General features: G+C 62.3%; 56 protein-coding genes (1 of these 56 cut by a window edge). 15 read left to right on the top strand and 41 right to left on the bottom strand.

Annotation, left to right across the window (positions count from 1 at the left end):
• The 6 genes from mazG to ACF8FB_RS13105 form a co-directional block, all read right to left on the bottom strand.
• On the bottom strand, positions 1-62 hold the 5' portion of the coding sequence (mazG, locus tag ACF8FB_RS13130; RefSeq protein WP_003252422.1) for a nucleoside triphosphate pyrophosphohydrolase. 772 nt of this gene lie to the left of the window's left edge; 62 of the gene's 834 nt are visible here — the first part of the coding sequence; its start codon is at positions 60-62; the stop codon falls past the left edge of the window.
• Positions 63-185: 123 nt separating this feature from the next.
• A complete protein-coding gene (gene relA / locus ACF8FB_RS13125) occupies positions 186-2426 on the bottom strand; it encodes a GTP diphosphokinase (RefSeq protein WP_010952715.1) in 2241 nt (746 codons plus the stop codon).
• A 96-nt stretch (positions 2427-2522) separates the two neighbouring features.
• Complete coding sequence (gene rlmD / locus ACF8FB_RS13120; RefSeq protein WP_010952714.1) at positions 2523-3881, bottom strand: 23S rRNA (uracil(1939)-C(5))-methyltransferase RlmD; 1359 nt, start codon at positions 3879-3881, stop codon at positions 2523-2525.
• The gene (gene cysM / locus ACF8FB_RS13115) at positions 3882-4781 is read right to left on the bottom strand and encodes a cysteine synthase CysM (protein ID WP_392511442.1); all 900 of its coding nucleotides are present in this window, start codon (positions 4779-4781) and stop codon (positions 3882-3884) included. It lies immediately after the preceding gene.
• Positions 4782-4875: 94 nt separating this feature from the next.
• Positions 4876-6315: a sensor histidine kinase gene (locus ACF8FB_RS13110; RefSeq protein ID WP_198747601.1), complete on the bottom strand. Its 1440-nt coding sequence runs from the start codon at positions 6313-6315 to the stop codon at positions 4876-4878.
• Between the two features lie 3 nt (positions 6316-6318).
• A complete protein-coding gene (locus ACF8FB_RS13105) occupies positions 6319-7038 on the bottom strand; it encodes a response regulator transcription factor (protein WP_049588153.1) in 720 nt (239 codons plus the stop codon).
• Positions 7039-7231: 193 nt separating this feature from the next.
• Between ACF8FB_RS13105 and ACF8FB_RS13100 the strand changes: the two genes are divergently transcribed.
• The 4 genes from ACF8FB_RS13100 to ACF8FB_RS13085 all read left to right on the top strand — a co-directional run bounded on the left by ACF8FB_RS13100 (position 7232) and on the right by ACF8FB_RS13085 (position 11921).
• Entirely contained in the window at positions 7232-9985 is a 2754-nt protein-coding gene (locus ACF8FB_RS13100; protein ID WP_010952710.1) for a response regulator, read from the top strand.
• A 76-nt stretch (positions 9986-10061) separates the two neighbouring features.
• Entirely contained in the window at positions 10062-11051 is a 990-nt protein-coding gene (locus ACF8FB_RS13095; RefSeq protein ID WP_392509125.1) for a 2-hydroxyacid dehydrogenase, read from the top strand.
• A gap of 31 nt (positions 11052-11082) precedes the next feature.
• A complete protein-coding gene (locus ACF8FB_RS13090; protein WP_010952708.1) occupies positions 11083-11520 on the top strand; it encodes a hypothetical protein in 438 nt (145 codons plus the stop codon).
• Entirely contained in the window at positions 11517-11921 is a 405-nt protein-coding gene (locus ACF8FB_RS13085) for an META domain-containing protein (RefSeq protein ID WP_014592116.1), read from the top strand. Before ACF8FB_RS13090 ends, ACF8FB_RS13085 begins: the two co-directional genes overlap by 4 nt.
• Positions 11922-11956: 35 nt before the next feature.
• Here ACF8FB_RS13085 and ACF8FB_RS13080 read toward each other — a convergent pair whose 3' ends face one another.
• Positions 11957-12421 (bottom strand): peroxiredoxin family protein, encoded by a 465-nt coding sequence (locus ACF8FB_RS13080; protein ID WP_010952706.1) that lies wholly within the window; start codon positions 12419-12421, stop codon positions 11957-11959.
• Between the two features lie 85 nt (positions 12422-12506).
• Between ACF8FB_RS13080 and arsC the strand changes: the two genes are divergently transcribed.
• From arsC to ACF8FB_RS13065, 3 genes are read left to right on the top strand one after another with little or no spacing between them, the layout of a single operon-like run.
• Positions 12507-12860 (top strand): arsenate reductase (glutaredoxin), encoded by a 354-nt coding sequence (gene arsC, locus ACF8FB_RS13075; RefSeq protein WP_014592117.1) that lies wholly within the window; start codon positions 12507-12509, stop codon positions 12858-12860.
• Complete coding sequence (gene wrbA, locus ACF8FB_RS13070; RefSeq protein ID WP_003252400.1) at positions 12857-13462, top strand: NAD(P)H:quinone oxidoreductase; 606 nt, start codon at positions 12857-12859, stop codon at positions 13460-13462. Before arsC ends, wrbA begins: the two co-directional genes overlap by 4 nt.
• Entirely contained in the window at positions 13455-13868 is a 414-nt protein-coding gene (locus ACF8FB_RS13065; RefSeq protein ID WP_010952704.1) for a DUF2069 domain-containing protein, read from the top strand. The genes wrbA and ACF8FB_RS13065 overlap by 8 nt, the downstream gene beginning before the upstream one ends.
• A gap of 103 nt (positions 13869-13971) precedes the next feature.
• Here the strand turns inward: ACF8FB_RS13065 and ACF8FB_RS13060 are convergent, their stop codons facing one another.
• Entirely contained in the window at positions 13972-14643 is a 672-nt protein-coding gene (locus ACF8FB_RS13060) for a DNA-3-methyladenine glycosylase I (protein WP_010952703.1), read from the bottom strand.
• A gap of 4 nt (positions 14644-14647) precedes the next feature.
• On the bottom strand, positions 14648-15472 hold the full coding sequence (gene ttcA / locus ACF8FB_RS13055) for a tRNA 2-thiocytidine(32) synthetase TtcA (protein ID WP_012053468.1): 825 nt from the start codon (positions 15470-15472) through the stop codon (positions 14648-14650).
• A 263-nt stretch (positions 15473-15735) separates the two neighbouring features.
• On the opposite strand from ttcA, the gene ACF8FB_RS13050 reads away from it, so the two are divergent.
• Both ACF8FB_RS13050 and ACF8FB_RS13045 read left to right on the top strand, forming a co-directional pair.
• Positions 15736-16335: a Yip1 family protein gene (locus ACF8FB_RS13050; protein ID WP_003252385.1), complete on the top strand. Its 600-nt coding sequence runs from the start codon at positions 15736-15738 to the stop codon at positions 16333-16335.
• Between the two features lie 131 nt (positions 16336-16466).
• Complete coding sequence (locus ACF8FB_RS13045; protein WP_014861659.1) at positions 16467-16961, top strand: SprT family zinc-dependent metalloprotease; 495 nt, start codon at positions 16467-16469, stop codon at positions 16959-16961.
• A 142-nt stretch (positions 16962-17103) separates the two neighbouring features.
• On the opposite strand, the gene fpr is transcribed toward ACF8FB_RS13045, so the two are convergent.
• Positions 17104-17883, bottom strand: a complete 780-nt coding sequence (gene fpr / locus ACF8FB_RS13040) for a ferredoxin-NADP reductase (protein WP_003252381.1) — start codon at positions 17881-17883, stop codon at positions 17104-17106.
• Between the two features lie 117 nt (positions 17884-18000).
• On the opposite strand from fpr, the gene finR reads away from it, so the two are divergent.
• Entirely contained in the window at positions 18001-18927 is a 927-nt protein-coding gene (gene finR, locus ACF8FB_RS13035) for a LysR family transcriptional regulator FinR (protein WP_003252379.1), read from the top strand.
• Here the strand turns inward: finR and ACF8FB_RS13030 are convergent.
• The 3 genes from ACF8FB_RS13030 to ACF8FB_RS13020 all read right to left on the bottom strand — a co-directional run bounded on the left by ACF8FB_RS13030 (position 18924) and on the right by ACF8FB_RS13020 (position 20903).
• Entirely contained in the window at positions 18924-19289 is a 366-nt protein-coding gene (locus ACF8FB_RS13030) for a diacylglycerol kinase (protein ID WP_010952700.1), read from the bottom strand. The genes finR and ACF8FB_RS13030 overlap by 4 nt on opposite strands.
• A gap of 73 nt (positions 19290-19362) precedes the next feature.
• The gene (erdR, locus tag ACF8FB_RS13025) at positions 19363-20013 is read right to left on the bottom strand and encodes a response regulator transcription factor ErdR (protein WP_010952699.1); all 651 of its coding nucleotides are present in this window, start codon (positions 20011-20013) and stop codon (positions 19363-19365) included.
• 179 nt (positions 20014-20192) lie between these two features.
• Positions 20193-20903 (bottom strand): tRNA-uridine aminocarboxypropyltransferase, encoded by a 711-nt coding sequence (locus tag ACF8FB_RS13020; protein ID WP_003252373.1) that lies wholly within the window; start codon positions 20901-20903, stop codon positions 20193-20195.
• Positions 20904-21119: 216 nt separating this feature from the next.
• Between ACF8FB_RS13020 and ACF8FB_RS13015 the strand changes: the two genes are divergently transcribed.
• A complete protein-coding gene (locus ACF8FB_RS13015; RefSeq protein WP_003252372.1) occupies positions 21120-21539 on the top strand; it encodes a quorum-sensing-regulated virulence factor family protein in 420 nt (139 codons plus the stop codon).
• Positions 21540-21553: 14 nt separating this feature from the next.
• Here the strand turns inward: ACF8FB_RS13015 and ACF8FB_RS13010 are convergent, their stop codons facing one another.
• Entirely contained in the window at positions 21554-21763 is a 210-nt protein-coding gene (locus ACF8FB_RS13010; protein WP_012053470.1) for a hypothetical protein, read from the bottom strand.
• 160 nt (positions 21764-21923) lie between these two features.
• Between ACF8FB_RS13010 and ACF8FB_RS13005 the strand changes: the two genes are divergently transcribed.
• Positions 21924-23042: an LOG family protein gene (locus ACF8FB_RS13005; RefSeq protein ID WP_003252368.1), complete on the top strand. Its 1119-nt coding sequence runs from the start codon at positions 21924-21926 to the stop codon at positions 23040-23042.
• Positions 23043-23318: 276 nt separating this feature from the next.
• Here ACF8FB_RS13005 and recX read toward each other — a convergent pair whose 3' ends face one another.
• The 4 genes from recX to ACF8FB_RS12985 all read right to left on the bottom strand — a co-directional run bounded on the left by recX (position 23319) and on the right by ACF8FB_RS12985 (position 26587).
• The gene (gene recX, locus ACF8FB_RS13000) at positions 23319-23789 is read right to left on the bottom strand and encodes a recombination regulator RecX (RefSeq protein ID WP_010952696.1); all 471 of its coding nucleotides are present in this window, start codon (positions 23787-23789) and stop codon (positions 23319-23321) included.
• Positions 23790-23810: 21 nt separating this feature from the next.
• Entirely contained in the window at positions 23811-24878 is a 1068-nt protein-coding gene (gene recA / locus ACF8FB_RS12995) for a recombinase RecA (protein WP_003252365.1), read from the bottom strand.
• A 103-nt stretch (positions 24879-24981) separates the two neighbouring features.
• The gene (locus tag ACF8FB_RS12990) at positions 24982-25464 is read right to left on the bottom strand and encodes a CinA family protein (protein ID WP_010952695.1); all 483 of its coding nucleotides are present in this window, start codon (positions 25462-25464) and stop codon (positions 24982-24984) included.
• Positions 25465-25519: 55 nt separating this feature from the next.
• Positions 25520-26587 carry a hypothetical protein gene (locus ACF8FB_RS12985; protein ID WP_392509124.1) on the bottom strand — a complete coding sequence of 356 codons (1068 nt, stop codon included), beginning with the start codon at positions 26585-26587 and terminating at the stop codon, positions 25520-25522.
• A gap of 184 nt (positions 26588-26771) precedes the next feature.
• Here ACF8FB_RS12985 and mutS point away from each other — a divergent pair, with 184 nt between their 5' ends.
• Both mutS and fdxA read left to right on the top strand, forming a co-directional pair.
• On the top strand, positions 26772-29345 hold the full coding sequence (gene mutS / locus ACF8FB_RS12980; RefSeq protein ID WP_010952693.1) for a DNA mismatch repair protein MutS: 2574 nt from the start codon (positions 26772-26774) through the stop codon (positions 29343-29345).
• A gap of 140 nt (positions 29346-29485) precedes the next feature.
• Positions 29486-29809, top strand: a complete 324-nt coding sequence (gene fdxA, locus ACF8FB_RS12975) for a ferredoxin FdxA (protein WP_003252355.1) — start codon at positions 29486-29488, stop codon at positions 29807-29809.
• A gap of 532 nt (positions 29810-30341) precedes the next feature.
• Here the strand turns inward: fdxA and rpoS are convergent.
• The 8 genes from rpoS to ACF8FB_RS12935 all read right to left on the bottom strand — a co-directional run bounded on the left by rpoS (position 30342) and on the right by ACF8FB_RS12935 (position 37580).
• A complete protein-coding gene (gene rpoS, locus ACF8FB_RS12970) occupies positions 30342-31349 on the bottom strand; it encodes an RNA polymerase sigma factor RpoS (protein ID WP_003252351.1) in 1008 nt (335 codons plus the stop codon).
• Positions 31350-31457: 108 nt separating this feature from the next.
• A complete protein-coding gene (locus tag ACF8FB_RS12965) occupies positions 31458-32315 on the bottom strand; it encodes a peptidoglycan DD-metalloendopeptidase family protein (protein ID WP_049588177.1) in 858 nt (285 codons plus the stop codon).
• Positions 32316-32552: 237 nt separating this feature from the next.
• Positions 32553-33191 carry a protein-L-isoaspartate(D-aspartate) O-methyltransferase gene (locus ACF8FB_RS12960; protein WP_003252348.1) on the bottom strand — a complete coding sequence of 213 codons (639 nt, stop codon included), beginning with the start codon at positions 33189-33191 and terminating at the stop codon, positions 32553-32555.
• A 35-nt stretch (positions 33192-33226) separates the two neighbouring features.
• A complete protein-coding gene (surE, locus tag ACF8FB_RS12955; RefSeq protein ID WP_010952690.1) occupies positions 33227-33976 on the bottom strand; it encodes a 5'/3'-nucleotidase SurE in 750 nt (249 codons plus the stop codon).
• Positions 33964-35022: a tRNA pseudouridine(13) synthase TruD gene (truD, locus tag ACF8FB_RS12950; protein ID WP_392511441.1), complete on the bottom strand. Its 1059-nt coding sequence runs from the start codon at positions 35020-35022 to the stop codon at positions 33964-33966. The genes surE and truD overlap by 13 nt, the downstream gene beginning before the upstream one ends.
• Complete coding sequence (gene ispF / locus ACF8FB_RS12945; RefSeq protein WP_003252342.1) at positions 35019-35492, bottom strand: 2-C-methyl-D-erythritol 2,4-cyclodiphosphate synthase; 474 nt, start codon at positions 35490-35492, stop codon at positions 35019-35021. Before ispF ends, truD begins: the two co-directional genes overlap by 4 nt.
• Before the next feature lie 112 nt (positions 35493-35604).
• Positions 35605-36459, bottom strand: coding sequence for an S-formylglutathione hydrolase (fghA, locus tag ACF8FB_RS12940; RefSeq protein ID WP_003252340.1), 855 nt, complete (start codon positions 36457-36459; stop codon positions 35605-35607).
• An 8-nt stretch (positions 36460-36467) separates the two neighbouring features.
• A complete protein-coding gene (locus ACF8FB_RS12935) occupies positions 36468-37580 on the bottom strand; it encodes an S-(hydroxymethyl)glutathione dehydrogenase/class III alcohol dehydrogenase (RefSeq protein ID WP_014592131.1) in 1113 nt (370 codons plus the stop codon).
• A gap of 107 nt (positions 37581-37687) precedes the next feature.
• On the opposite strand from ACF8FB_RS12935, the gene ACF8FB_RS12930 reads away from it, so the two are divergent.
• Positions 37688-38584, top strand: coding sequence for a LysR substrate-binding domain-containing protein (locus ACF8FB_RS12930; RefSeq protein ID WP_003252336.1), 897 nt, complete (start codon positions 37688-37690; stop codon positions 38582-38584).
• 127 nt (positions 38585-38711) lie between these two features.
• Here the strand turns inward: ACF8FB_RS12930 and ispD are convergent, their stop codons facing one another.
• The 15 genes from ispD to bamA form a co-directional block, all read right to left on the bottom strand.
• Positions 38712-39419 carry a 2-C-methyl-D-erythritol 4-phosphate cytidylyltransferase gene (ispD, locus tag ACF8FB_RS12925; RefSeq protein ID WP_350298678.1) on the bottom strand — a complete coding sequence of 236 codons (708 nt, stop codon included), beginning with the start codon at positions 39417-39419 and terminating at the stop codon, positions 38712-38714.
• Positions 39416-39697 (bottom strand): cell division protein FtsB, encoded by a 282-nt coding sequence (ftsB, locus tag ACF8FB_RS12920; RefSeq protein ID WP_004576849.1) that lies wholly within the window; start codon positions 39695-39697, stop codon positions 39416-39418. Before ftsB ends, ispD begins: the two co-directional genes overlap by 4 nt.
• Before the next feature lie 168 nt (positions 39698-39865).
• Positions 39866-41155, bottom strand: coding sequence for a phosphopyruvate hydratase (gene eno, locus ACF8FB_RS12915; RefSeq protein ID WP_003252333.1), 1290 nt, complete (start codon positions 41153-41155; stop codon positions 39866-39868).
• Positions 41156-41309: 154 nt separating this feature from the next.
• A complete protein-coding gene (gene kdsA, locus ACF8FB_RS12910) occupies positions 41310-42155 on the bottom strand; it encodes a 3-deoxy-8-phosphooctulonate synthase (protein ID WP_010952685.1) in 846 nt (281 codons plus the stop codon).
• 3 nt (positions 42156-42158) lie between these two features.
• On the bottom strand, positions 42159-43787 hold the full coding sequence (locus ACF8FB_RS12905) for a CTP synthase (protein WP_012270851.1): 1629 nt from the start codon (positions 43785-43787) through the stop codon (positions 42159-42161).
• 267 nt (positions 43788-44054) lie between these two features.
• Positions 44055-45338 (bottom strand): tRNA lysidine(34) synthetase TilS, encoded by a 1284-nt coding sequence (gene tilS / locus ACF8FB_RS12900; RefSeq protein WP_392511439.1) that lies wholly within the window; start codon positions 45336-45338, stop codon positions 44055-44057.
• Between the two features lie 171 nt (positions 45339-45509).
• Positions 45510-46457: an acetyl-CoA carboxylase carboxyltransferase subunit alpha gene (locus ACF8FB_RS12895; protein ID WP_014754274.1), complete on the bottom strand. Its 948-nt coding sequence runs from the start codon at positions 46455-46457 to the stop codon at positions 45510-45512.
• Between the two features lie 106 nt (positions 46458-46563).
• The gene (dnaE, locus tag ACF8FB_RS12890; protein ID WP_392511438.1) at positions 46564-50088 is read right to left on the bottom strand and encodes a DNA polymerase III subunit alpha; all 3525 of its coding nucleotides are present in this window, start codon (positions 50086-50088) and stop codon (positions 46564-46566) included.
• A 186-nt stretch (positions 50089-50274) separates the two neighbouring features.
• Positions 50275-50898, bottom strand: a complete 624-nt coding sequence (gene rnhB / locus ACF8FB_RS12885) for a ribonuclease HII (RefSeq protein WP_003252319.1) — start codon at positions 50896-50898, stop codon at positions 50275-50277.
• 1 nt (position 50899) lies between these two features.
• Positions 50900-52027: a lipid-A-disaccharide synthase gene (gene lpxB / locus ACF8FB_RS12880; RefSeq protein WP_392511436.1), complete on the bottom strand. Its 1128-nt coding sequence runs from the start codon at positions 52025-52027 to the stop codon at positions 50900-50902.
• A gap of 1 nt (position 52028) precedes the next feature.
• The gene (gene lpxA, locus ACF8FB_RS12875; protein ID WP_010952681.1) at positions 52029-52805 is read right to left on the bottom strand and encodes an acyl-ACP--UDP-N-acetylglucosamine O-acyltransferase; all 777 of its coding nucleotides are present in this window, start codon (positions 52803-52805) and stop codon (positions 52029-52031) included.
• Positions 52802-53242, bottom strand: a complete 441-nt coding sequence (fabZ, locus tag ACF8FB_RS12870) for a 3-hydroxyacyl-ACP dehydratase FabZ (protein WP_003252314.1) — start codon at positions 53240-53242, stop codon at positions 52802-52804. Before fabZ ends, lpxA begins: the two co-directional genes overlap by 4 nt.
• Before the next feature lie 114 nt (positions 53243-53356).
• On the bottom strand, positions 53357-54412 hold the full coding sequence (gene lpxD, locus ACF8FB_RS12865) for a UDP-3-O-(3-hydroxymyristoyl)glucosamine N-acyltransferase (protein ID WP_003252312.1): 1056 nt from the start codon (positions 54410-54412) through the stop codon (positions 53357-53359).
• A gap of 1 nt (position 54413) precedes the next feature.
• Positions 54414-54917 (bottom strand): OmpH family outer membrane protein, encoded by a 504-nt coding sequence (locus ACF8FB_RS12860; RefSeq protein WP_003252311.1) that lies wholly within the window; start codon positions 54915-54917, stop codon positions 54414-54416.
• A gap of 44 nt (positions 54918-54961) precedes the next feature.
• The coding region (bamA, locus tag ACF8FB_RS12855) for an outer membrane protein assembly factor BamA (protein WP_070094911.1) at positions 54962-56101 on the bottom strand (1140 nt) is incomplete at its 5' end.

The raw sequence follows: 56101 nt of genomic DNA, 5'->3' as shown, positions 1-56101 counted from the left end.
CCGTACTGCGGGTCGCGCAGGCGGGCCATGAGGTGCAGCAGGTCGTCAAGGGTGTAGGTCATACAGGCAGGTCCTTCGGTGGTGGCTTCTTCGCGGGCTTGCCCGCTCCCACAGGTACGGTGCAGATTTCAAACCTGCATCCATCCTGTAGGAGCGGGTTTACCCGCGAAGCAGACGCCCCGGTCTCAAGGGGTACGATTACGCCGCGTCTCGATGATGTTCGGCAACTGCGAGATCCGCCCCAGCAGGCGCCCCAGCGCGTCCAGGCCTGGAATCTCGATGGTCAGCGACATCAGCGCGGTGTTGTCTTCCTTGTTCGAACGGGTGTTCACCGCCAGCACGTTGATCTTCTCGTTCAGCAGCACCTGCGACACATCGCGCAGCAGGCCCGGGCGGTCGTAGGCGCGGATGACGATGTCGACCGGGTAGGTCTGCACCGGGATCGGCCCCCAGCTCACCTGGATCATGCGCTCTGGCTCTTTGCCCGCCAGCTGCAGTACCGAGGCGCAGTCCTGGCGATGAATGCTCACGCCCCGGCCCTGGGTGATGTAACCGACAATGGCATCGCCCGGTAGCGGCTGGCAGCAGCCGGCCATCTGTGTCAGCAGGTTGCCGACACCCTGGATCTGAATGTCGCCACGCTTGCCGGTACGCGGCCCGGTAGGCTTGCGCGGCACCAACTCGATCTGCTCGATACGCTCAGGCTCCAGCAACTGCTGGGCAGCGTTGACCAGATGAGCCAGGCGCAGGTCGCCAGCACCGAGCGAGGCAAACATGTCCTCGGCGGTCTTGACGTTGGTCTTCTCGGCCAGGCGCTCGAAATCAACCTGCGGCAGGCCCAGACGACTGAGCTCGCGCTCAAGCAAGGTCTTGCCGGCAGCAACGTTCTGGTCGCGGGCCTGCAATTTGAACCAGTGGACGATCTTGGCCCGCGCCCGCGAGGTGGTGACGTAGCCCAGGTTGGAGTTCAACCAGTCACGGCTGGGGTTGCCGTGCTTGCTGGTGATGATCTCCACCTGCTCGCCAGTCTGCAGGCTGTAGTTCAGCGGCACGATACGGCCGTTGATCTTCGCGCCGCGGCAGTTGTGGCCGATCTCGGTGTGCACGCGGTAGGCAAAGTCCAGTGGCGTGGCGCCTTTGGGCAGGTCGATGGCGTGGCCGTCGGGGGTGAACACATAAACCCGGTCAGGCTCGATGTCGACCCGCAACTGCTCGGCCAGGCCACCGATGTCGCCCAGCTCTTCGTGCCACTCCAGCACCTGACGCAACCAGGAAATCTTTTCTTCGTAGTGGTTGGAGCTGGGCTTGACGTCGGTGCCCTTGTAGCGCCAGTGGGCGCATACGCCAAGTTCGGCCTCTTCGTGCATGCCGTGGGTACGGATCTGCACCTCCAGCACCTTGCCCTCGGGGCCGATTACCGCAGTGTGCAACGAGCGGTAGCCGTTCTCCTTGGGGTTGGCGATGTAGTCGTCGAACTCCTTGGGAATATGCCGCCACAAGGTGTGCACGATGCCCAGCGCGGTGTAGCAGTCGCGGATTTCCGGCACCAGCACGCGCACCGCACGCACGTCGTAGATCTGGCTGAACTCCAGGCCTTTGCGCTGCATCTTGCGCCAGATCGAATAGATATGTTTCGCCCGGCCGCTGATGTCGGCCTTCACGCCAGTGGCGAGCAACTCGTTCTGCAGCTGGTTCATCACGTCGCTGATGAAGCGCTCGCGGTCCAGCCGCCGCTCATGCAACAGCTTGGCGATCTGCTTGTACTGGTCGGGCTCCAGGTAGCGGAAGGACAGGTCTTCCAGCTCCCACTTGATGTGACCGATACCCAGGCGGTGCGCGAGCGGCGCGTAGATGTCGAACACTTCACGCGCGACACGCAGGCGTTTCTCGTCATCGGCGGACTTGACCGCCCGGATTGCGCACGTGCGTTCGGCCAGCTTGATCAGCGCCACGCGCACGTCGTCGACCATGGCCACCAGCATCTTGCGCAGGTTCTCTACCTGCGCCTGCGAGCCCAGCACCAGCGACTGTCGTGGGCTGAGGCTGGCACTGATGGCGGCCATGCGCAGCACACCGTCGATCAGCTTGGACACCACCGGGCCAAACCGCTGGCTGACCTCGGCGAGGGTGACCTTGCCCTCGCGCACCGAGCGGTAGATGACCGCAGCCACCAGGGAGTCCTGGTCGAGCTTGAGGTCAGCCAGAATTTCGGCGATTTCCAGGCCTGCCTGGAAGCTGGACGTACCATCCGCCCAGGAATGCTTGGCCGGGTTGCCCTTTTTCTCTACCTCAAGAGCAAACTCGCAGGCTTCTTTCAGCGCTGCGCGATCCAGTGCCGAATCGACGCTTACCACATGGTCCAACCATGCTTCGAGATTGATACTGCCGTCAGTGTTGACCGGCTGGTGCACTCTCACCTGTACCATCTTTGTTTTACCTTTCCATGCAGCACACCATACGAGTGTGCTGGCGATCACCGTGCGGCCGCCCTTCCGTGGCAACCGCACCAAGGGGCCAGTCAGCTAGCCCGCTTCGAATAACGCCATGGCCTCGACATGCGCCGTCTGAGGAAACATGTCGAGAATCCCGGCCCTTTTTAACCGGTACCCCTGGCCGACCAGCACTTGGGCGTCTCTCGCCAGCGTGGCCGGGTTGCACGATACGTAGACCAGCCTTCTGGCCTTGAGGCGGGCGATGCCTTGCACCACCTCGAAAGCACCGTCGCGCGGTGGATCCAAGAGTACCGCAGAAAAGCCCTCGGCGGCCCATCCGGTGCCTGCCAAAGGCTGCGATAAATCGGCCTGAAAAAACCGTGCGTTATGCACATTGTTGTTCCGGGCATTGGCCGCGGCCCGATCGACCATGGCCTGTACACCTTCCACTGCCACCACCTCACGCGCCTGGCGGGCCAGCGGCAGGGCAAAGTTGCCCAGACCGCAGAACAAGTCCAGCACACGCTCGTCGGCTTGTGGAGCGAGCCAGGCCAAAGCCTGCTCGATCATCGCCGTATTGACCTGGGCATTCACCTGCACGAAATCGCCCGGGCGCCAGGCCAGCTCCAGCTGCCAGGGGGCCAGGGCAAAGCCCAACTGCGCCGCTGGGTCCACGGGCGCCGGCTCACCTTCGCCTTGCAGCCACAGCTGGGCGTTGGCCTGCTCGCAGAACGCTTGCAACCTGGCCTGGTCCTCAGCCGGCAATGGCGCGACGTGGCGCACCAGAACCGCCTCAGCGGTGCCACTGAAAAGCTCTACATGGCCCAGCGCCTGCGGCTTGCTCAACGAACGCAGCACCGTCGGCAAGTGGCGCAAAATGGACTGCAAGGGTTGTACCAGCACTGCGCAATCGTCGATGGCTATGATGTCCTGGCTGGCTTCGGCGCGGAAACCCACCTCCAGCTGACGCGCCTTGACGTCCCAGCGCACGGCGACACGGGCCCGGCGCCGGTAGCCGAATTCCGGCCCGCTCAGGGGGGCAGCCCACGCCTCGGGTTGCACGCCGGCCACCCGCTGCAACTGCTCGGCGAGTGTGCGCTGCTTCAGCGCCAGTTGCGCTTCGTGCGGCAGGTGCTGCAGGTTGCAGCCACCGCAGCGGTCGTAGTAGCGACACGGCGCCTCACGGCGCTCGGGCGCGGCCTGCAGCAACCGCTCCAGGCGGGCCTCGACCACTTTGCCACGGGCGTTGAGCACCCGCGCCTCCACGGCCTCACCGGCCAAGGCACCGCTGACGAACCAGGTACGCCCGTCGAGGAAGGCGATGCCACGGCCGTCACCGGCCAGGCGCTCGATGTCCAGGCGCTGCTTCTTGCCCACTGGGACCTGCGGGGTGCGATTGCCGCCGGCCGGCTGGAAGCGCAGGCCGCTGTTGCTTTTTTTCTTGGACATTTAGCGTGGATCAAACAGGCCAGTGGACAGATAACGGTCGCCGCGGTCGCAAATGATCGCAACCATGACCGCATTTTCCACTTCGCGGGACATGCGCAACATGGCCGCGACCGCACCACCAGAAGACACGCCGCAGAAAATGCCCTCTTCACGCGCAAGGCGACGGGTGGTGTCTTCGGCTTCCTGCTGCGACATGTCGACCACGCGGTCGACGCGGGTGGCGTCGAAGATTTTCGGCAGGTATTCCTCGGGCCAGCGGCGAATGCCGGGAATAGCCGAGCCTTCCATCGGTTGCAGGCCGATGATCTGCACCGCGGGGTTCTGTTCCTTGAGGTACTGCGAGCAGCCCATGATGGTACCGGTGGTCCCCATGGAGCTGACGAAATGGGTAATGGTGCCCTGGGTCTGCTGCCAGATCTCCGGGCCGGTGCTGTTGTAGTGGGCGATCGGGTTGTCGCCGTTGGCGAACTGGTCGAGCACCAGGCCACGGCCTTCGGCCTGCAGCTTCTCGGCCAGGTCACGGGCGCCTTCCATCCCCTCCTCCTTGGTCACCAGGATCAGCTCGGCGCCATAGGCCGTCATGGCGGCCTTGCGCTCGGCGGTGGAGTTGTCGGGCATGATCAGGATCATCTTGTAGCCCTTGATCGCCGCCGCCATCGCCAGGGCGATGCCCGTGTTGCCGGAGGTGGCTTCGATCAGGGTATCGCCTGGCTTGATCTGGCCCCGCAATTCGGCGCGAGCGATCATCGACAGGGCCGGGCGGTCTTTCACCGAGCCGGCAGGATTGTTACCTTCGAGCTTGAGCAGGAGGGTATTGCTGGTTTCGCCAGCGATGCGCTGCAGGCGAACCAGTGGCGTATTGCCGACGCAATCGGCGATGGTTGGGTACTGCAAGGTCATGGCGTATTTCGCAATCCGGACGGCGGGGGTGCCTATCATACCGGCAAACCCTTCGCGGCCATATCACGCAATCTGTAGTGCATATAGCTACAAGCTATAACGGTGTGACATGTGCTGGCTTCTTCGCGGGTGAACCCGCTCCTACAGGGGATTCGCAAGCCTGTAGGAGCGGGTTTACCCGCGAAGAGGCCGGCACATGCAACGGCAACCTCATCCACAAGCGCAACCCGCGTTTGCCATTCTGCGCCCACAAGGTGCCGCCCTGGCGCTGGATGGCACTGCGGGCGATGCTCAGCCCCAGGCCGAAGCCACCATCCCCGGGCCGCGAACCGTCCAACCGCGAAAACGGCGCGAAGATCCGTTCCAGGTCTTCTTCAGCCACCCCGCCACCCTCATCCTCAAGCCACAACCACCAATAGCTGCCCTCACGCTGCCCACCCAACCGCACCACACCCTCGGCCGGCGAGTGGCGAATGGCATTGCGCAAGATGTTCTCCAGCGCCTGAGCCAGGTGGTTGAGGTTGCCCTGCACCCAGCAGTCGGCCGGTACTTCGCAGCGCAGTTGCGCAGGCGACCAGCCGCTCTCGTAGCTGGCATTTTCGGCCAGCAACTCCCACAAGGCGTGGACCTCGATCGGCTCAAGGTTCATCGGCGCACGCTCGGCGTCCTGCCAGGCCAGTTGCAGGGTGTCTTCAACCAATTGCTGCATGCAGTCCACTTCACGGATCAGGCGATCACGCAGACGCTGCAGGTCGGTTTCACCATCGCAGGCCACCCGCAGCCGGCTCAGCGGCGTGCGCATTTCGTGGGACAGGTCGCGCAGCAACTGCTGCTGCATAGCCACCGTGCCTTGCAGCCGCTCGGCCATCTGGTCAAAGGCACGCGCCAGTTCGCCCAATTCGTCATGCCGGGCGATGGTGCGCGAGTCCAGGCGGGCCGACAGCTGATCGGCCCGCCAGGCATTGGCCTGCTCGCGAAGTTGGTTCAGCGGCACGATCAGCATGCGGTACAGGCCTACACACAACAGCAAGGTGAACAGCCCCGGAATGATGCCGTTGGTGACAATGCGCCACAGCAAGCGGTGCTGGCCCGGATTGAAGCGCTGCGGCAGTTCGATCACCAGCATGCCCTGCTCCGGCGCCCCCGGGAACGGTATGCGCACCCACGGCTGGTCGACACTGCGCCGACTCATCGGCCAATCGACACCGCGCAGGCGCGTCAGACGCTGCATGATCTGTGGGTTGAGTGTGGCGCTGTCGAGCGGGCGCAGGTTGATGTCGAGCACCCCGACCCAGCCCCGTTCGCGCTGATGCATGGCCGCCACCCACTGGTCCAGCCCTGCCCGCCCGCCACTGCGCCAGGCCTGTTCAGCTTCGGCGGCATAACCCCGCAAGGTCTGGCGTGCCGGCTCCGAGAGGAAGGCATTCTGGGTTTCCATGTGCCGGCCCCAGGTATAACTGAGGCCGATCATCAGCAGGCAGAAGCCCACCAGCAAGATGGCCAGCTTCCAGAACAGCGAATGGCGGTCGAGCATGGTTCACTCCGCCTCGCTGGCACTGAGCACGTAACCCTTGCCCCACACGGTGCGGATCTGCCGTTCGTGATAACCGATGCCCTTGAGCTTGCGACGGATCTGGCTGACGTGCATGTCCAGGCTACGGTCATGCCGTGAATAGCCGCGCTGCAACACGTGCTGGTACAGGAATGGCTTGCTGAGGACTTCGTCGAGGTTGCGGTTGAGGATGTCCAGCAGGCGGTATTCGCTGGGGGTCAGGCCTGCCAGGCGGCTATTCAGGCGCACGTCGCACAGCCTTTCATCGAACTGCAGCTCGCCGCAGCCGGCTTGCTCCAGCGGGCCCTGATGCCGCCGCTCCAGTGCCACGCGGCGCAGAATCGCCTCGATGCGCACCTGCAACTCGGCCATGCTGAATGGCTTGGGCAGGTAATCGTCGGCGCCGCGCTGAAAGCCGCTGATACGATCCGCCTCGGCCCCCAGCGCCGACATCATGATCACCGGTGTGGTGCTGTGCCTGCGCAACTGCGCCAAGGCGTCCAGCCCATCAAGCCCGGGCAGCAGGATGTCCATCAGCACCACATCGAAAGCCTGGCGGCCAGCCGTTTCCAGGCCCTCCAGGCCATTGCGGCACCAGGTGACCTGGCAGCCGCCACGCTGCAGCTCTTCCTGCAGATAGGCACCAAGCACCGGGTCGTCCTCGATGGCAAGGATGTTGGTGTTGTAAATAGATACAGGATTCATTGGCAACTGCCATGCATTCTCAATTGTGTGATTATTGAGCATTCGCCACCTGCCAGGCAACCGCACTGCGACCAATGCCTCGGCAACGGCGCATAACACGTACTAAAGAGATGCAATGGTGCGGCAGGCGGAGTAACTTCGCGGCTTGGCCGTTACCACTTGACGGCATCCAGGCACATCAGAGGAGGCGAGTGTGCTCGATCGCTTGGGAATCCGCAGCCGGGTACTGCTGCTGGCACTGCTACCGGCCGGCTTGATGGCCCTGGTGCTGGGTAGCTATTTCACCTGGCTGCAACAGAACGACCTGCGCACCCAGCTGCTGCAGCGCGGCAAGATGATCGCCGAACAACTGGCGCCCCTGGCCGCACCCGCCATGGCCCGGCTCGCGCCTGCGCAACTGGAGAGAATTGCCGCACAAACCCTGGAGCAGGCCGATGTGCGCGCAGTGGCGTTTCTGGCCCCGGACCGCACGCGCCTGGCCCACGCCGGCCCGAGCATGCTCAATCTGCCGCCCAGCGGCGGTACCGGCACCCAACTCCTGCAGCGCAGTGGCAACGACGCCACCCGCTACCTGATGCCAGTTTTCGGCCACCACCGCGACCTGGCCACCGACGCCGTGCCGGCCGAAGCCGAGCGCCTGCTGGGCTGGGTAGAGATCGAGCTGTCGCACGACGGCACGCTGCTGCGCGGCTACCGCAACCTGTTCACCAGCCTGTTGCTGATCCTCGCCTGCCTGGCACTCAGCGGCCTGTTGGCGCTGCGCATGAGCCGCACCATCAACGACCCCATCGAACGCATCAAGCACGCGGTCAATCAGCTCAAGGACGGCCACCTCGAAGAACGCCTGCCGACCATGGGCAGCCATGAGCTGGACGAACTGGCCCACGGCATCAACCGCATGGCCGAAACCCTGCAGAATGCCCACGAAGAACTGCAACACAGCATCGACCAGGCCACCGAAGACGTGCGCCAGAACCTGGAAACCATCGAAATCCAGAACATCGAGCTGGACATGGCGCGCAAAGAGGCACTTGAGGCCAGCCGCATCAAGTCGGAGTTCCTGGCCAACATGAGCCACGAAATCCGCACCCCGCTCAATGGCATCCTCGGCTTTACCCACCTGCTGCAAAAAAGCGAGATGACACCGCGCCAGCTCGACTACCTGAACACCATCGAGAAGTCTGCTGACAACTTGCTGGGAATCATCAACGAGATCCTCGATTTCTCCAAGATCGAGGCCGGCAAGCTGGTGCTCGACAGCATACCGTTCAACCTGCGGGACCTGATCCAGGACACCCTGACCATCCTCGCTCCGGCCGCCCACGCCAAGCAGCTGGAATTGCTGAGCCTGATCTACCGCGACACACCTGCTTCGCTGGTAGGCGACCCGTTGCGGCTCAAGCAGATCCTCACCAACCTGGTCAGCAACGCCATCAAGTTCACCCGCGAAGGCACCATCGTCGTGCGCGCCATGCTGGAAGACGAGCACGAAGACTGCGCGCAGTTGCGCATCAGCGTGCAGGACACCGGCATCGGCCTGTCACCTCAGGATGTGCGCACACTGTTCCAGGCCTTCAGCCAGGCTGACAACTCACTGGCCCGCCAGCCCGGCGGCACCGGTCTGGGGCTGGTGATTTCCAAGCGCCTGATCGAACAGATGGGCGGCGAGATCGGTGTCGACAGTACCCCGGGCGAAGGTTCGCAGTTCTGGATCAGCCTCAACCTGCCCAAGGCTCATGACGATGCCGAAGCGCTGCCACCGCAGCCATTGCTGGGCCGCCGTGCCGCCATTGTCGATGGCCACGAACTGGCGCGCCAGGCACTGGAGCACCAGCTGGAAGACTGCGGCCTCAGCGTGAGCCTGTTCGCCTCCTACGACCAGTTGCTGCAGGGGGTGCAGGCCGCCAGCCAGGCCGGCCTGCCCTTCGAGTTCGCGGTGCTCGGTGCCAACCTGGGTAACCTGTCGCCCGAGCAACTGGGCCATTATCATCAGCAGCTCGAGCGTTACCACTGCCAATGCGTAGTGCTGTGCCCGACCACCGAGCAGGCGCTGTACCACCCGTACCTGCCCAACGGCCATGGCCAGTTGCTGTCCAAGCCGACCTGCACCCGCAAGCTGCGGCGCCTCTTGCTGGAGCTGGTGCAACCTCGCCGTCCGCTGGCCGAGGGGAGCAACCCCAACGGCCAGCGACGACCGAAAATACTCTGCGTCGACGACAATGCCGCCAACCTGCTGCTGGTAAAAACCCTGCTCGAAGACTTGGGTGCCGAGGTACTGGCCGTCAACAATGGTTATGCGGCGGTACAGGCCGTGCAGGAAGAGTTGTTCGACCTGGTGCTGATGGATGTGCAGATGCCCGGCATGGACGGCCGCGCCTGTACCGAACAGATCCGCCTGTGGGAGAACACCCAGAGCGGCAACCCGCTGCCGATCGTCGCCCTCACTGCCCATGCCATGGCCAACGAAAAACGCGCGTTGTTGCACAGCGGCATGGACGACTACCTGACCAAACCGATCAGCGAACGGCAACTGGCCCAGGTGGTGATGAAGTGGACCGGCCTGAGCCTGGGCACACCGCAGCAGGCGCAGGCCGAGCTGCTGACCAACGGCGACGAACTGAAGGTACTCGACCCCGAAGAGGGCCTGCGCCTGGCCGCTGGCAAGGCAGATCTGGCGGCTGACATGCTTAGCATGCTGCTGGCCTCGCTGGATACGGACCGCGAAGCCATACGCGCCGCCCGCGCAGCCGATGACCGCAATGGCCTGATCGAGCAGGTACACCGTCTGAACGGTGCCTCACGCTATTGCGGCGTGCCGCAGTTACGGGCAGCGTGTCAACGCAGCGAGACCTTGCTGAAGCAGGACAATCCCCAGGCGCAGCAGGCCCTGGATGAACTGGACAGCGCGATCAGCCGGCTGGCGGCACAGGCCAGATTGAGCGCTTGAGGGGATCTGGGCCACGCTGGGCATGCCTTGACAGGCAGTGACCCACCCAAGACATGCATTGCAAAGGAGTTCGACCATGCGCGCCCTGTTGTTCAGCAGCCAGCACTACGATCAGGAAAGCTTCACCAAGGCTGCCGGCGGCACCGCCCTGGAGCTGCATTTCCAGCCCGCCCGCCTGACCCTCGACACCGCCGCCCTGGCAGATGGCTTTGAGGTGGTCTGCGCCTTCATCAATGACGAACTCGACGCGCCGGTGCTGCAGCGCCTGGCCGCCGCTGGCACGCGGTTGATCGCCCTGCGCTCGGCCGGCTACAACCACGTCGACCTGGCCGCCGCCCAGCGCTTGGGGCTGGCCGTGGTGCGGGTGCCGGCCTACTCGCCACACGCCGTTGCCGAGCATGCCGTGGCGCTCATCCTGGCACTCAACCGGCGTCTGCATCGGGCCTACAACCGCACCCGCGAAGGTGACTTCACCCTGCACGGGCTGACCGGCTTCGACCTGCACGGGAAAACCGTCGGGGTGGTCGGTACCGGCCAGATCGGGGCCGCCTTCGCTCGCATCATGGCCGGTTTCGGCTGCCAGCTGCTGGCTTACGACCCCTACCCCAACCCAGAGCTGCTGGCCCTTGGCGCCCGCTACCTGCCCCTGCCCGAGCTATTGCGCGAAGCCCGCATCATCAGCCTGCACTGCCCACTGACCGAGCACACTCGCCACCTGATCAACGCGCAAAGCCTGGCCCAGTTGCAGCCCGGCGCCATGCTGATCAACACCGGTCGCGGTGCGCTGGTCGACACCCCGGCGCTGATCGACGCACTGAAAAGCGGCCAGCTTGGCTACCTGGGCCTGGACGTCTACGAAGAAGAAGCCCAACTGTTCTTCGAGGACCGCTCCGACCTGCCCTTGCAAGACGATGTGCTGGCTCGGCTGCTGACCTTCCCCAACGTGATCATCACCGCCCACCAGGCTTTCCTCACCCGCGAGGCGCTGGATGCCATTGCCGCGACCACACTGGACAACATCAACCGCTGGGCGGCAGGCAATCCACAGAACCTGGTGATGGGTTAATGCTAGGATACGCGGCATTTCTGGAGGACCCATGGTCGAACACGATTTTCGCTACACCCTTTTCAACCCGCAACACACCCTGATCGAGTGCCGCGCTTTGGTGCCGGGCCGCTATCAGGTCACGGGCAACGGCGGTTCGATGCAAAAAGGCGACAGCCTGCTGGTCACGCTCAAGGGCAGCAAGGATTTGTCCATGCGCCTGACCGTGGAAAGCGTGCGCCACCTGATCAACCCACGCGGCCAGTGGGTGGCCGTGGCGAACGGCCCGGTATTCAACGAGCTGGAAATCCTCACCTGGCAGGTCGAGTGCGATCGCTGCGATGCGGTGCTGGGCTTCGAGTTCGCAGTAGACGCCAAGCTCGGCAAGGCAGCTCGTCAGCCGGCTGCCAGCGCCCGTATCGCAGAGCTGGGCTGGGCCAGCCGTGGCGAAAAACACCTGTGTCCGCGTTGCCAGGAGAGCGCCGAGTGAAGAATCTGCTGACCGGCGTGCTGATTGCAACCGGCCTGCTCGGCTGCGCCACTGAACCTTCCAGGCTGCAGCAGGAACGCAGCTACGTGCTGGAGTGGATTGGCGAACGACCACTGATCGACTACAGCCACCTGACCTTGACCCTGGCCAGCGACGGCCGTGCCTATGGCAACGGCGGCTGCAACCACTGGTTTGCGCCTTACACGCTCGATGGCGAACACCTGAGCTTCGGCAAGGTCGGCAAGACCCGCAAGCTGTGCGCACCCGCGCTGATGGAACAGGAAAAGCGCTTCCTGCAGGCGCTGGAAACGGTAGAGCGTTGGGATGTGTCACCGGTGGGGCAGATGCGCTTCTGGCCAGCCGAAGGCAAGCCGCTGCGCTTCTGGCCCGAGGAAGGCTGAGGATTGCCGGGGCCGCGAAAGCGGCCCCGAATGCATCAGGCGCCTTTCAGGGCCTTGATCTTGGCCTGCAACCCTTCCAGAGTCTGCTCGCCCATCAACTGCTCACGCACCTTGCCCTTGTCGTCGATGATGTAGGTCACCGGCAACGCCTCGCTGCGCGGCAGGTCATAGCGCTCGGCCGGGTCCTGGGCAAGCACGGTGAAACCGATACCCAGGGTTTCGGCAGCCTGCTTCAGGTCCTGCCCCTGCAGGCCATCGAAGTTCACCCCCACCACCTTGACGCCATCAGCCGCCCATTGCTTGGCCGCCGCGTTCAGTTCCGGGATTTCGGTACGGCACGGTCCGCACCATTCAGCCCAATAGTTGAGCACCAGCCAGTGCCCTTCGATCTGTTCGGCCTTAACCGTATTACCGTGTTGGTCCACGCCGTAATCGGCACCGCAACCACCGAGCAACAGGCTCGCGGTGATGGCCAGTACTGCTGCCAGACGCCTTGCCATGGGTCAATCCTTCTCGAGTTTTAAAGCAAATTGGTCAGTCGCTGCGGTTAGAATAGCCGCCACACCCAGCTGGATGCGACCCGACATGACTGACCTCACGCTCTATCATAACCCGCGCTGCTCGAAATCCCGCGGCGCCCTGGAACTGCTCGAAGCCCGCGGCCTGGCCCCGACCATCGTGCGCTACCTGGAAACCCCGCCCGACGCGGACACCCTCAAGGCCCTGCTCGGCAAGCTGGGCATCGCCCCGCGTCAGTTGCTGCGCAGCGGCGAGGACGAATATAAAGCGCTGAACCTGGCCGACCCGGCACTGACCGACGCGCAACTGATCGAGGCCATGGCCCAGCACCCCAAACTGATCGAACGGCCGATCCTGGTTGCCGGCGACAAGGCCGTGGTCGGTCGCCCGCCGGAAAAGGTGCTGGAGATCCTGCCGTGAGCGCGCCCTACATCCTGGTGCTGTATTACAGCCGCCATGGCGCGACCAGCGAAATGGCCCGGCACATCGCCCGCGGTATCGAGCTGGCCGGCATGGAGGCGCGTCTGCGCACGGTGCCGGCTATTTCCACCGAATGCGAAGCGGTGGCCCCGGATATTCCGGCCAGTGGCGCGCTGTACGCCACCCTTGATGACCTGCGCCACTGCGCTGGCCTGGTACTGGGCAGCCCGACCCGCTTCGGCAACATGGCAGCGCCACTCAAGTACTTCCTGGACGGCACCAGCAGCCTTTGGCTCGGCGGTGAGCTGGTCGGCAAACCGGCTGGCGTGTTCACCTCCACCGCCAGCCTGCACGGCGGCCAGGAAACCACCCTGCTGTCGATGATGCTGCCGCTGATGCACCACGGCATGCTGGTGATGGGCCTGCCCTACAGCGAGTCGGCACTGCTCGAGACCCGTGGTGGCGGCACGCCTTATGGCGCCAGCCACCACGCAGGCGCCGATGGCAAGCGCGAACTCGACCCACACGAAATCGCCCTGTGCCGCGCCCTGGGCCAACGCCTGGCGACCACGGCCAAGGCCCTGGAGGCGGCGCGTGGCTAGAAAGCCCAAGGCATTGCCGCCGGTCCAATGGCTGGTACCACGCCTGCGCCTGACGCGGGCATTGAGCCTGGCATGCTTCTTCGGCCTGATCGCCCTGCTGGTGGTGAACAACCTGTGGTTCGCCAACCTGCATGGGGCCAGGGTCGAGGTGATCCTGGCGATCGAGCTGGTGCCGTTGCTGTTGCTGTTGCCAGGCATGCTGAAAGGCAGCGCCCGGGCGCATGCCTGGACCTGCTTCGTGGTGAATATCTATTTCATCAAGGGCGTGCTGGCGGCGTTCGACCCGGCGCGGGCGGTATTCGGCTGGCTTGAAGTGCTGGTGAGCCTGGGGCTGTTCATTGCCGGGCTACTGTACGTGCGCTGGAAGTTCCAGCATGAGCGGCGCATGGCGGGCGAAGGCAGTTAGATTTTTCGCGGGCACGCCCGCTCCCACAGGTACTGCACAGGCCTTAAGTGCGGTGCGATTACTGTGGGAGCGGGCATGCCCGCGAATGGGAGCAACACAAGGCTCAATGGTTGACGGTGTGCGCCAGCATCACCGACAACTGGCACAGCGGCCGCCCGCTCTCTGCATGCCACTGGTTGAACGCCTGCTGCACCAGAGCCAGATCGCGCTGGCTGGTTGGCTGCTTGTCGATCACCTTCTGCGCAATCAACGCCGCTGCCATGTCATCGGTCGGGATGAACGTGTCCTTGCCGACCATGCGCAAGAACCGTGGCGCCGACAACCCGCCCAACTGGTTGCCGTGCTTGGCCAGGTACTTCCACAAGCCGACAATGTCGGTCACTGGCCAATCGGCGATGAATGCACCAAAACTGCCATGCGCCTTGGCGATATCCAGCACCATTTGCGCATTGCGTGGCACGCTCTTGAGCTTGCCCAGGTGGCGGATAATGCGCTCATCCTGCATCAACCGCTCCAGATGCTCGGCGCCCATCAGCACCACTTTCTCTGGGTCGAAGCCAAAGAACACCTGCTCGAACGCCGGCCACTTGGCATCCACCAGGCTGTGCTTGAGCCCCGCGCGGAACACGCGCAGGGCCAATGTCGACAGGTAGCGGTCGTCACTGATGTCGCGCAGTTGCGCCGGCGTGCGCGGCTGCGGCAGGAAAGCCTCCAGCGCCTGGGCCGAACCAAAGCGGTTCAGGCAATACTCATGCAACCACTGGTAATCACGCATGGGCTCAGATGTTCAGCACGTCGAGGAAACGCGGGGTAGCGTTTTCGTCGATCTTCAGGCTGGTGAAGTCAAACAGGTTCCGGTCGGCCAACTGCGACGGTGCCACGTTCTGCAGGGCACGGAAGATGCTCTCGGTACGGCCCGGGTGCTTGCGTTCCCACTCCACCAGCATATCCTTGACCACCTGGCGCTGCAGGTTTTCCTGCGAGCCGCACAGGTTGCACGGGATGATCGGGAATGCCTTCATGTCCGAGTAGGCCTGGATGTCCTTCTCGCTGCAGTAGGCCAGCGGGCGGATCACCACGTTGCGGCCATCGTCGGCTCGCAGCTTCGGCGGCATGCCCTTGAGCGCGCCGTTGAAGAACATGTTGAGGAAGAAGGTTTCGACGATGTCGTCGCGGTGATGCCCCAGCGCCATCTTGGTGGCGCCGATTTCGTCGGCGAAGGTGTACAGGGTACCGCGGCGCAGGCGCGAACACAGCGAGCAAGTCGTCTTGCCTTCGGGTACCAGCTCCTTTACCACCGAGTAGGTATCCTTCTCGACGATGTGGTACTCGACCCCCAGCTCCTTGAGGTAGGCCGGCAGTACGTGCTCAGGGAAGCCCGGCTGTTTCTGGTCCATGTTCACCGCAACGATCTCGAACGTGATCGGTGCCACCTTCTGCAGGTGCAACAGAACGTCGAGCATGGTGTAGCTGTCCTTGCCGCCGGACAGGCAGACCATGACCTTGTCGCCATCCTCGATCATGTTGTAGTCGGTGATGGCTTCGCCAGCGAGACGACGCAGGCGTTTTTGCAGTTTGTTCTGGTTGACCGAGAGGGTGCCCATAGCGCTTGGATCCGCGAGGTGTGACAAAAGCCGGCTATTTTACGCACAAACGCGACGCCGCTGTAGGCATTCCGATAAAGACTTCATTGTAATCAACAGCACGGCTTACAGCGCAATTTGCTCTAAAAAGCGCGGTTTATGTAGGTAACGGCTTCCTATACTGCGACATAAGGCCACATTACCGCTTGCATCGGTGTTAGGGCCTCGGGCCGCTTACGCTCCATATTGGGGGGCGTTTGGCAACATTGAGAGGAGTGATCGGCATGATTCATCACGTTGTGGGGCTGTTTACCCATCCCGATCAGGAATGGCGGGAGATTCGTGGCGAAGAAGAAACCATCAGCCACATGTACCTGACACACACCCTGATCCTCGCGGCGATTCCGGCCGTTTCGGCGTTTATCGGCACTACCCAGGTGGGCTGGGTGATCGGTGACCGACCAGCAGTGATGCTGACCATGGAAAGCGCAATCTGGATGAGCATCATGTCCTACCTGGCCATGCTCGCCGGGGTGGCGGTAATGGGCGCGTTCATCCACTGGATGGCCCGCACCTACGATGCCAACCCGTCCATGGCGCAATGCATCGCTTTTGCCACTTACACCGCCACCCCCTTGTTCATCGGCGGCCTGGCGGCGCTTTACCCGCACCTGTGGCTGGGCATGCTGATCGGCACTGCCGCCATCTGCTACACGGTGTACCTGCTGTATGTCGGCTTGCCGACGTTCATGAACATACCGTCGGATGAAGGCTTCCTGTTCTCCAGCTCGGTGCTGGCAGTGGGCTTGGTAGTACTGGTGGCAATCATGGCCGCTACCGTGATTATCTGGGGACTGGGCGTGGGGCCCGTCTACACCAACTAGAACAGACCGAACCAACACTGGGGCATCAACCAGGGGCCGCCGCAAGGCGGCCTCTGGCTGTGCGCTGACCGGTGACTCGGCAAGCCACCTGCGCTTGCGGCATAATGCCTGGTCAGGAGAACCGCCCCGCCATGCCCGAGCAGCTCAAACAACGCGTCGAAACCTGTTACCAGCAAGCCGAAGCCTTTTTCAAACGCCGCTTCCCGCGCCCCGAAGTCAGCTTCAAACTGCGCGGGCAAAAAGCCGGCGTCGCCCACCTGCACGAGAATCTGCTGCGCTTCAACCTGCAGCTCTATCGCGAAAACCAGGAAGACTTCCTGCGCCAGACCGTTGCCCATGAAGTGGCACACCTGGTTGCCCACCAACTGTTTGGCGACCGCATCCAGGCCCATGGTGAAGAGTGGCAGCTGATCATGCGCGGGGTGTATGAACTGCCGCCCAATCGTTGCCACAACTATGACGTGCAACGGCGCGCAGTGACCCGCTACATCTACCGCTGCCCGTGCCCGCAAAGCGACTTCCCGTTTACCGCGCAGCGGCACAAGCTGGTGCACCAAGGGCGGCGATACCTGTGCAAGCGGTGCCGGGAAGTCCTGGTGTACAGCGGCGAGACGCGGATCGAATAGATCGGGGATCGTACAATTCCCGAGACGTGCGCTGCCCCGCGTAGGAGCGGGTTTACCCGCGAAAGGGCCGGAACAGGCAATGCACAAATCCCAGGCATAAGAAAGGCGACCCGAAAGTCGCCTTCCTCTACCCGCCTGCGCCTTACTTCTCGACGAAGGCACGCTCGATCAGGTAGTCACCCGGCTCGCGCATGCGCGGGGAGATCTTCAGGCCGAAGCTGTCCAGCACTTCGCTGGTCTCGTCGAGCATGCTCGGGCTGCCGCAGATCATCGCGCGGTCGTCTTGCGGGTTGATCGGCGGCAGGCCGATGTCGCTGAACAGCTTGCCGCTGCGCATCAGGTCGGTCAGACGGCCCTGGTTTTCGAACGGCTCGCGGGTCACGGTCGGGTAGTAGATCAGCTTGTCGCGAACCGACTCACCGAAGAACTCGTTCTGCGGCAGGTGCTCGGTGATGAACTCGCGGTAGGCCACTTCGTTCACATAGCGCACGCCGTGCACCAGGATCACTTTTTCAAAGCGCTCGTAGGTTTCCGGGTCCTGGATGACGCTCATGAACGGCGCCAGGCCAGTGCCGGTGCTCAGCAGGTACAGGTGCTTGCCAGGATTCAGGTCGTCGAGCACCAGGGTGCCGGTAGGCTTCTTGCTGATGATGATCTCATCGCCTTCCTTCAGGTGCTGCAGCTGCGAGGTCAGCGGGCCGTCCGGCACCTTGATGCTGAAGAATTCAAGGTGCTCTTCCCAGTTTGGCGAAGCGATGGAGTAGGCACGCATGAGCGGACGGCCGTTGTCCTGCTGCAGGCCGATCATCACGAACTGACCGTTCTCGAAGCGCAGGCCCGGGTCGCGGGTGCACTTGAAGCTGAACAGGGTGTCGTTCCAGTGGTGCACACTGAGGACACGTTCGTGGTTCATGTTGCTCATCGATGGGGCTCCTGAAGAAAAACGCGCGCGCAAAGCGCACAGTTGCGCAATAGTTTAGGGGCAGCGACAATATCTGTTAACTGGATTATCAAGATATGTGTTATCGGTTATATCGATATGCGATTCACACTCCGTCAAATGCAAGTCTTCGTCGCCGTCGCCCAGCACCAAAGCGTCTCTCGGGCCGCCAGCCTGTTGGCGCTGTCGCAGTCGGCCGCCAGTACCTCTATCACGGAACTGGAGCGGCAATCGAGCTGCCAGCTGTTCGACCGTGCCGGCAAACGCCTGGCCCTCAATGCCCTGGGCCATCAATTGCTGCCACAAGCAGTAGCCCTGCTTGACCAGGCCAAGGAAATCGAAGACCTGCTCAACGGCAAATCCGGTTTCGGCTCACTGGCGGTCGGCGCCACGCTCACCATCGGCAACTACCTGGCCACCCTGCTGATCGGCAACTACATGCAGACACACCCGGAAAGCCAGGTAAAACTGCATGTTCAAAATACTGCGCATATCGTGCAACAGGTCGCGCACTACGAAATTGATCTGGGTCTAATCGAAGGTGACTGCAATCACCCCGACCTGGAAGTTCAGCCGTGGGTCGAGGACGAACTGGTGGTGTTCTGTGCGCCACAGCACCCACTGGCGAAACTGGGCCGCGCCGATATCGAAAGCCTTTCGCAGGAGGCGTGGATCCTGCGCGAACAAGGCTCAGGCACGCGCCTGACCTTCGACCAGGCCATGCGCCATCACCGCGCCAACCTCAATATTCGCCTGGAGCTGGAGCACACCGAAGCGATCAAGCGCGCGGTGGAGTCGGGCCTGGGCATCGGTTGCATTTCACGTCTGGCCCTGCGTGACGCCTTCCGCCGTGGCAGCCTGGTACCTGTGGAAACACCGGAGCTGGACCTGCTGCGCCAGTTCTACTTCATCTGGCACAAACAGAAGTACCAGACCTCGGCCATGCGTGAGTTTCTCGAGCTATGCCGCAACTTCACTGCGGGCTTTACCCGCAGTGACGAGATCGTGCTGCCGCCGATCGCTTAAAGCAGGATCACACCCCACACCAGCGCCACCATGGTCAGGGCCACCAGCTGTGCGGCGCTGCCCATGTCCTTGGCATTTTTCGACAGCGGGTGGCGCTCCAGCGAAATGCGATCGATGGCCGCCTCCACCGCCGAATTGAACAGCTCGACGATCAGCCCCAGCAGGCAAACGGCGATCATGATTGCCCGCTCGGCGCGGCTGACCGGCAGCCAGAAGGCAATCGGGATCAGCAGCACGTTGAGCAGCACCAGCTGGCGGAATGCGGCCTCGCCCTTGAAGGCGGCACGCAGGCCGTCCAGCGAGTAGCCAGCGGCGTTGAAGATGCGTTTGAGGCCGGTCTGGCCCTTGAATGGCGATGTCATGTGAGTCACTTCACAGCAGAAAGGCCAGCAGACTAGACCGGCTCGGGTCAAAAAAGCGTGAAGCCACACGCAGTCAGTTGCTGGCAACCGATTCAAGTTGTTGCAGCAGCAGTGCAGCCTGAGTCCGGGTACGCACGCCCAGTTTACGGAAGATCGCGGTAACGTGGGCCTTGATGGTCGCTTCCGACACGCTCAGCTCATAGGCGATCTGCTTGTTCAGCAAGCCTTCGCAGACCATGGTCAGTACCCGGAACTGCTGCGGCGTGAGGCTGGCCAAGCCTTCGCTGGCGGCCTTGGCCTCGGCCGAAACATCGACCTTTTCGAACGCCTGCGGCGGCCACCAGACCTCGCCGTCGAGCACCTTGCGCACCGCATCCTGGATCACTTCCAGGGTGCTGGACTTGGGAATGAAACCACTGGCGCCGAACTCGCGGGACTTGACCACCACGGCGGCCTCTTCCTGTGCCGAAACCATCACCACGGGGATCTGCGGGTACTGCCCGCGGAGCAGCACCAGACCGGAAAAACCGTAGGCACCCGGCATGTTCAAGTCCAGCAGCACCAAGTCCCAGTCGGCTTTTTCGCTCAGGCGGGTTTCCAGTTCGGCAATGCTCGCGACTTCGACCAGACGCACATCGGAGCCAAGCCCGAGGGTAACGGCCTGGCGCAGGGCGCCACGGAACAGTGGGTGGTCATCGGCAATCAGGATTTCGTATGTGGCCATCGATCTAAGGATCCTGTTCTGTGCCAGGCACTCGAGGGGAAGGGAAGCGCCCGGCGGGGAATCGGCGCCAAGGATGCCGAGCACGGTCAAGGGTGATCAAGCCAATCGCCCTGCCGCCTCGCCCACCCTGGCTGCCAGCTCCGTCATTATGAACCAAAGCAGGGGTTGTGCCCCTTGGACTATAGGAAGGTATGCAAACGCTGATGGGTGTCGTCCTGCTCGTCAAGCGGCAGCCGCCGCTTGCCGCTCAGGTAATGCAGGCTGAACACATCCAGATAGGCATCCAGCGCCTGCGAAGCCTGGCCATCGCCAGCAAGGTCCAGGCACATCGCCGCAACTTCTGCCGTACAGAAATGATCATCGCGCTTGGAGCGCCGCAGGCGGTAGCGCGACATCTGCTCGGCTTGCAGGCTCAACACCGGGAAGCGGTCCAGGTACGGGCTTTTGCGGAACATCTTGCGCGCTTCGGTCCAGGTGGCATCCAGCAGGATGAACAATGGCCGCTTGCCCGGCTCCCGCACCACCTCGCTGACCACCCGCTCCTGGGCAACGAACTCGCCCGGAAAAACGATATAGGGCTGCCAGCGCGGGTCATCGAGCAAGGCCAGCAGGCGCTCGTCAACTGCGGTGCGCAACCAGCCGAAGGCCCAGGTGTCTTCAATCAGGTCGGCAATCAACCAGCCGGTGTTGGTGGGTTTCAGCGGCTCGGTGTCGTGCATCAGCAGGCACACACCCGCGTCAGCCTGTACCCTAGGCTTCCAGGCACACAGGCAATGGGTGGCGATGACCCGGCAATCCGGGCAACGCTCGGCACGCGAGCCACGGGCGATGAAAGGCTTGTTGCTGCGGGCCAGGCGTTCGGCGCGCAGACGCGCTACCGCATGGCTCATGCCGGCAGGTCTCTGGACAGATTGAAAATGGGCACAAGGATGACTCGGAAAAAACAAGGCGGTCAGTCTACCAGAACAGGTGGCAATTGCTGTGCAGCCGGCAAAGCGCTCCTTATAATCGGACTTCTACCGTGCCGGTCCTCGCCACGCGCAATTTTACGGAACGCCGTTGACCCGCGCATGTCAAAGCGCCAGTCATCGAACCAGGAGAGATTCATGCTGCGCCTTATCGCCCCCGCCCTGAGCCTGCTGCTCGCCCTGCCTCTGGCAGCCCAGGCGGCATCCAAGCAGGATTACGACCTGAACACCCTGCTGCAGAAGGTCGCCAAAGAGAGCAGCGTCGGCACCCCACGCGCAATCAACGAGGACATCCTCGATCAGGGTTACACCGTTGAAGGCAAGGCGCTGGTCAACCACCTGAGCGTACGCCAGAGCCACGCAGCGCGCATGCAGGCCAACCCTGAGCAGGTGCGTAGCCAGCTCGGCGACAGCGTGTGCCGCAACAACGGCTTCCGCAACCTGATGTCCAAGGGCGCCGTCATGGTCTACCGCTTCACGGTCTACAAGACCAACCAGCCAGTCATGGACCAGGCCTTCGACAACGCCAGCTGCGTGGCCGGCAACAAGAAGAAGTAAGCACAGCGTCAACGCTACGCTTTCTCGTCCTCATGAGCGCGCCAGCGCCCTTCAACGGCATCGGCGCGCATCTCCGCTAACAGCGCCTGCAAGTATCGCGACCGACACTCCAGCCCCGACAGCCTGCGGCGGCACTCGGCTTCAAGGCTCAGGTGATGCACCTGGGCCGCGTTCTCCAGCTGCTGGTAGAGCTGCCAGTCCACTTCGATGACCAAGCGATGCATACCGCCACCTCCTGCATCGACACATTTCACTCCACCAGTTAACCAAACCCGTGCTGCCGATGGCCGCAGGCCGACAGGCGGCTGCGCCGAACACCTCGGCACGATCGGGCGCAAGGGTCTAGATTGAGGTCAGAGGTATTGGTGCAGAAGGAGACGTCGCATGCCTTACCATTCGAATGAACTGCTGTTCAGCCATTTCCGCGACAACAATATCGACCTGAGCAATATCGAAGCACAACTGCAACTGGTTGCCCCCAACAGCCCTAACCTGCCGCTTTACCGCGACATGATGCTGACCATCCTGCGCATGGCCCATGACGACAGCGACCGCTGGAGCGCCAAGATCACCCTGCAGGCCCTGCGCGAACTGGACCAGTCGTTCCGCACCCTGCAGCGTTACAAGGGCCGACGCAAAGTGACCGTGTTCGGCTCGGCACGCACCCCGCTCGAGCATCCGATGTACGCGCTGGCCCGCGAGCTAGGTGCCACTCTGGCGCGCTCCGACCTGATGGTTATCACCGGCGCCGGCGGCGGTATCATGGCGGCCGCGCACGAAGGCGCCGGCAGCGAGCACAGCCTGGGTTTCAACATCACCTTACCCTTCGAACAACATGCCAACCCGACGGTGAACGGTACCGACAAACTACTGCCGTTCCACTTTTTCTTCATCCGCAAGCTGTTCTTCGTCAAGGAGGCCGATGGCCTGGTCCTGTGCCCTGGCGGCTTCGGCACCTTGGATGAAGCGCTGGAAGTGCTGACCCTGATCCAGACCGGCAAGAGCCCACTGGTACCGGTGGTGCTGCTGGACTCACCGGGCGGCAGCTTCTGGCGTGACTGCCTGGACTTCATCAGCCGCCAGTTGGAAGAAAACCGCTACATCCTGCCCAGCGACCTGAAGCTGGTGCGCCTGGTACACAGCGCTGACGAAGCGGTTGAAGAAATCAACCAGTTCTACAGCAACTACCACTCCAGCCGCTGGCTGAAGAGCCAGTTCGTGATCCGCATGCACCATGCGCTCAGCGAGGCGGCGTTGTATGACATTCAGGAAGGGTTTGCCGATTTGCGCCTGAGTGGCAAATATCACCAGCAAGCGGATAGCAGCGCCGAGCACGAAGTTGGCAATTACAGCCACCTGACCCGCCTGTCATTCGCCTTCAACGGCCGGGATCAGGGCCGCTTGCGTGAGCTGGTGGATTTCATCAACCTGCCGGAGAACTGGGCCAAGCCACAACCCATGCATACCACGCAGAGGGCCAGACAGGCGCTGAAAGTGAGTTGATGCTTTTCTGTAACAGCTCGCGTGATACCTGCAGGAGCAACCTTAGGCTGTTTGCTCCTGCACCTGATCGGGTTGTTGTACGCAGACCGTCGTAGGAGCGGGTTTACCCGCGAAAGGGCCTGACCTGCTGGCCAATTTCCCTGGTCATTCGCCGTCGCAGCCGCTACCGCATTCGCGGGTGAACCCGCTCCTATGTATGGAATGGAGACAGCCGGGGGCATTTGGCAAAACAGATTATCCGCTACGGGCACGTGCCACCCACTGTGGTTTCGAGCTTCAATAATCGTCGAGATCACGCCCGCTGAGCAGACGACCGATCATGTCCATAGGGAACCCACGGTAAGCCAGGAACCGGGTCTGCTGGGCGCGGCTGCGCGGATCTTGCGGGCGCTGCCCGGCAAACTTGCGCTGCCACACGTCGCGCATACGCTCGCTCCAATTCACCTCGCTTTCACGCAGGGCCTGGTCGATATCTGCACGCGCCAAACCACGCTGACACAGCTCTTCGCGAATACGCGCAGGGCCATAGCCAGAGCCGGAACGATAACGAATGAAACTCTCGAGGTAGCGGGCTTCACTAAGCAGCCCTTCTTCGGCGAGCCGATCGAGTTCAGGCTCGATCAGCTCGTCCGAAGCGCCGCGCTGACGCAACTTGCGCGTCAGCTCGACTCGACCGTGCTCACGTCGTGCGAGCAGGTCCATGGCTGTCCGCCGGATGGCGACGGGGGTGTCGAGTACGGCAGACATATTTGGCTATCTACTGCGCAATCAATAACCGGCGTCAGCGTCGGCCATGTCATCGGCATCAGCTTCGGCAGCAGCAGCTTTGCCGGCTTCAGCAGCAGCACCCGCTTTCAGCAACTTCTCACGAATCTGCTTCTCGATCTCGGCACCAATAGCCGGGTTCTCAGCCAGGTACTTGGCAGCGTTGGCTTTGCCTTGACCGATCTTGTTGCCTTGGTAGGCGTACCAGGCGCCGGACTTTTCGACCAGGCCCTGAGATACCCCCAGATCAATGATCTCGCCGTTACGGTAGATACCTTTCCCGTAAAGAATCTGGAACTCAGCCTGACGGAACGGAGGCGAGACCTTGTTCTTGACGATCTTGACGCGGGTTTCGCTGCCGACCACTTCGTCGCCTTCCTTGACCGCGCCGGTACGGCGGATGTCCAGACGGACCGAAGCATAGAACTTCAGGGCGTTACCACCGGTAGTGGTTTCCGGGCTGCCGAACATCACACCGATCTTCATACGGATCTGGTTGATGAAGATGACCAGGCAGTTCGCGTTCTTGATGTTACCGGTGATCTTACGCAGTGCCTGGGACATCAGGCGGGCCTGCAGGCCCACATGCATGTCACCCATCTCGCCTTCGATCTCGGCCTTCGGTACCAGCGCGGCAACGGAGTCGACAATGATCACGTCGACCGCGTTGGAACGCACCAGCATGTCGGTGATTTCAAGGGCCTGCTCACCGGTGTCCGGCTGCGAAACCAGCAGGTCATCGACGTTGACGCCCAGCTTGCCGGCGTACTCAGGGTCAAGGGCATGTTCGGCGTCGACGAAGGCGCAGGTAGCACCGTTCTTTTGCGCTTCAGCGATGACAGACAGGGTCAGCGTGGTCTTACCCGACGATTCCGGGCCGTAGATCTCGACGATACGGCCTTTTGGCAGACCGCCGATGCCCAGTGCGATATCCAGCCCCAACGAGCCGGTGGAGATGGCCGGAATGCCTTGACGCTCATGGTCACCCATGCGCATGACCGCGCCTTTACCGAATTGGCGTTCGATCTGACCCAGGGCCGCAGCCAAGGCGCGCTTCTTGTTGTCGTCCATTGAAATCCTCACGTGTTCGACTTGGCCCTGACGGCCGGAATACCTGTATAAGTAGCCAGTATTATTCCACAGGCAGACGCCCGCGCAAACCCCTGTCGTCGATTTACTCGGCACCAAGCTGTAACAAGCCGTCTAACGCGGCGATCACCGTCTGTCGGCGCACCGCCTCGCGGTCACCATCGAACTGCCGACGTTCGCTGAACACCCGATCGCCATCACCCCAGGCCAGCCACACAGTGCCCACCGGTTTGGCTGGCGAGCCGCCGTCCGGCCCGGCCACACCACTCACCGCCACGGCGAAGCGTGCGCCACTGGCAGCCTGAGCTCCGCGGACCATGGCTTCGACCACTTCCTGGCTGACCGCCCCCACCTGACCGAACAACGCTTCAGGCACCCCCAGCTGGCGGGTTTTCTGGGCATTGGAATAGGTGACGTAACCGGCCTCGAACCAGGCCGAGCTGCCAGGTATGCGGGTGATGGCTTCGGCAATGCCACCACCGGTGCAGGATTCGGCGGTAGTCACCTGCGCATTGAATCGGCGCAGGTGTTCACCCAGGCGGGTGGCGAGCGTAGTGATCGGGTCCATGTGGGTGCTCCTTGAGGGCGGCTCTCTACCCTATCACCCTGCTTCGGGCTCTGGCTCAGGAAACTTTCAGGCTGGCCCGGGCGATTTCGCTGAACGCCAGTTCGTCACGCTGCCCCAGCCGCGGCAGCCCCTCAGGCCACTCCCGGCTCCAGTCGAAGCCGCCCAGCGTGCGCATGTCCTCGATTGCCGAACGCCACCAGACCACCTTGCACGCGCGCTGGTAATCATCACCACTCATCACACTGCCGTAGAGCAACTTGCGGCCGATGCCACGCAACTCCCGGGGTACATGCTTGAGGCTCCATTTCACCGAGAGCCGAGCCAACCACGAGGGCACCGGGCGATGCGCCGGCACCTTCAGGGCCAGACCTGGCATCTTCGAATGAAAATGCTCGCCATGCCTGGCAAAGAAGATTTCTAGAATGGCATGCACGTACTGCTTCATCGCAAAGTAATGGCTGATCACGCCGCGCGCCTCGTTGATCGGCGCGCCATGCAATTCGAAGGAAAAAGCGATCTGCTCGATCGTATGCAAGTCACGGGCATACGGCGTCCAGTCGTCAATCCGGACGATGGCGCGCTCGGCGATGCCAACGTTGTCGCGGGTAAAGCCCATCACACCGCTGTTACACAGCCGCAGGTCATCGGCCGTTGCTTCGCCCGACTCCGCAAGCCCCTCGACGAAGCTGCGGTAATAGCTGCTGCGCGAGGCCTCGGCCCAGCTCATTTCCACCTCGTCGACCAAGAATTGCCCGACATCGACCTGGCTGAACAGCTTTTGCGGCGACTGCAGAAATACCGTATCGGTATCGATGAACACGGTCTTGTCCGCCCACTGCCCGGCCTGGGCAATGGCGCAGGCCTTGCGCCGATGGGTGTAGCCGCCGTCGCCGGCCCAGGCCTGCAAGGTCTGCTCGTCCAGTGCGATCACTTCCACCGGCCAGCCGGCAAAAGCCTGTGGCTGGTCGGTAAGCACGCGGATCACCGGCAGCTCAGCCGCCTTGCAACGGGCCAGGGCGGTGAGGATGCTGAGTTTTGCCTCCAGCTGATAGATCCGGCGCTCGCCATAAAGGAGGTAGATCAGCTGTTGCGTTACATAAGGGACAGGGCTGGACACATTCATCGTGCAGGTCACGGCTAGGGGCATTCATCGAGGGGCGCGCATTCTAGAGGGTTACGCGGCGCAGCTCCACCATTGCCCGCCAGACTGCGCGCATGCCCCATAGCACGCGCCTGCATCGCAACGAAAAAGCCTGTACCATTACGGGTTTACCATCGCCAACCAGATCCCCCCTGTAAGGCCCTGAATGTCAGATCTTTCCGCACACACCCCGATGATGCAGCAGTACTGGAAGCTGAAAAACCAGCACCCGGACCAGCTGATGTTCTACCGCATGGGCGACTTCTACGAGATCTTCTACGAAGATGCGAAAAAGGCCGCGAAACTGCTGGATATCACCCTGACCGCCCGCGGTCAGTCGGCCGGCCAGTCCATCCCCATGTGCGGGATTCCGTTCCATTCGCTGGAAGGCTACCTGGCCAAGCTGGTCAAGCTCGGCGAGTCGGTGGTGATCTGTGAGCAGATCGGCGACCCCGCCACCAGCAAGGGCCCGGTGGAGCGCCAGGTGGTGCGCATCATCACCCCGGGTACGGTCAGTGACGAGGCACTGCTCGACGAGCGCCGCGACAACCTGATTGCCGCCCTGCTCGGTGACGAGCGCCTGTTCGGCCTGGCGGTACTGGACATCACCAGCGGCAATTTCAGCGTGCAGGAGATCAAGGGCTGGGAAAACCTGCTAGCCGAACTCGAGCGCCTGAACCCGGTCGAGCTGTTGATCCCCGACGACTGGCCACGGGACCTGCCTGCGGAGAAACGCCCAGGCGCCCGCCGCCGCGCCCCCTGGGACTTCGACCGAGACTCGGCACGCAAGGCCCTGTGCCAGCAGTTCGCGACCAAGGACCTCAAGGGCTTCGGCTGCGACAAGCTGACCCTGGCCATCGGCGCCGCCGGCTGCCTGCTGACCTATGCCAAGGAAACCCAGCGCACCGCCCTGCCGCACCTGCGCAGCCTGCGCCACGAGCGTCTGGACGATACAGTCATCCTCGATGGGGCCAGCCGCCGCAACCTGGAGCTGGACATCAACCTGGCCGGCGGGCGCGACAACACCCTGCAATCGGTGATCGACCGCTGCCAGACCGCCATGGCCAGCCGCCTGCTGAGCCGCTGGCTGAACCGCCCGCTGCGCGACCTCAAGGTGCTGCAAGCACGCCAGGACTCGATCCGCTGCCTGCTCGACAGCTACCGCTTCGAGAAGCTGCAGCCGCAGTTGAAGGAAATTGGCGATATCGAGCGGATCCTCGCCCGGATTGGCCTGCGCAATGCCCGCCCGCGCGACCTGGCACGCCTGCGCGATGCGCTGGGCGCGTTGCCAGAGCTGCAGAACGCCATGACCGAGCTCGAAGCGCCGCACCTGGCGCGCCTGGCGGCAATTACCGGTACCTATCCGGAGCTGGCCAGCCTGTTGGAGCGGGCGATCATCGACAACCCGCCGGCGGTGATCCGCGACGGCGGCGTACTGAAAGCCGGCTATGACAACGAACTGGACGAGCTGCTGGCAATCAGCGAGAACGCCGGCCAGTTCCTGATCGACCTGGAAGCCCGTGAAAAGGCTCGCACCGGCCTGGCCAACCTCAAGGTCGGCTACAACCGCGTGCACGGCTACTTCATCGAACTGCCGACCAAGCAGGCCGAGCAGGCCCCGGGCGACTACATCCGGCGCCAGACCCTCAAAGGCGCCGAGCGCTTCATCACCCCGGAGCTGAAGGCGTTCGAGGACAAGGCATTGTCGGCCAAGAGCCGCGCCCTGGCCCGCGAGAAGATGCTCTACGACGCGCTGCTGGAAACCCTGATCAGCCACCTGGCGCCACTGCAGGACAGCGCAGCCGCCCTGGCCGAACTGGACGTGCTCAGCAACTTGGCCGAGCGCGCACTGAACCTCGACCTGAACTGCCCACGCTTCGTCGACGAGCCTTGCCTGCGCATCGAGCAGGGCCGCCACCCGGTGGTGGAGCAGGTGCTGACCACGCCGTTCGTGGCCAACGACCTGGGCCTGGACAACAGTACGCGCATGCTGATCATCACCGGCCCGAACATGGGCGGTAAGTCGACCTACATGCGCCAGACAGCCCTGATCGTGCTGCTGGCGCACATCGGCAGCTTCGTCCCTGCGGCGAGTTGCGAGTTGTCGCTGGTCGACCGCATCTTCACCCGCATCGGCTCCAGTGACGACCTGGCCGGCGGGCGCTCGACCTTCATGGTGGAGATGAGCGAAACCGCCAACATCCTGCACAATGCCACCGACCGCAGCCTGGTGCTGATGGACGAAGTGGGCCGCGGTACCAGCACCTTCGACGGCCTGTCGCTGGCCTGGGCTGCCGCTGAGCGCCTGGCCCAGCTGCGTGCCTACACCTTGTTCGCCACCCACTACTTCGAACTGACCGTGCTGCCGGAGAGCGAGCCGCTGGTGGCCAACGTGCACCTGAACGCCACCGAGCACAATGAACGCATCGTGTTCCTGCACCACGTGCTACCCGGCCCTGCCAGCCAAAGCTACGGCCTGGCCGTTGCGCAGTTGGCCGGCGTACCGACGGCAGTGATCCAGCGTGCCCGCGAGCACCTTGGCCGGCTGGAAACCACCAGCCTGCCCCATGAGCAGCCAGCGGCCCACAAGGCCAAGGACGCGCCGCAAGTGCCGCACCAGAGCGACTTGTTTGCCAGCCTGCCGCATCCAGCCATCGAGAAGCTGGGCAAGCTGCAACTGGACGACATGACCCCGCGTCAAGCTATCGAAATGCTATATCAACTAAAGAACCTGTTATAACGGCGCCCATTACAAGCTGGTAGAATCCGCCGCGGTTTGCTGGTGCTGCAGGTTATTAGCCTGGCCTGCAGCCACATGCCCGTAAACCGCGCGGCCCTGAGAGGAAGGGCCGCCGCCGTCGCCTGAGGAGAGAATTAGAAATGACCTTCGTCGTCACCGACAACTGCATCAAATGCAAATACACCGACTGCGTGGAAGTCTGTCCGGTGGACTGCTTCTACGAAGGCCCGAACTTCCTGGTCATCCACCCGGACGAGTGCATCGACTGCGCCTTGTGCGAGCCGGAGTGCCCAGCGCAAGCCATCTTCTCGGAAGACGAAGTGCCTTCGGGCATGGAAAACTTCATCGAGCTGAACGCCGAGCTGGCGGAAATCTGGCCTAATATCACCGAGCGTAAGGACGCCCTGCCGGACGCTGAAGAATGGGATGGCAAGCCTGGCAAGATTGCCGACCTGGAGCGCTGATAGCGCCCAGACGCGAAAAAGGCCCTTCGGGCCTTTTTTGTTTTCCTACGGGCAAAAAAAGGGGCGGTTTGACCCGCCCACATTTTTTTCCGTAGTCCCTGCTTGTCCCAAACATCATCCTGATGAAATCGCTTCTTGCGATGTCCCTGGCCTTCATCCTGAAAGCCTGTGCATGTCCCTGTGCACAGTTCGAATACTAGCGGGTTCAGCCGGGCGAGCAAGCGATGGACCTTGCAAGGTATTTCCGCGGACACATTTATTCACCGGTGAATAAACCATGCTTTTCAATGGGTTGTAAAAATGCAGCCTTTGGAAACGACTTTGATTTACTGAAGGTTGCATGGAAAGCTTACACAACGAGTAAGCAAAGGCTTACACGCGATGTTACTGGGGTAGCGCGGTACACATTTGATTGTGCCTTGCCTGGCAGAGTCTGGGCGCCATGCGCCCCGGCAACCGGAGGGGAAACTGGTTTTTCTTCACAAACAAAAACGCCCCGAGATCACCGGGGCGTTTTTTGTTACAGCGCTAGCTACTGGAACAATGACTCGCTGGACAGACCATTCTTTTCAAGGATCTCGCGCAAGCGCTTGAGCCCTTCCACCTGGATTTGCCGCACGCGTTCACGGGTAAGGCCGATCTCCAGCCCAACATCCTCCAGGGTACTGCTTTCATGGCCGCGAAGGCCAAAGCGGCGTACAACCACTTCACGCTGCTTGTCGGTCAACTCGCCCAGCCACTGATCGATGCTCTGCGACAGGTCATCATCCTGCAGCAGTTCGCACGGGTCGGTCGGGCGGTCGTCGGTCAGGGTATCGAGCAGGGTCTTGTCCGAATCCGGGCCAAGCGACACGTCTACCGAAGACACCCGCTCGTTCAGGCCGAGCATACGCTTGACCTCGGCGACCGGCTTTTCCAGCAAGGTGGCGATTTCTTCCGGCGAGGGCTCGTGGTCGAGTTTCTGCGTCAGCTCGCGCGCGGCGCGCAGGTAGACGTTCAGTTCCTTGACCACGTGGATCGGCAGGCGAATGGTGCGGGTCTGGTTCATGATCGCCCGTTCGATGGTCTGGCGAATCCACCAGGTCGCATAGGTCGAAAAACGGAAACCACGCTCCGGGTCGAACTTCTCGACCGCCCGGATCAGCCCCAGGTTGCCCTCCTCGATCAGGTCGAGCAACGACAGGCCACGGTTCACGTATCGACGGGCAATTTTGACAACCAGGCGCAGGTTGCTTTCGATCATGCGCTTGCGGCCGGCAGGGTCACCCTTTTGCGACAAGCGCGCAAAATGCACTTCTTCTTCCGGCGAAAGCAGCGGCGAGAAACCAATCTCGTTGAGATACAGCTGGGTGGCATCGAGCGCCCTGCTGTAATCGATGTACTTGTGTTGCTTGAGCGAAGAGCCCGATTTGGCCCTCGTCCGAACCGAAGATACAGCAGGTTCGTCTGACACCACATCCGTTTCCAAAACGATACCCGTCTCCATCAGGAGGACGTCATCGTCGATGTCAAACTCCGGCACTTCTTTACTGAGAGCCATTGTTATAATCCTTTGCTGAGTTCGAACTCAGACTCGAGCGGCACCTTTCTCCCTGGCAGCGCTTGAGCCTGTCCCCTCTACATCACAGGAACAGGCTGGGTACAACGGTCAACGACGTGGCAGGAACTGGAGTGGATCGACGGGTTTGCCCTGGCGGCGAATCTCGAAATGCAGCTTCACCCGATCTGTGCCCGTAGACCCCATTTCAGCAATCGACTGCCCTGCCTTGACCTGCTGCCCCTCCCGAACCAACAGCCTGCGGTTATGACCGTAGGCACTGACGTAGGTGTCGCTGTGCTTGATGATGATCAGCTCGCCGTAGCCCCTCAAACCACTCCCGGCATAAACCACCGCACCATCAGACGCAGCAAAAACAGGCTGTCCCAAATCACCGGCGATATCAATGCCTTTATTCAAACTACCGTTTGAAGCGAATTTTCCAATCAGTACACCGTTGGCAGGCCAGGTCCACCCACCTACCGCGCGCTCTGCGGCTGGTACGGTAGCAACCACAGGGGCAGGGGCGGAAGGCGCCGACGTGGCCGGTTTGCTGGTGCTGGCAGGCGCCGTGGCTGTGCTGCCCACAGGCCGCCGCGTGACCGTGGTGCGGCTTGACGAGGACGGGCTGGACACCACCGTGGTGCGGCTGCTGGAACCGCTGCTGAAACGAATCGCTTGGCCCGGGCGGATGGTATAAGGCGCCTGAATGCCGTTGCGTGCAGCCAGCTCCTTGTAGTCCCAGCCATAACGGAAGGCGATGGAGAACAGGGTGTCGCCTGGCTTGACGATGTATTGCCCAGAAGTCACCGCCGGGCGCTTGGGCACGGTGTTGTTGCGGTCGACCACCCGCGCGCTGTTGCTGCTGGTGCTTGAGCAACCCACCAGAAGCGAGCCCATGGCCAATGCAATCACCAGAAGCTTGAAACCCGACCCGTCCTTGCGCTGCCGAATGACTGTGTGACCCACCCGCGCTCCCCTCATGGTGCCGAAAATCGATATGAAGACAAGAAATGCAATATTGTTGCAATTATAACCAAGCCAGCCGGTAATGGCAGACGGGTACAAAAGACGGGCATAAAACCCCGGTGCACGCTGTGCGTCAGCGCTTCGCACCGCCTGATAGACAGGGCGAAGCGACAAGAATTCGCCACCGGCACAAAAATACACCGCGCCTCATGCCCGCACAGCTCGGATCAACAGGCCTCAGGCCAGGGGACCATTGAGCAGCGGCACGAAACGCACAGCCCCCAGTACCCGACGGGAGAATCCATGCTCCTCGCGCACGATCAGCATCAGTTGCTGCGCTTCGCCGGCCGGCCCTACCGGGATGACCATGCGCCCACCGGGTGCCAGTTGGTCGAGCAGTGCCTGTGGCACTTCCGGCGCCACGGCGGTGACGATGATGCCGTTGTACGGCGCAAGCGCCGGCCACCCCTCACAACCGTCACCCCAGCGGAAGACCACGTTGCGCAGGTTAAGCTCCACCAGGCGCTCTTTGGCCCGGTCCTGCAGTACCTTGATACGCTCTACCGAAAACACTCGCTCGACCAGCTGGGCCAGGATCGCCGTCTGGTAGCCCGAACCGGTGCCAATCTCCAGCACCTTGTCCAGCGGCCCGGCCTCGAGCAACAACTCGCTCATGTGAGCAACCATGAACGGCTGGGAGATGGTCTGGTTGTGGCCGATCGGCAGCGCGGTGTCTTCGTAAGCCCGATGCGCCAGCGCCTCGTCGACGAACAGGTGGCGCGGCGTACGACGGATCACGTCGAGCACCTTGGTGTTCGAAACCCCCTCTTCGCACAAGCGCTGGATCAGCCGCTCCCGGGTACGCTGAGAGGTCATGCCGATGCCACGCCGCAGCATATCGTCCTCACGCATCAGAGCAGGCCCTCCAGCCAACCATCGAGCTGCTCGAAGGCATCATTGAAGGTGCGGTCGAGCTGCAACGGGGTAATCGATACGTAGCCTTGCATCACTGCGTGGAAGTCGGTGCCTGGGCCGCCGTCCTCGGCATCACCGGCCACGGCAATCCAGTAGCCTTCCTTGCCACGCGGGTTGACCACCTTGGTGGGCGCCGCCGCCCGCGCCCGGTGACCGAGACGGGTGAGCTGGATGCCACGGATGTGCTCCAGCGGCAAGTTGGGAATATTGACGTTGAGTACGGTGCGTGGCGGCAACACCAGACGCGACTGTGCTTCGACCAGACGACGGGCGATATAGGCCGCAGTCGGCAGGTTGTCCGGCTGGCGCGACAACAGCGAGAACGCCAGCGAGGTACCGCCGAGGAAGCGGCCTTCCAGCGCCGCAGCGACCGTTCCCGAATACAGCACGTCATCGCCCAGGTTGGCACCGAGGTTGATCCCCGACACGACCATGTCCGGCATCTGCGGCAACAGCCCATTGAGCCCCAGGTGCACGCAGTCGGTCGGCGTGCCGTTGAGACTGATGAAGCCATTGGCCAGGGTCTGCGGATGCAGTGGCCGGTCCAGCGTCAGCGAACTGCTGGCGCCGCTCTTGTCTTGATCCGGGGCGATCACCGCGCACTCGGCATAATCCGCCAGCGCAGCGTGCAGCGCGGCGATGCCAGGTGCGGTAACACCGTCGTCATTCGAAATCAGAATACGCATGGGCTGTCCGTCTGCCCTGCCGACACCAGATCCACGACTTCACGCACCATCACGGTGGCGAAGCATCCGGCCGGCAGGACGAATTCCAGTTGCAGGATATCAGGCTCGGGATAATGCCACGTCAGGCCGCCAATAGGGAGCCGCAGAATTCGCCGTTCGTGATCCATGCCCGCCTGGGCCAGCCACTGGCAAAGTGCCGGCTGACGTGCGCCGATAGCGTTTTCCAGCTGGGCAGGCGCAGCGCCAGCAGGTGAAGCGCCCTCCCCCCACATCGGGCCGGTTGGATGCAAGTCGAGAATCGCCAGCCGCGGGTCGGCACATTCCGCCTCACCCGCCGGGAAGAAACTGCGGCTGTCGGTGAACGCCAGCAGGTCCCCGACCTGGGCTCTGGCCCAGCTACCGTCAGCGACACGCGCAGCCAGCAACTGATTGAACAGGTAGCTGCGCCCGGCCGAAAGCAGCCGCGAACGCACGTTGCGCTGTTCAGGCAAAGCCTTGCGCGCGGCCCAATCGAGGGCGTCATGGACGTTGCCACCCCCGTGCCCGAAGCGCTGGGTGCCGAAATAGTTGGGCACACCTTGCTGCCTGAGCTGCTCCAGGCGCGCATCCACCGCCTGGTGATCGGCAGCCAGGGCGGTCAGGCGCAAGGTGAACCCGTTGGCCGAATGCGCGCCGCGCTGCAGTTTGCGCTGGTGACGCACCTGTTTGAGTACCCGCAGGCTGGCATCCTCGGCACGCGACAGATCCGGATCGGCCTTGCCCGGCAGGTGCAGGCTGAACCACTGGCGGGTCAGCGCCTGGCGGTCCTTCAGGCCGGCGTAGCTGATGCTGCGCACCGGCACGCCAGCGGCGCGGGCAAGGCGCCGGGCGGCTTCTTCAGTGTTCAGGTCACGCTTCTCGACCCACAGCCACAGGTGCTCGCCTTGGCCGGATAGCGGTATATCCAGAACTTCGTCAACCTGAAAGTCTTCGGCAACCGCTTTGAGGATGGCGGTGCCCAGGGGTTCGCCCGATGCGCGCGGGCCCAGCAGTTCCAGTTCGGTCATGCTGGCAGCAGCAGGGCGACCGAATGCACGGCAATGCCCTCCTCGCGGCCGGTAAAGCCCAGCTTCTCCGTGGTGGTGGCCTTGACATTGACCTGGTCGAGCTCGACCTGCAGGTCTTCGGCGATCAGCTGGCGCATGGTTTCGATGTGTGGGGCCATTTTCGGTGCCTGGGCGACGATGGTGGCGTCAACGTTGCCGACCTTCCAGCCCTTGGCCTTGACGATGCCGACCACATGGCGCAGCAGCGCGCGGCTGTCAGCCCCCTTGAACTGCGGGTCAGTGTCAGGGAAGTGCTTGCCGATGTCGCCCAGCGCCGCAGCGCCAAGCAAGGCATCGCTCAGGGCGTGCAGCAGCACGTCACCGTCGGAGTGGGCCAGCAGGCCGTATTTGTGGGGGATACGCACCCCGCCCAGGGTAATGAAATCACCGTCGCAGAAACGGTGCACATCGTAGCCGTGGCCAATACGCATAAGAAAACGCCCTGAATGAGTCAGGGCGTGATTCTACCTGCTTTGCAGGGGATTTGTGGGATTGGGGCTGCTGTGCAGCCCGTCGCGGGCACGCCCGCTCCCACAGCAAGCGTTAAACCCGCCCCAGTGCCACCGCATGATGGCGCAGGTGCTCCTCGATGAAGCTGGCAATGAAGTAGTAGCTATGGTCATAGCCTGGCTGCATACGCAGGGTCATTGCATGGCCACCTTTGCGTGCCGCCTGTTCCAGCGCTTCAGGCTTGAGTTGCTTCTCTAGGAAGTCGTCACGGTCGCCCTGATCCACCAGCAACGGCGGGCATTGGCCTGCCGGGGTTTCGGCCAGCAGCACGCTGGCATCCCACTCACGCCAGCGCCCACGGTCTTCACCCAGGTAGCGGCTGAAGGCTTTCTCGCCCCACGGACAATCCATCGGATTGCTGATTGGCGAGAATGCCGACACCGAGCGGTAGCGCCCCGGATTGCGCAAGGCGCACACCAACGCGCCATGCCCACCCATGGAGTGGCCGCTGATGCTGCGCTCGCCCGACGCCGGGAAGTGTGCCTCGATCAGGGCTGGCAACTCCTCCACCACATAGTCGTGCATGCGGTAGTGCTGGGCCCACGGTTGCTGGGTGGCGTTGAGGTAGAAGCCAGCGCCCAGGCCGAAGTCCCAGGCGCCGTCCGGATCGCCCGGCACCTGCTCGCCACGCGGGCTGGTATCGGGGGCGACGATGATCAGCCCCAGCTCGGCGGCCAGACGCTGGGCGCCGGCCTTCTGCATGAAGTTCTCGTCGGTGCAGGTGAGGCCGCTGAGCCAGTACAGCACCGGCAGCTTTTCGCCCTGCTCGGCCTGCGGCGGCAGGTACACAGCGAACACCATATCGCAACCCAGCACCTTGGAATGATGCCGGTAACGCTTGTGCCAGCCGCCGAAGCTCTTCTGGCAGGAGATGTTATCCAGGCTCATGACAGACCTCAGAAGTGGATCACGCTACGGATGCTCTTGCCTTCATGCATCAGGTCGAAGGCCTTGTTGATGTCTTCCAGCCCCATCGTGTGGGTGATGAAGGTGTCCAGCGGGATCTCGCCTTTCTCGGACATTTCCACGTAGCTCGGCAGCTCGCTGCGGCCACGCACGCCGCCGAACGCCGAACCACGCCAAACCCGACCGGTAACCAGCTGGAATGGACGCGTGGAAATTTCCTGGCCGGCACCGGCCACACCGATGATGACCGACTCTCCCCAGCCCTTGTGGCAGCATTCCAGGGCGGCGCGCATCAGTTGAACGTTGCCGATGCACTCGAAGGAGAAGTCCACGCCACCATCGGTGAGGTCGACGATCACTTCCTGGATCGGGCGATCGTAGTCCTTCGGGTTGACGCAATCGGTGGCACCCAACTGGCGGGCGATTTCGAACTTGGCCGGGTTGATGTCGATGGCGATGATACGCGAGGCCTTGGCCTTGACCGCACCGATCACGGCCGACAGGCCGATGCCACCGAGGCCGAAGATGGCCACGGTATCACCGGGCTTGACCTTGGCAGTGTTGAGCACCGCGCCGATACCGGTGGTGACGCCGCAACCCAGCAGGCAGACCTTTTCCAGGGGTGCTTCTTTCTGGATCTTGGCCACGGAAATTTCCGGCAGCACGGTGTATTCGGAGAACGTCGAGGTGCCCATGTAGTGGAACAGCTGCTGGCCCTTGTACGAGAAGCGCGTGGTGCCGTCCGGCATCAGGCCCTTGCCCTGAGTGGCGCGGATGGCCTGGCACAGGTTGGTCTTGCCCGAGAGGCAGAACTTGCACTTGCCGCATTCCGGGGTGTACAGCGGGATGACGTGGTCACCCACGGCGAGCGAGGTCACCCCCTCGCCTACCGCTTCGACGATGGCACCGCCTTCGTGGCCAAGGATCGACGGGAAGATACCTTCCGGGTCAGCACCGGACAGGGTATAGGCATCGGTGTGGCAGACACCGCTGGCGACCACGCGCAGCAGCACTTCACCGGCCTTTGGCATGGCCACGTCGACTTCGACGATTTCCAGGGGTTTCTTGGCTTCGAAGGCTACGGCAGCACGGGACTTGATCATCAAAGGTCTCCAGACAGAGGATCGATTCAGTCTTGCAGTGTAATTCAGCGCCTTTTGATTAATAATCAGGCCAAAGACAAAACATTATTGCCACACAGGGATAATCGATGAGCAGCCGATGGGAAGGCATCGACGAATTTGTCGCCGTGGCCGAATCGGGCCAGTTCACTGCCGCCGCCGAACGCCTGGGGGTTTCCTCATCGCACATCAGCCGGCAGATCGCCCGGCTGGAGGACCGCCTGCAAACGCGCCTGCTGTATCGCAGCACCCGCCGGGTAACCCTGAGCGAAGCCGGGCAGACCTTCCTGCAGCATTGCCAACGCTTGCAGGATGGCCGTGAGGAAGCGCTGCGCGCCATGGGCGACCTGGCCAGCGAACCCAAGGGCTTGTTGCGCATGACGTGTGCAGTGGCCTACGGCGAGCGCTTCATCGTGCCGCTGGTGACGCGATTCATGGCGCTGTACCCGCAGTTGCGCGTGGATGTGGAGCTGAGCAACCACACCCTCGACCTGCTGCATGAAGGCATGGACCTGGCCATCCGTCTTGGCCGCCTGGCCGACTCTCGCCTGGTGGCTACCCGCCTGGCGCCAAGGCGCATGTACCTGTGTGCCTCGCCGGCCTATCTTGAGCGCTATGGCCGGCCACACAGCCTGTCGGAGCTGGCGCGGCACAATTGCCTGGTGGGGAGTTCGGACTTGTGGGCGCTACAGCAGGATGGCCGTGAGATCAGCCAGCGGGTACAGGGTAACTGGCGCTGCAACAGTGGCCAGGCAGTGCTGGATGCGGCGCTGCAAGGAATCGGGTTGTGCCAGTTGCCGGATTACTACGTGCTGGAACACCTGAACAGTGGTGCGCTGGTGTCGCTGCTGGAGGCGCACCAACCGCCGAATACGGCGGTATGGGCGCTGTATCCGCAGCAGAGGCACCTGTCGCCGAAGGTACGGCGGCTGGTGGATTACCTGAAGGAGGGGTTGGCGGGGTTGCCGGAGTATCGTTTCGGCTGACGGGATGTGCTGCTGGTACTGGCCTCTTCGCGGGTAAACCCGCTCCTACGACGGTCTGTGTCCAACCACCGATGCAATCCATTGTAGGAGCGGGTTTACCCGCGAAAAGGCCAGCCCAGGAGAACGCTCAGCGTTTACCCGCCCAGCGCTGGCGCAACCATTCGAGATCTTCGGGCCGGGTCACCTTTATGTTGTCACTGCGCCCTTCCACCAGCCGCGGCGCCTGACCGGACCATTCGATGGCCGAGGCTTCGTCGGTCACCACCACATCCGACACCAGGCACTCAGCCAGCGCCCGATGCAACGCTCCAAGGCGGAACATCTGCGGTGTGTACGCCTGCCAGATGGTGCTGCGGTCAACGGTAGCACTCACCCGGCCATGGCTGTCGGCACGCTTGAGGGTATCGCGCGCCGGCACCGCCAGCAGGCCACCCACCGGGTCGTCCGCCAGCTCCGACAACAGCTTGTCCAGGTCGCTGCGCGCCAGGTTCGGCCGCGCAGCATCGTGCACCAGCACCCAGTCGCTGTCCGCCGCCCCCTGGGCATGCAGCACCAGCAAGGCGTTAAGCACCGAGTCAGCGCGTTCACGCCCGCCCGCCGCGCAGTGGATGCGTGGGTCGCTGGCGCAGCGCAGGCCAGGCCAGTACGGGTCATCTTCGGCAATGCTGACCACCACGCCCTTGAGCGCCGGGTGGCCAAGAAAACAGTCGAGGCTGTGCTCGAGAAGGGTCTGCCCAGCCAGCTCCAGGTATTGCTTGGGGCGGTCGGCAGCCATGCGGGCACCTACACCCGCCGCAGGAATCACGGCCCAGAAGGCCGGCAAGGTATCGATCATTTCTGTGGCAACTGGAAGAGGGTTTCGCCCTCTTTGACCATCCCCAATTCATGGCGGGCCCGTTCTTCAACGGTCTCCATGCCTTTTTTCAGCTCTAGCACTTCAGCATCGAGCACACGATTACGCTCGAGCAAGCGCTCGTTTTCGGCATGCTGATCGGCAATCTGCTGCTTCAGTTCGGTCACTTGCGCCAGGCTGCCGTTACCCACCCACAGGCGGTACTGCAGGCCACCCAACAGCAAGAGCAGAACGAGGAACAACCAATAGGGACTGCGCATCACGTTATCCAGGTTAAAAAGGCTGCCGCGTACTTGTTACTTCGGGGCCTCGAATAGCACGAAGCCTGGCCGAGGCCAGGCTTCGTCGACAGAAACCCGTTAGTACGTAGGAAAGTTCAGTACGAACGTTCCTACAACTCCGGCTGCTGCCTTTTTACCATCTCTTGCTTAGCCGCGAAACTCGGCACGACCGCGGTAAACCGCTTTGGCGCCCAGTTGCTCTTCGATGCGCAGCAGCTGGTTGTACTTGGAAACGCGGTCGGAACGGCACAGCGAGCCTGTCTTGATCTGGCCAGCAGCAGTACCCACAGCCAGGTCGGCAATGGTCGAGTCTTCGGTTTCACCGGAACGGTGCGAGATCACTGCAGTGTAACCAGCAGCCTTGGCCATCTGGATGGCTTCCAGGGTTTCGGTCAGCGAGCCGATCTGGTTGAACTTGATCAGGATCGAGTTACCGATGCCTTTCTCGATGCCTTCCTTGAGGATCTTGGTGTTGGTCACGAACAGGTCGTCACCGACCAGCTGGACTTTTTCACCGATCTTGTCAGTGAGGATTTTCCAGCCAGCCCAGTCGGACTCGTCCAGGCCGTCTTCGATCGAAATGATCGGGAAACGCTCGGTCAGGCCTTTCAGGTAGTCGGCGAAGCCTTCGGCGTCGAACGACTTGCCTTCGCCGGACAGGTTGTACTTGCCGTCTTCGTAGAATTCGGAAGCCGCGCAGTCCAGGGCCAGGGTCACGTCGGTGCCCAGCTTGTAGCCGGCTTTTTCGACAGCTTCAGCGATGGCGCCCAGGGCGTCTTCGTTGGATGCCAGGTTAGGGGCGAAACCACCTTCATCACCTACGGCGGTGTTCAGGCCACGGGCCTTCAGTACAGCCTTGAGGTGGTGGAAGATTTCGGTACCCATGCGCAGGCCGTCAGAGAAGGTCTTGGCGCCAACCGGCTGAACCATGAACTCCTGGATGTCGACGTTGTTGTCGGCGTGCTCGCCACCGTTGATGATGTTCATCATCGGAACCGGCATCGAGTACTGGCCCGGGGTGCCGTTCAGGTTGGCGATGTGCGCGTACAGCGGCAGGTCCTGGTCCTGGGCAGCAGCTTTGGCGGCAGCCAGGGAAACAGCCAGGATGGCGTTGGCGCCCAGCTTGGCCTTGTTCTCGGTACCGTCCAGTTCGATCATGGCGCGGTCCAGAGCCTTCTGATCGGAAGGATCCTTGCCCAGCAGCAGGTCACGGATCGGGCCGTTGATGTTGGCGACGGCCTTCAGCACGCCCTTGCCCAGGTAACGGCTCTTGTCGCCATCACGCAGCTCCAGCGCTTCGCGCGAGCCGGTAGAAGCACCGGACGGCGCGCAAGCGCTGCCGATGATGCCGTTGTCGAGCAGTACGTCGGCTTCCACAGTGGGGTTGCCACGCGAATCGAGAACTTCACGACCTTTGATGTCGACGATTTTTGCCATTGTTGTAAGCACTCCAGAATTTGACGAAAACAACTTAGCTTAGGAAATTCTTGCCGTTCACCGGGCGAACTTGCTTTGGGCAGGCCTGATGAAGGGAGCCCCTGACCGACTGGTCAGGGGTGGATCGGGCGGTACTTTACCCGAGAAATGAGCTTTACGCGGTTTCTACCGTCGGAAAACTTTTCACCAGGTCGTCCAATTGCTTGAGCTGGACCAGGAACGGCTCCAGTTTATCCAGGCGCAGGGCGCATGGGCCATCGCACTTGGCGTTGTCCGGGTCGGGGTGGGCCTCGAGGAAAAGCCCGGCCAGGCCCTGACTCATGCCGGCCTTGGCCAGGTCAGTGACCTGGGCCCGACGACCGCCGGCGGAATCGGCGCGGCCACCCGGCATCTGCAGGGCGTGGGTCACGTCGAAGAACACCGGGTACTCGAACTGCTTCATGATGCCGAAGCCCAGCATGTCGACAACCAGGTTGTTGTAGCCGAAGCTCGAACCACGTTCGCAGAGTATCAACTGGTCGTTACCGGCCTCTTCGCACTTGGCCAGGATGTGTTTCATTTCCTGAGGTGCGAGGAACTGAGCCTTCTTGATGTTGATCACCACGCCGGTCTTGGCCATGGCCACCACCAGGTCAGTCTGCCGCGACAGGAAAGCCGGCAGCTGGATGATGTCGCATACCTTGGCGACGGGCTCGGCCTGGTAAGGCTCGTGCACGTCGGTGATCACCGGCACGTTGAAGGTGCGCTTGATCTCTTCGAAGATCTTCAGCCCCTCTTCCATGCCAGGGCCACGATAGGACGTTACCGACGAACGGTTGGCCTTGTCGAAACTGGCCTTGAACACGTACGGGATACCGAGCTTCTCGGTAACCCGCACGTACTCTTCGCAGACCTTCATCGCCAGGTCACGGGATTCCAGAACGTTCATGCCGCCGAACAGGACGAACGGCTTGTCGTTGGCGATCTCGATGTTACCGACGCGAATGATCTTCTGGGTCATCGATCAGGCCTTGTTCTTCTGAGCCAGGGCTGCCTTGACGAAACCACTGAACAGCGGGTGGCCGTCACGCGGGGTGGAGGTGAACTCCGGGTGGAACTGGCAAGCGACGAACCATGGGTGATCCTTGGACTCGACCACTTCCACCAGCGCGCCGTCTTCGGAACGGCCGGAAACCACCAGACCAGCGTCCACCAGTTGTGGCAGCAGGTTGTTGTTCACTTCGTAGCGGTGACGGTGACGCTCGGTGATCACGTCCTTGCCGTAGCAGTCGTGCACCTTGGAACCGGCAGCCAGCTGGCAATCCTGTGCGCCCAGGCGCATGGTGCCGCCCAGGTCGGAAGCCTCGTCGCGGGTCTCGACGGCACCGGTGGCATCGGCCCACTCGGTGATCAGGCCGACCACTGGGTGGCCGCTGTTACGGTCGAACTCGGTGGAGTTGGCGTCTTTCCAGCCCATCACGTTACGGGCGAATTCGATGACGGCCACCTGCATGCCCAGGCAGATACCCAGGTACGGCACCTTGTTCTCACGGGCGTATTGCACCGCAGTGATCTTGCCTTCCACACCGCGCAGGCCGAAACCGCCCGGTACCAGGATGGCATCGGCGCCTTCGAGCAGGCTGGTGCCCTGGTTCTCGATGTCTTCCGAATCGATGTAGCGCAGGTTGACCTTGGTCCGGTTGGTGATGCCGGCGTGGCTCATCGCTTCGATCAGCGACTTGTACGCATCCAGCAGCTCCATGTACTTGCCGACCATGGCGATGGTCACTTCGTGCTCCGGGTTGAGCTTGGCATCGACCACCTTGTCCCACTCGGACAGGTCGGCACCATTGCACTGCAGGCCGAAGCGCTCGACGACGAAGTCGTCCAGGCCCTGAGCATGCAGTACGCCCGGGATCTTGTAGATGGTGTCGACGTCTTCCAGCGAAATCACCGCACGCTCTTCAACGTTGGTGAACAGCGCGATCTTGCGACGCGACGAAGCATCGACCGGGTGGTCGGAGCGGCAGATCAGCACATCAGGCTGCAGGCCGATGGAGCGCAGCTCCTTGACCGAGTGCTGGGTCGGCTTGGTCTTGGTTTCGCCAGCGGTGGCGATGTACGGGACCAGGGTCAGGTGCATCAGCATGGCACGCTTGGAGCCCACTTCGACACGCAGTTGGCGAATCGCCTCGAGGAACGGCTGCGACTCGATATCACCCACGGTACCGCCGATCTCCACCAGGGCCACGTCGGCATCGCCGGCACCCTTGATGATGCGACGCTTGATTTCGTCGGTGATGTGCGGGATGACCTGGATGGTCGCGCCCAGATAATCACCACGACGCTCTTTGCGCAGCACGTGCTCGTAGATACGGCCGGTGGTGAAGTTGTTGTTCTGGGTCATGGTGGTGCGGATGAACCGCTCGTAGTGCCCCAGGTCGAGGTCGGTCTCGGCGCCATCGTGGGTGACAAAAACTTCACCGTGCTGGAACGGGCTCATGGTGCCCGGGTCGACGTTGATGTACGGATCCAGCTTGAGCATGGTGACCTTCAGGCCCCGCGCTTCCAGGATGGCCGCCAGGGAAGCCGAGGCAATGCCTTTCCCCAATGAAGAAACAACACCGCCCGTGACGAATATGTAGCGCGTCATGAAAAACCCTAGAAGTCTGCGTTAAGGCGGCCAGCGCCGCCGGAGAAAGCGAAGGAAGGCCGAAGCCCCCGATCACCTGCGTCAATCACAGTGCATCTCGAAAAACTGCCGCGTCTGTACAGCCAGGGTATACCCGGCATGGCGTTCGCTCGTCATTTCCAGAATCAGCTCGGCAAAAAACTGCTTGGTAATCGGCAACTCCTGTGTTTTCGCGGAACCCACAGAAGTTGTATCAAGAAGGGAGGGTAGTCTACCGGAATGTACCCTTCAGCTCAAACCTTGCGCGTTCGTCGGTAACTGCCAGTGCAGTTGGCAATCCGCCTGCACCAGCCCGGGCAGGTTGGCCACTGCCAGCAGGCGTTCGCCGTGATACAGCAACGGCAGGCGCGAGCGCAGGAAATGCGGCACCTGCTGTTCGTTGAGCAGGCGCTTGAGGTCCCGCCGACCACGGCCGGGAACCTCCAGCATTTCACCCCCCTGACGGTAGGCAATGCGCAACCCGCTCGGCACGGCTGCGCCAACAAGACGCACGCAACCATTGCCCGGCAACCGCAACGGCCCATCAGGGTCGGGCCAGGCCAGCGAGCCAGCCGGTTGCTGTAGCCAATCACCGCTCAACCACCAGATGCGCCCGTGGCTACGCACCAACCGTCCATCGGCAAGCCGCCAGACTGGCCGGGCATCGGCACCGGCATCGCGCAGGTCTGCCCAGCCGGCCCAGTGCCGGGTATCGGGCAAACGGGTGCGCTGGCTCAGCCAGTACTGCAAGGCATTGCGCTGACGGGCCGGCGATAACGCCAGCAGGGCGGCCAGGTCGAGGGAATCCAGCCCCGGCCAGGCGAGGGGCGCCCCTTTGCCCGCAAGCGCCAGATCCTCCTGGGCCAGTTCGTCCAGCAAACCCAGCGCCTCGCCCAGATGCTCTGCTGCACGGGCGAAGTTCTGGCTGGCCTGTGGCCAACGTTGCTGCAGCTGCGGCATCACTTCGCCGCGCAGGTAGTTGCGGGCGAATTGTGTGTCGACGTTTGACGGGTCTTCGATCCAGGTCAGCCCTTGGGCTTGGGCATAATCCTGCAAATGTTGCCGGGAACAGGCCAGTAACGGCCTGACCAGGCTGCCCTGCCCCAGCGCCCGCTGCCCCGGCATTGCCGCCAGGCCCCGCAGGCCGGCACCGCGCAACAGGCGGAACAGCAGGGTCTCGGCCTGGTCGTCGCGGTGCTGGCCGGTGAACAGGATATCGCCCGGGCCGAGCACTTGCCTGAAGGCGGCATAGCGGGCATCGCGAGCGGCCTGTTCAAGGCTGGCGCCTGGGGAGACCTGGACGTGGATGACCTGAAGTTCAACGTCGAAATTGTCGCAGATGGCCTGGCAGTGGGCGGGCCAGGCGTCGGCAGCAGCTTGCAGGCCGTGGTGGATATGGATGGCGCGCAGCGGGGGGGATGCGTGGTTGCGGGCGTATTCGGCCAGCAGGTGCAGGAGGACGGTGGAATCGAGGCCGCCGGAGAAGGCGACGTACCAGGTGGGGGCGTTGAGCCAAGGAGTGAGGTTGATCATCTAGCCCTCGCTCGATTCCAGAAAGCATTCGCGGGCATGCCCGCTCCCACACGTACGGCGCAAGCCTCAAGGGCAGCGCAATACCTGTAGGAGCGGGTTTACCCGCGAACACCGGCGAAGCCGGTGCCATCAATCACAAGGGCCGCAAAACGGCCCCGGGGCAAATCAGAATCAGAGGCCGTAGCTCATCAGGCGCTCGTAACGACGGGCCAGCAGCGCATCGTTGTCGAACTTGCCGAGCATGTCCAGCTGCTGCACCAGATCGGCACGGATGCTTTCGGACATCTGGGCCGGGTCACGGTGGGCGCCGCCCAGCGGCTCCTGGATGACCTTGTCGACAATGTTCAGGCTCTTCAGACGCTCGGCGGTGATGCCCATGGCCTCGGCCGCGTCTGCTGCTTTATCGGCAGTTTTCCACAGAATCGAAGCACAGCCTTCCGGCGAGATCACCGAGTAGGTGGAGTACTGCAGCATGTTCAGTTGGTCGCACACGCCAATGGCCAGTGCCCCACCGGAACCACCCTCACCGATCACGGTAGCGATGATCGGGGTTTTCAGGCGTGCCATGACCCGCAGGTTCCAGGCGATGGCTTCACTCTGGTTGCGCTCTTCGGCGTCGATGCCCGGGTAGGCGCCCGGCGTGTCGATGAAGGTCAGGATCGGCATCTTGAAGCGTTCGGCCATTTCCATCAGGCGACAGGCCTTGCGGTAGCCTTCCGGGCGCGGCATGCCGAAGTTGCGACGCACTTTCTCGCGCACTTCACGGCCCTTCTGGTGGCCAATGACCATGACCGGCTTGCCGTCCAGACGCGCAGTACCACCCACGATGGCGGCGTCGTCAGAGAAGTGACGGTCCCCGTGCAGCTCTTCGAACTCGGTGAAGATGTGCTCCAGGTAGTCCAGGGTGTATGGACGACGCGGGTGACGGGCCAGGCGGGCGATCTGCCAGCTGGTCAGGTTGCCGAAGATGCTTTCGGTCAGGGTGTTGCTCTTGTCTTGCAGACGGGCAATTTCATCGCTGATGTTCAGCGAGTTGTCGTTGCCCACCAGGCGCAGGCCTTCGATCTTGGCTTGCAGGTCGGCAATCGGCTGTTCGAAGTCGAGGAAATTCGGGTTCATAGTCATCCGTCTTGGGTCTACGGCCAGGCGGCCGGCCGGTTGATCCGTTTGGCGCCATACCTTACGGGATCAGGCGCATTCAGGTCGAGATTAAATTTTTGTCGGTTCAACGATATTGCAGGAAGACGTTCTCACGCCCGAACTGGTCACGCAGCGCCTGAATCAGCCCATCGGCCGGGTCGATCGCCCACTGCTCGCCAAACTGCAGCATGGCCTTGGCGTCACTGCCGGTGTACTCCAGCGTGATCGGGCAGGCACCGCGATGGCGGGTGATCAGCTCGCCCAGCCACTTCAGCCGGTCGCCCTTCAGTGCGTCGTGCGCCACCTTCAGGCGCAGGCTCTCGGCCAGCTTGGTGCGCGCGTCTTCCATGGTCATCACCTGCTTCACCCGCAGGCGCAAGCCCCCGGAGAAGTCGTCATTGCTGACCTCGCCTTCCACCACCACCATCGCATCGGTCTGCAGCAAGGACTGTGCCGCCATGAAGGCATCGGCAAACAGCGATGCCTCGATCCGCCCGGAACGGTCATCCAGGGTGACGAAGCCCATCTTGTCGCCCTTCTTGTTCTTCATCACCCGCAGGGCAATGATCATGCCCGCGATGGTCTGGGTTTCGCGCGACGGCTTGAGATCGACGATGCGCTGGCGTGCGAAGCGGCGGATCTCGGTCTCGTACTCGTCGATCGGGTGGCCGGTGAGGTACAGGCCAAGGGTGTCCTTCTCCCCCTTCAGACGCTCCTTGAGGGTGAGCTCGCGCACCTTGCGATGGTTGGCATAGACGTCGACATCTGCCGCGTCGAACATGCTGCCGAACAGGTCCACATGGCCACTGTCAGCGGTATGCGCAGCCTGCTCGGCTGCCTTGATGGCCTCGCCCAGCGCCGACAGCAAGGTTGCCCGGTTGATGTCGATGTTGGCGTGGTAGGCCTTGATCTCGTCATGGAAGTGCGGGCCAAGGCGGTCCAGCGCGCCACTGCGCACCAGCGCATCAAGGGTACGCTTGTTGACCCGTTTGAGGTCGATGCGTTCACAGAAATCGAACAGGTCCTTGAAGGGACCGCCTTGGGCACGAGCCTCGACAATCGCCTCCACCGGGCCTTCGCCGACACCCTTGATGGCACCAAGGCCGTAGACGATACGGCCGTCGTTGTTGACGGTGAACTTGAAGTCCGAGAAGTTCACATCCGGCGCGTCGAGGCGCAGCTTCATGCTGCGCACCTCCTCCACCAGCACCACCACCTTGTCGGTGTTATGCATATCCGCCGACAGGACCGCGGCCATGAATGGCGCCGGGTAGTGGGTTTTCAGCCAGGCGGTCTGGTACGACACCAGGCCATAGGCGGCGGAGTGGGATTTGTTGAAGCCGTAGCCCGCGAACTTCTCTACCAGGTCGAAGATGTTACCGGCGAGGTCCGCATCAATATTGTTGGCCACGCAACCTTCGATGAAACCACCGCGCTGCTTGGCCATTTCCTCGGGCTTTTTCTTACCCATGGCCCGGCGCAGCATGTCGGCGCCACCCAGGGTATAACCTGCCATCACCTGGGCGATCTGCATCACCTGTTCCTGGTACAGGATGATGCCGTAGGTTGGCGCCAGTACCGGCTTGAGGCCTTCGTACTGGTAGTCGGAGTGCGGGTAGGCCAGCTCGGCGCGGCCGTGCTTGCGGTTGATGAAGTCGTCCACCATGCCCGATTGCAGCGGGCCCGGGCGGAACAACGCAACCAGTGCGATCAGGTCTTCCAGGCAGTCGGGCTTGAGCTTCTTGATCAGCTCCTTCATGCCGCGCGATTCAAGCTGGAACACCGCCGTGGTTTCGGCCTTCTGCAGCAGCTCGTAGGTCTTGCGGTCGTCCAGCGGGATGAAGTCGATGTTGAGGTCGGGCAGGTTCTTCTTGGCCTGCTCGCGGTTGATGATCTCCATCGCCCACTTGATGATGGTCAAGGTACGCAGGCCGAGGAAGTCGAACTTCACCAGGCCGGCGGCCTCGACGTCATCCTTGTCGAACTGGGTTACCAGGCCACCACCCTCTTCATCACAGGCGATCGGCGAAAAGTCGGTGAGCTTGGTCGGTGCGATAACAACACCACCGGCGTGCTTGCCGGTACCCCGGGTCACACCCTCCAGCTTCAGGGCCATGTCCCAGATTTCACGGGCGTCTTCGTCGCCCTTGAGGAAGTCACGCAGGATTTCTTCCTGCTCGTAGGCCTTCTCCAGGGTCATGCCCACTTCGAAGGGGATCATCTTCGACAGGCGGTCGGCCAGGCCATAGGATTTGCCTTGCACCCGCGCCACGTCACGCACCACCGCCTTGGCGGCCATGGTACCGAAGGTGATGATCTGGCTCACCGCGTTACGGCCGTAGGCCTCGGCCACGTAGTCGATCACCCGGTCACGGCCGTCCATGCAGAAGTCGACGTCGAAGTCGGGCATGGAAACACGTTCAGGGTTGAGGAAGCGCTCGAACAGCAGGTCGTAGGCCAGCGGGTCGAGATCGGTGATCTTCAGGACATAGGCCACCAGCGAGCCGGCACCCGAACCACGACCCGGGCCCACCGGTACGTCGTTGTTCTTGGCCCACTTGATGAAGTCCATAACAATCAGGAAGTAACCGGGGAAGCCCATCTGGATGATGATGTCCAGCTCGAACTTCAGGCGGTCCAGGTAAACCTGACGCTTTTCTTCATAATTGGGCGTGGTCTCTTTCGGCCACAGCACGGCCAGACGCTCTTCCAGGCCTTCGTGGGCCACATGCCGCAGGTAGTCGTCGATGCCCATGCCGTTGGGCGTGGGGAAGTCAGGCAGGAAGTACTTGCCCAGTTGCACTTGGATGTTGCAGCGCTTGGCAATCTCGACGGTGTTGGCGATGGCGTCGGGCAGGTCGCTGAAGAGCTCGGCCATTTCCTCGGCCGACTTCAGGTACTGCTGGTCGCTGTAGCAACGCGGACGGCGCGGGTCGTCAAGGGTCCATCCCTCGCCAATGCATACGCGGGTCTCGTGGGCGTCGAAGTCCGCCTGCTTGATGAAACGTACGTCGTTGGTAGCCACCAGCGGGGCGCCAAGCTTGTCGGCCAATGCCACCGCCGCGTGCACGTATTCTTCGTCGCGTGCCCGATTGGTGCGCTGCACTTCAACGTAGAAGCGCTCGGGGAACATGCCCATCCAGTCTTGAAGAAGCGCTTCGGCTTCGTCTTGCCGACCCGCCAGCAGCGCCATGCCAATGTCACCTTCCTTGCCCGCGGACAGGGCAATCAGGCCCTCGGTGGCCGGGGCGATCCATTCACGCTGGAGGATGACCAGGCCGTTGCGCTGGCCATCGGTCCAGCCGCGCGAGATCAGTTCGGTGAGGTTGCGATAGCCCTTGGGGTCCATGGCCAGGAAGCAGATGCGCGACAGCGGGGCTTCCGGGTCGGCACCGGCCAGCCACAGGTCGGCACCGCAGATCGGTTTGATGCCGGCGCCCATGGCAGTCTTGTAGAACTTCACCAGCGAGCACATGTTGCTCTGATCGGTGATCGCGACCGCCGGCATGTTCATCCCGGTCAGCGCCTTGGCCAGCGGTTTGATCCGCACCAGGCCGTCGACCAGCGAGAATTCGGAGTGGACGCGCAGGTGAACGAAGGGAACCGACATGGAAGATCCTGTAGCAGTGCTTAACGACAAGGGCGGGATTGTAGCCTAACTAGGGGCTTTTTTTGGGGCTGCTTTGCAGCCCTTCGCGGGCACGCCCGCTCCCACAGGTACGGCCCCGCCGCTCAGACCGATGAATCCTGTGAGAGCGGGCGTGCCCGCGAAGGGCCGCGAAGCGGCCCCAATAGGTCAGATCAGGGAATCGGTGACGCCTTCACGCGCTTCCCAAGCCGCCCGCACCGGGGCGAAGGAACGCCGATGAATGGGCGTAGGCCCAAGACGTGCCAACGCCTCGAGATGCACCGGGGTCGGGTAGCCCTTGTGCCCGCCAATGCCATAACCCGGGTAGATCAGTTCGAACGCACTCATCTCCCGATCACGGGTCACCTTGGCCAGGATCGATGCCGCCGCAATGGCCGGCACCTGGCTATCCCCCTTGACCACCGGTGCTGCCGGCACCGCCAGCTTCGGGCAGCGATTGCCATCGATCAGGGCCAGCTTTGGCGTAATGTGCAACCCCTCCACTGCCCGCTGCATGGCCAGCATGGTGGCTTGCAGGATGTTCAGGCTGTCGATTTCCTCGACTTCGGCGCGGGCGATGCAGAAGCTCAAGGCCTTTTCGCAGATCTCGTCGAACAGCGCCTCACGCCTGGCTTCGGTGAGTTTCTTAGAATCGTTCAGACCGAGAATCGGCCGCGCGGGATCAAGAATCACCGCCGCCGTTACCACCGCGCCGCACAGCGGGCCACGGCCCACTTCATCAACGCCGGCAACCAGGTCTTCTACCAGGTTGAAGTCCAGTCCAATTTGCATGTCAGCGGTCCTTGAGCAGGGCCAGTACTGCCTCGGCCGCCTGATTGGAGGCGTCACGGCGCAGGGTGCGGTGAATTTCGTCGAAACGTTCGGTCTGCTGGCTTCCATCGCGCACCAGCGGCGCCAGGGTGTTGGCCAGCGCTTCGCTGGTAGCGTCGTCCTGCAGCAACTCGGGCACCAGCTCTCGCTGGGCCAGCAGGTTCGGCAATGACACGTAAGGGCTTTTCACCAGACGCTTGAGAATCCAGAAAGTCAAAGGTGCCAAACGGTACGCCACCACCATCGGCCGCTTGTACAGCAGCGCCTCGAGGGTGGCGGTACCCGAGGCGATCAGCACCGCGTCACAGGCCGCCAGGGCCTGGTGCGACTGGCCATCGAGCAGGGTCAGCGGCAGTTGGCGCCCTTCAAGCATCTGTTCGATCTGGGCGCGCCGCGTGGCGTTGGCGCAGGGCAACACGAAGCGCACACCCGGCACTTGTTGGCAAAGGCGCTCGGCGGCGTCGAGGAACAACGCGCCCAGGCGCCCTACTTCGCCGCCCCGACTGCCCGGCATCAATGCCACCACCGGCCCCTCGCCCAGGCCCAGCGCGGCGCGCGCGGCCGGGCGGTCGGATTCAAGCGGGATGGTGTCTGCCAGCGGGTGGCCAACAAAACGCACTGGCACACCTTGCTCTTCGTAGAACCGCGCCTCGAACGGCAGCAGCGTCAGCATCAGGTCGCAGCCTTCGCGGATCTTCAGCACGCGCTTCTGCCGCCAGGCCCACACTGACGGGCTGACATAGTGCACGGTCTTGATCCCGGCCTGGCGCAGCTTCAGCTCGATGTTGAGGGTGAAGTCAGGGGCGTCGATGCCGATGAATACGTCGGGCTTTTCTTCGATCAGGGTCCGGATCAGCAACTTGCGGCGCTTGAGCAGCTCGCGCAGGCGCCCCAGTACCTCGACTAGCCCCATGACGGCCAGGCGCTCCATGGGGAAATAGGATTGCAGGCCCTCGGCCTCCATCAAGGGGCCGCCAACCCCGATGAAACGCACGTCGGGGTGGCGCGCCTTGAGGGCACGCATCAAGCCTGAACCAAGGATATCGCCACTGGCCTCACCGGCGACCAGCGCTACGCAAAGCTGGGCCATATCAGCGCGTGATGCCGCGAGCGGAGCTCAGGATCGACTGACGGAACAGCTCGACCTCAGGGTGTTGCGTGGCCGGTTCGGCCAGCTCCTTGAGCGCGTCTTCGACGGTCAGGCCCTGACGGTAGACAATCTTGTAGCAACGACGCAGCACATGGATCACCTCGTCGCTGAAACCGCGGCGGCGCATGCCCTCGAAGTTCATGCTGCGGGCTTCGGCGGGGCTGCCGAACACGGTAACGAAGGCCGGAACGTCCTTGCCAATGGCCGTGCCCATGCCGGAAAACGCGTGGGCGCCAATATGGCAGTACTGGTGAACCAGGGTGTAACCGGACAGGATCGCCCAGTCACCCACATGTACATGACCTGCCAACGCCGTATTGTTGACCAGGATGCAGTGGTTGCCGATGACGCTGTCGTGGCCAATGTGGGCATAGGCCATGATCAGGTTATGGTCACCCACGGTGGTTTCCGCGCGGTCCTGAACAGTACCGCGGTGGATGGTCACCCCTTCGCGAATCACATTGTGATCGCCGATCACCAGGCGCGTCGGCTCACCCTTGTACTTAAGGTCCGGGGTGTCTTCACCGATCGAGGAAAACTGAAAGATACGGTTGTGCTTGCCGATGCGGGTCGGGCCTTTGAGCACAACATGCGGGCCGATAACGGTGCCCTCCCCGATTTCTACATCAGGGCCAACGATCGACCAAGGGCCGACCTCGACGCCGTCGGCCAGCTTGGCCGACGGATCGATAATGGCCCGAGGATCAATCGAATTCATAGGGAGCGTTCCGCGCAGGTGATTTCTGCCGAGCAGACCGGCTTGCCATCGACAAGGGCGCGGCACTCGAACTTCCAGATCATGCTTTTACGGCTGAGGAACTTGGCTTCCAGCACAAGCTGGTCACCCGGCAGAACCGGCTGACGGAAACGCAGTTTGTCGGAACCGACAAAGTAGTACAGGGTGCCATCGGCCGGCTTGGCATCGAGCATCTTGAAACCAAGGATGCCGGCCGCCTGGGCCATGGCTTCGATGATCAGGACACCCGGCATGATCGGGTGTGCCGGGAAGTGGCCATTGAAAAACGGCTCATTGATGCTGACATTCTTGTAGGCACGAATGCTCTGGGCCTCGAAGTCCAGATCCGTCACACGGTCTACCAGCAGGAACGGGTAGCGGTGAGGCAGGTATTCGCGAATCTCGTTGATGTCCATCATTTCGGTGGGGAAGCCTGTAATAAGAATAGGGAGCGCAGGTGCTGACCACACGCTCCTTTTGCAATCCAAAGAGGAGCCAGCTAGCGACTGTTCACTCTTGCTCAGGGAATGGTATCAGCCTTCTGATGTCGGCAGGCCACCTGAGGTCACGGTATCGACGCGTTTTTCCAGCTGCTGGAGACGCTTGGCCATGTCGTCCAGGTGGCGGATACGCGCGGCGCTCTTGCGCCAGTCAGCCAGCGGCTGCATGGCAGTGCCGGAAGAATAGGAACCCGGTTCAGTGATCGAACGGGTAACCATGGTCATTCCGGAAACGAAAACGTTATCGCAAATATCGATGTGCCCAACCAGCCCCACACCCCCGGCCAGCATGCAGTGCTTGCCGATGCGCGTGCTGCCGGAGATTCCGACGCAAGCGGCCATGGCAGTGTGATCACCGATCTGCACGTTGTGAGCGATCTGGATCTGGTTGTCCAGCTTGACCCCGTCGCCGATCCGGGTGTCGGACAGCGCGCCACGGTCGACAGCAGTATTGACGCCGATCTCCACGTCATCACCAATGGTGACGCCGCCGATCTGTGCAATCTTGCGCCAGATGCCCTTCTCGTTGGCAAAGCCGAAGCCCTCGCCGCCGATCACGGCACCCGACTGGATGACCACACGCTTACCGATGGTCACGTCGTGATACAGCGTGACCCGCGGTGCCAGCCAACCACCTTCACCGACCACACAGCGGGCACCGATGAAGCAGTGTGCGCCGATGCTGACGTTGGCGCCGATGCGCGCACCACTTTCGATGACCGCGAACGGCCCAATGCTGGCGCTGGCGTCCACCTGGGCATCTTCCGCCACCACGGCGCTGGGATGTATACCCGCCTCAGCCTTGGGTTTGGGATCGAACAGGTGGGAAATTCGCGCGTAAGCCAGGTACGGGTCCGCCACGACCAGGGTATTGCCGGCAAAGCTTTCGGCATCCGCAGCCTTGAGCAGCACCGCGCCAGCCTGGCTGTTATCCAGGTACTTGCGGTACTGCGGGTTGGCGAGGAAGCTCAACTGCGTCGGGCCAGCCTCCTGCAAGGTGGCCAACCCGGTAATCTGCAGCGCCTCGGGCCCCTTGAGGGTAGCTCCGAGTACCTCGGCCAGCTGGCCTAGCGTCATGGTCACACTCATATCAACGGGCTTGGTTCATGCGCTCGATGACTTGGCGGGTGATGTCGTACTGAGGTTTGACATCGATGACCGCACCACGCTCGAGGACCAGGTCGTAGCCGCCCTTCTTGATCACTTCCTCGACAGCACCATCCAGCTTCGGCTTCAGTTGCTTGAGCATGTCGCGATCAGCAACGGCCTTGGCTTCGTTCAGTTCCTTGGACTGGAACTGGAAATCGCGAGCCTTTTGCTTGAACTCGAGCTCCAGGCGCTCACGCTCCTGCTGCTGCATCTTGTCGCCGCCCTTGATCAGGCGGTCCTGGATGCCCTTGGCACTGCTTTCCAGGCTTTTCAGCTTGGTCAGTTGCGGACCGAATTTCTTCTCGGCATCAACCGCATACTTCTTGGCGGCATCCGACTCGAGCAGGGCCATCTGGTAGTTCAGGACGGCAACCTTCATTTCGGCGAAAGCCGGGGTGGCGACCAGCGCCGCGGCCACTACGGCCAATTGAGCCAATTTACGCACGATGCACTCCTGGATAAACCGTTGTCATTAAGCAAGGGCCGACCTTAGAAGGTCTGGCCCAGAGAGAATTGGAACACCTGGGTATCGGCATCGTCCGGCTTCTTGACCGGCATTGCCAGGCTGAAGCTCAGCGGGCCCAGTGCGGTAATCCAGGTCACGCCTAGGCCGACCGAACTGGCCATGCCCGAGAACCCGACCTTCTCGCAATCAGGTTTGTTGCCGCAATTGGTGTCGAACACGTTACCCACGTCCCAGAACACAGAGGTGCGCAGTGAACGCTGGTCCTTGACGAACGGCAGCGGGAACAGCAGTTCGGCACCGCCTTGCACCAGCACGTTACCACCAAACGGCAACGGATCCTGATCCGGGTCGGCGATGGTGCCTGGCTTGCCACCTGCGGCCTCACCGATGCTCGGGGTACTGCGCGGGCCCAGGCTGCTGTCCTTGAAGCCACGGACGGAGTTGAAACCACCCGCGAAATAGTTCTCGTAGAACGGCAGACCGGAGGTGCTGCCGTAACCATCACCATAGCCAAGCTCAGTATGCAGGCGCAGGGTGTAGTCGCTGGTGATCGGCTTGAACAGCTGGCCACGGTAGTCAAGCTTGAAGAACGACAGGTCGCTGCCCGGAACGGTGGACTCCAGGGTCAGGCTTTGCGAGTGACCACGGGTGGCCAGTACGCCTTTGTTCAGGGTCGACTCGGACCAGCCGATCGAGGCCTTGAAGTTCAGGAAGTTGTCACCTTCCTCCTCGAGGAAGTCGAAGATCTCGTCAACGGTGTATTTGCCGGTCTTGATCTTGTCCTGCTGCACGCTCAGGCCGTAGGTCAGGCGCGAGGTTTCGCTGATCGGGTAGCCCAGGCTGACGCCGGCACCGTAGCTGTCCACCGCATAGCTGGCAACGTCGACGTCGAGGTCGTCGTAATCGGTGCTGCGATAGAAGGCGTTGTAGCCCAGGCTGACGCCATCGGCGGTGAAGTAGGGATCAACGAAGCCGAAGTTGTAACGGGTCTGGTATTCCGAACGGGTCAGGCCGATGGATACCTTGTTACCGGTACCGAGGAAGTTGCTCTGGCTGATCGAACCACCCAGGATCAGGCCGGCGCTCTGGGCGAAACCGACGCTGGCGGTGATCGAGCCGGAGGCCTGCTCTTCGACGCTGTAGTTGACGTCGACCTGGTCGTC

It is taken from the genome of Pseudomonas sp. yb_2 (genome assembly GCF_043103905.1).
Classification (GTDB): Bacteria; Pseudomonadota; Gammaproteobacteria; order Pseudomonadales; family Pseudomonadaceae; genus Aquipseudomonas; species Aquipseudomonas alloputida.
This window is presented reverse-complemented; position numbering and strand designations above follow the sequence as displayed.

Bases quoted from the DNA above. Each gene is read 5' to 3' on its own strand.
- relA (WP_010952715.1), bottom strand. From the start codon at position 2,426: ATGGTACAGGTGAGAGTGCACCAGCCGGTCAACACTGACGGCAGTATC.
- rlmD (WP_010952714.1), bottom strand. From the start codon at position 3,881: ATGTCCAAGAAAAAAAGCAACAGCGGCCTGCGCTTCCAGCCGGCCGGC.
- cysM (WP_392511442.1), bottom strand. From the start codon at position 4,781: ATGACCTTGCAGTACCCAACCATCGCCGATTGCGTCGGCAATACGCCA.
- ACF8FB_RS13110 (WP_198747601.1), bottom strand. From the start codon at position 6,315: ATGCTCGACCGCCATTCGCTGTTCTGGAAGCTGGCCATCTTGCTGGTG.
- ACF8FB_RS13105 (WP_049588153.1), bottom strand. From the start codon at position 7,038: ATGAATCCTGTATCTATTTACAACACCAACATCCTTGCCATCGAGGAC.
- ACF8FB_RS13095 (WP_392509125.1), top strand. From the start codon at position 10,062: ATGCGCGCCCTGTTGTTCAGCAGCCAGCACTACGATCAGGAAAGCTTC.
- ACF8FB_RS13090 (WP_010952708.1), top strand. From the start codon at position 11,083: ATGGTCGAACACGATTTTCGCTACACCCTTTTCAACCCGCAACACACC.
- ACF8FB_RS13080 (WP_010952706.1), bottom strand. From the start codon at position 12,421: ATGGCAAGGCGTCTGGCAGCAGTACTGGCCATCACCGCGAGCCTGTTG.
- arsC (WP_014592117.1), top strand. From the start codon at position 12,507: ATGACTGACCTCACGCTCTATCATAACCCGCGCTGCTCGAAATCCCGC.
- ACF8FB_RS13060 (WP_010952703.1), bottom strand. From the start codon at position 14,643: ATGCGTGATTACCAGTGGTTGCATGAGTATTGCCTGAACCGCTTTGGT.
- ttcA (WP_012053468.1), bottom strand. From the start codon at position 15,472: ATGGGCACCCTCTCGGTCAACCAGAACAAACTGCAAAAACGCCTGCGT.
- ACF8FB_RS13050 (WP_003252385.1), top strand. From the start codon at position 15,736: ATGATTCATCACGTTGTGGGGCTGTTTACCCATCCCGATCAGGAATGG.
- ACF8FB_RS13045 (WP_014861659.1), top strand. From the start codon at position 16,467: ATGCCCGAGCAGCTCAAACAACGCGTCGAAACCTGTTACCAGCAAGCC.
- fpr (WP_003252381.1), bottom strand. From the start codon at position 17,883: ATGAGCAACATGAACCACGAACGTGTCCTCAGTGTGCACCACTGGAAC.
- finR (WP_003252379.1), top strand. From the start codon at position 18,001: ATGCGATTCACACTCCGTCAAATGCAAGTCTTCGTCGCCGTCGCCCAG.
- ACF8FB_RS13030 (WP_010952700.1), bottom strand. From the start codon at position 19,289: ATGACATCGCCATTCAAGGGCCAGACCGGCCTCAAACGCATCTTCAAC.
- erdR (WP_010952699.1), bottom strand. From the start codon at position 20,013: ATGGCCACATACGAAATCCTGATTGCCGATGACCACCCACTGTTCCGT.
- ACF8FB_RS13020 (WP_003252373.1), bottom strand. From the start codon at position 20,903: ATGAGCCATGCGGTAGCGCGTCTGCGCGCCGAACGCCTGGCCCGCAGC.
- ACF8FB_RS13015 (WP_003252372.1), top strand. From the start codon at position 21,120: ATGCTGCGCCTTATCGCCCCCGCCCTGAGCCTGCTGCTCGCCCTGCCT.
- ACF8FB_RS13010 (WP_012053470.1), bottom strand. From the start codon at position 21,763: ATGCATCGCTTGGTCATCGAAGTGGACTGGCAGCTCTACCAGCAGCTG.
- ACF8FB_RS13005 (WP_003252368.1), top strand. From the start codon at position 21,924: ATGCCTTACCATTCGAATGAACTGCTGTTCAGCCATTTCCGCGACAAC.
- recX (WP_010952696.1), bottom strand. From the start codon at position 23,789: ATGTCTGCCGTACTCGACACCCCCGTCGCCATCCGGCGGACAGCCATG.
- recA (WP_003252365.1), bottom strand. From the start codon at position 24,878: ATGGACGACAACAAGAAGCGCGCCTTGGCTGCGGCCCTGGGTCAGATC.
- ACF8FB_RS12990 (WP_010952695.1), bottom strand. From the start codon at position 25,464: ATGGACCCGATCACTACGCTCGCCACCCGCCTGGGTGAACACCTGCGC.
- ACF8FB_RS12985 (WP_392509124.1), bottom strand. From the start codon at position 26,587: ATGAATGTGTCCAGCCCTGTCCCTTATGTAACGCAACAGCTGATCTAC.
- mutS (WP_010952693.1), top strand. From the start codon at position 26,772: ATGTCAGATCTTTCCGCACACACCCCGATGATGCAGCAGTACTGGAAG.
- fdxA (WP_003252355.1), top strand. From the start codon at position 29,486: ATGACCTTCGTCGTCACCGACAACTGCATCAAATGCAAATACACCGAC.
- rpoS (WP_003252351.1), bottom strand. From the start codon at position 31,349: ATGGCTCTCAGTAAAGAAGTGCCGGAGTTTGACATCGACGATGACGTC.
- ACF8FB_RS12960 (WP_003252348.1), bottom strand. From the start codon at position 33,191: ATGACCTCTCAGCGTACCCGGGAGCGGCTGATCCAGCGCTTGTGCGAA.
- surE (WP_010952690.1), bottom strand. From the start codon at position 33,976: ATGCGTATTCTGATTTCGAATGACGACGGTGTTACCGCACCTGGCATC.
- truD (WP_392511441.1), bottom strand. From the start codon at position 35,022: ATGACCGAACTGGAACTGCTGGGCCCGCGCGCATCGGGCGAACCCCTG.
- ispF (WP_003252342.1), bottom strand. From the start codon at position 35,492: ATGCGTATTGGCCACGGCTACGATGTGCACCGTTTCTGCGACGGTGAT.
- fghA (WP_003252340.1), bottom strand. From the start codon at position 36,459: ATGAGCCTGGATAACATCTCCTGCCAGAAGAGCTTCGGCGGCTGGCAC.
- ACF8FB_RS12935 (WP_014592131.1), bottom strand. From the start codon at position 37,580: ATGATCAAGTCCCGTGCTGCCGTAGCCTTCGAAGCCAAGAAACCCCTG.
- ACF8FB_RS12930 (WP_003252336.1), top strand. From the start codon at position 37,688: ATGAGCAGCCGATGGGAAGGCATCGACGAATTTGTCGCCGTGGCCGAA.
- ispD (WP_350298678.1), bottom strand. From the start codon at position 39,419: ATGATCGATACCTTGCCGGCCTTCTGGGCCGTGATTCCTGCGGCGGGT.
- ftsB (WP_004576849.1), bottom strand. From the start codon at position 39,697: ATGCGCAGTCCCTATTGGTTGTTCCTCGTTCTGCTCTTGCTGTTGGGT.
- eno (WP_003252333.1), bottom strand. From the start codon at position 41,155: ATGGCAAAAATCGTCGACATCAAAGGTCGTGAAGTTCTCGATTCGCGT.
- kdsA (WP_010952685.1), bottom strand. From the start codon at position 42,155: ATGACCCAGAAGATCATTCGCGTCGGTAACATCGAGATCGCCAACGAC.
- ACF8FB_RS12905 (WP_012270851.1), bottom strand. From the start codon at position 43,787: ATGACGCGCTACATATTCGTCACGGGCGGTGTTGTTTCTTCATTGGGG.
- tilS (WP_392511439.1), bottom strand. From the start codon at position 45,338: ATGATCAACCTCACTCCTTGGCTCAACGCCCCCACCTGGTACGTCGCC.
- ACF8FB_RS12895 (WP_014754274.1), bottom strand. From the start codon at position 46,457: ATGAACCCGAATTTCCTCGACTTCGAACAGCCGATTGCCGACCTGCAA.
- dnaE (WP_392511438.1), bottom strand. From the start codon at position 50,088: ATGTCGGTTCCCTTCGTTCACCTGCGCGTCCACTCCGAATTCTCGCTG.
- rnhB (WP_003252319.1), bottom strand. From the start codon at position 50,898: ATGCAAATTGGACTGGACTTCAACCTGGTAGAAGACCTGGTTGCCGGC.
- lpxB (WP_392511436.1), bottom strand. From the start codon at position 52,027: ATGGCCCAGCTTTGCGTAGCGCTGGTCGCCGGTGAGGCCAGTGGCGAT.
- lpxA (WP_010952681.1), bottom strand. From the start codon at position 52,805: ATGAATTCGATTGATCCTCGGGCCATTATCGATCCGTCGGCCAAGCTG.
- fabZ (WP_003252314.1), bottom strand. From the start codon at position 53,242: ATGATGGACATCAACGAGATTCGCGAATACCTGCCTCACCGCTACCCG.
- lpxD (WP_003252312.1), bottom strand. From the start codon at position 54,412: ATGAGTGTGACCATGACGCTAGGCCAGCTGGCCGAGGTACTCGGAGCT.